Source organism: Marinobacter sp. F3R11 (assembly GCF_003318275.1).
GTDB lineage: Bacteria > Pseudomonadota > Gammaproteobacteria > Pseudomonadales > Oleiphilaceae > Marinobacter.
The window spans coordinates 1-57,671 of sequence record NZ_QOCH01000013.1; the positions used below are offsets into that span (position 1 = coordinate 1).

Annotated in this window: 42 protein-coding genes, 1 other RNA gene and 1 riboswitch (1 of these 44 running past the window's edge); of the genes, 21 read left to right on the plus strand and 22 right to left on the minus strand. The window is 49.3% G+C overall.

The window, feature by feature from the left end:
* The 3 genes from dnaX to DS878_RS05000 all read right to left on the minus strand — a co-directional run.
* The coding region (gene dnaX, locus DS878_RS04990; protein WP_113814893.1) for a DNA polymerase III subunit gamma/tau at positions 1-1,299 on the minus strand (1,299 nt) is incomplete at its 3' end.
* Positions 1,300-1,463: 164 nt separating this feature from the next.
* Positions 1,464-1,560, minus strand: an RNA gene (gene ffs / locus DS878_RS04995) — signal recognition particle sRNA small type.
* A 107-nt stretch (positions 1,561-1,667) separates the two neighbouring features.
* Positions 1,668-2,309, minus strand: coding sequence for a 2OG-Fe(II) oxygenase (locus DS878_RS05000; RefSeq protein ID WP_261977600.1), 642 nt, complete (start codon positions 2,307-2,309; stop codon positions 1,668-1,670).
* A 125-nt stretch (positions 2,310-2,434) separates the two neighbouring features.
* On the opposite strand from DS878_RS05000, the gene DS878_RS05005 reads away from it, so the two are divergent.
* A complete protein-coding gene (locus DS878_RS05005) occupies positions 2,435-3,355 on the plus strand; it encodes a D-hexose-6-phosphate mutarotase (protein ID WP_113814894.1) in 921 nt (306 codons plus the stop codon).
* A gap of 121 nt (positions 3,356-3,476) precedes the next feature.
* Here the strand turns inward: DS878_RS05005 and DS878_RS15590 are convergent, their stop codons facing one another.
* Complete coding sequence (locus DS878_RS15590; RefSeq protein WP_261977601.1) at positions 3,477-4,172, minus strand: PEP-CTERM sorting domain-containing protein; 696 nt, start codon at positions 4,170-4,172, stop codon at positions 3,477-3,479.
* A 270-nt stretch (positions 4,173-4,442) separates the two neighbouring features.
* On the opposite strand from DS878_RS15590, the gene prsK reads away from it, so the two are divergent.
* From prsK to DS878_RS05045, 7 genes are all read left to right on the plus strand, one after another.
* Positions 4,443-6,611, plus strand: coding sequence for an XrtA/PEP-CTERM system histidine kinase PrsK (prsK, locus tag DS878_RS05015; RefSeq protein WP_113814895.1), 2,169 nt, complete (start codon positions 4,443-4,445; stop codon positions 6,609-6,611).
* Between the two features lie 103 nt (positions 6,612-6,714).
* Entirely contained in the window at positions 6,715-8,088 is a 1,374-nt protein-coding gene (gene prsR, locus DS878_RS05020) for a PEP-CTERM-box response regulator transcription factor (protein WP_113814896.1), read from the plus strand.
* A gap of 52 nt (positions 8,089-8,140) precedes the next feature.
* The gene (locus DS878_RS05025; RefSeq protein WP_113814897.1) at positions 8,141-10,777 is read left to right on the plus strand and encodes a tetratricopeptide repeat protein; all 2,637 of its coding nucleotides are present in this window, start codon (positions 8,141-8,143) and stop codon (positions 10,775-10,777) included.
* 192 nt (positions 10,778-10,969) lie between these two features.
* A riboswitch (cyclic di-GMP riboswitch) is annotated at positions 10,970-11,055 on the plus strand.
* Between the two features lie 40 nt (positions 11,056-11,095).
* On the plus strand, positions 11,096-11,863 hold the full coding sequence (locus DS878_RS05030) for a DUF4114 domain-containing protein (RefSeq protein WP_113814898.1): 768 nt from the start codon (positions 11,096-11,098) through the stop codon (positions 11,861-11,863).
* A 120-nt stretch (positions 11,864-11,983) separates the two neighbouring features.
* Entirely contained in the window at positions 11,984-13,402 is a 1,419-nt protein-coding gene (locus DS878_RS05035; RefSeq protein WP_113814899.1) for an exosortase/archaeosortase family protein, read from the plus strand.
* Between the two features lie 227 nt (positions 13,403-13,629).
* Positions 13,630-15,252 carry an FAD-binding oxidoreductase gene (locus tag DS878_RS05040; RefSeq protein WP_113814900.1) on the plus strand — a complete coding sequence of 541 codons (1,623 nt, stop codon included), beginning with the start codon at positions 13,630-13,632 and terminating at the stop codon, positions 15,250-15,252.
* A gap of 86 nt (positions 15,253-15,338) precedes the next feature.
* Positions 15,339-16,199, plus strand: coding sequence for a PEP-CTERM/exosortase system-associated acyltransferase (locus DS878_RS05045; RefSeq protein WP_261977603.1), 861 nt, complete (start codon positions 15,339-15,341; stop codon positions 16,197-16,199).
* Positions 16,200-16,274: 75 nt separating this feature from the next.
* Here the strand turns inward: DS878_RS05045 and DS878_RS05050 are convergent, their stop codons facing one another.
* Positions 16,275-17,090 carry a THxN family PEP-CTERM protein gene (locus DS878_RS05050; RefSeq protein ID WP_113814901.1) on the minus strand — a complete coding sequence of 272 codons (816 nt, stop codon included), beginning with the start codon at positions 17,088-17,090 and terminating at the stop codon, positions 16,275-16,277.
* Positions 17,091-17,638: 548 nt separating this feature from the next.
* Between DS878_RS05050 and DS878_RS05055 the strand changes: the two genes are divergently transcribed.
* From DS878_RS05055 to DS878_RS05095, 9 genes are all read left to right on the plus strand, one after another.
* Positions 17,639-18,511: a CDP-alcohol phosphatidyltransferase family protein gene (locus tag DS878_RS05055; RefSeq protein ID WP_113814902.1), complete on the plus strand. Its 873-nt coding sequence runs from the start codon at positions 17,639-17,641 to the stop codon at positions 18,509-18,511.
* Positions 18,512-18,532: 21 nt separating this feature from the next.
* The gene (locus DS878_RS05060; RefSeq protein WP_113814903.1) at positions 18,533-19,981 is read left to right on the plus strand and encodes a lipopolysaccharide biosynthesis protein; all 1,449 of its coding nucleotides are present in this window, start codon (positions 18,533-18,535) and stop codon (positions 19,979-19,981) included.
* A gap of 113 nt (positions 19,982-20,094) precedes the next feature.
* Positions 20,095-22,680 (plus strand): hypothetical protein, encoded by a 2,586-nt coding sequence (locus DS878_RS05065; RefSeq protein WP_148707068.1) that lies wholly within the window; start codon positions 20,095-20,097, stop codon positions 22,678-22,680.
* 2 nt (positions 22,681-22,682) lie between these two features.
* The gene (locus DS878_RS05070) at positions 22,683-23,285 is read left to right on the plus strand and encodes an acyltransferase (RefSeq protein ID WP_113814905.1); all 603 of its coding nucleotides are present in this window, start codon (positions 22,683-22,685) and stop codon (positions 23,283-23,285) included.
* Positions 23,282-25,015, plus strand: coding sequence for a hypothetical protein (locus DS878_RS05075; protein WP_113814906.1), 1,734 nt, complete (start codon positions 23,282-23,284; stop codon positions 25,013-25,015). The genes DS878_RS05070 and DS878_RS05075 overlap by 4 nt, the downstream gene beginning before the upstream one ends.
* On the plus strand, positions 24,993-26,504 hold the full coding sequence (locus tag DS878_RS05080; RefSeq protein WP_113814907.1) for a hypothetical protein: 1,512 nt from the start codon (positions 24,993-24,995) through the stop codon (positions 26,502-26,504). The genes DS878_RS05075 and DS878_RS05080 overlap by 23 nt, the downstream gene beginning before the upstream one ends.
* Before the next feature lie 108 nt (positions 26,505-26,612).
* Positions 26,613-27,971, plus strand: a complete 1,359-nt coding sequence (locus DS878_RS05085; RefSeq protein WP_113814908.1) for a phenylacetate--CoA ligase family protein — start codon at positions 26,613-26,615, stop codon at positions 27,969-27,971.
* An 8-nt stretch (positions 27,972-27,979) separates the two neighbouring features.
* Positions 27,980-28,957, plus strand: a complete 978-nt coding sequence (locus DS878_RS05090) for a glycosyltransferase (protein ID WP_187298739.1) — start codon at positions 27,980-27,982, stop codon at positions 28,955-28,957.
* A gap of 1 nt (position 28,958) precedes the next feature.
* The gene (locus DS878_RS05095) at positions 28,959-30,080 is read left to right on the plus strand and encodes an acyltransferase family protein (protein WP_113814910.1); all 1,122 of its coding nucleotides are present in this window, start codon (positions 28,959-28,961) and stop codon (positions 30,078-30,080) included.
* A 90-nt stretch (positions 30,081-30,170) separates the two neighbouring features.
* On the opposite strand, the gene DS878_RS05100 is transcribed toward DS878_RS05095, so the two are convergent.
* Positions 30,171-31,394: a hypothetical protein gene (locus tag DS878_RS05100; RefSeq protein WP_113814911.1), complete on the minus strand. Its 1,224-nt coding sequence runs from the start codon at positions 31,392-31,394 to the stop codon at positions 30,171-30,173.
* A gap of 910 nt (positions 31,395-32,304) precedes the next feature.
* On the opposite strand from DS878_RS05100, the gene DS878_RS05110 reads away from it, so the two are divergent.
* Complete coding sequence (locus DS878_RS05110) at positions 32,305-33,210, plus strand: aminoglycoside phosphotransferase family protein (protein WP_113814913.1); 906 nt, start codon at positions 32,305-32,307, stop codon at positions 33,208-33,210.
* Between the two features lie 55 nt (positions 33,211-33,265).
* Here the strand turns inward: DS878_RS05110 and DS878_RS05115 are convergent, their stop codons facing one another.
* The 15 genes from DS878_RS05115 to DS878_RS05185 are packed head-to-tail and all read right to left on the minus strand — an operon-like array spanning position 33,266 to position 53,360.
* The gene (locus tag DS878_RS05115) at positions 33,266-34,705 is read right to left on the minus strand and encodes an oligosaccharide flippase family protein (RefSeq protein WP_113814914.1); all 1,440 of its coding nucleotides are present in this window, start codon (positions 34,703-34,705) and stop codon (positions 33,266-33,268) included.
* A 23-nt stretch (positions 34,706-34,728) separates the two neighbouring features.
* Positions 34,729-35,640, minus strand: coding sequence for a glycosyltransferase family 2 protein (locus DS878_RS05120; RefSeq protein WP_113814915.1), 912 nt, complete (start codon positions 35,638-35,640; stop codon positions 34,729-34,731).
* Positions 35,637-36,980 (minus strand): O-antigen ligase family protein, encoded by a 1,344-nt coding sequence (locus DS878_RS05125; RefSeq protein WP_113814916.1) that lies wholly within the window; start codon positions 36,978-36,980, stop codon positions 35,637-35,639. The genes DS878_RS05120 and DS878_RS05125 overlap by 4 nt, the downstream gene beginning before the upstream one ends.
* A 45-nt stretch (positions 36,981-37,025) precedes the next feature.
* Positions 37,026-38,168: a glycosyltransferase gene (locus DS878_RS05130; RefSeq protein WP_113814917.1), complete on the minus strand. Its 1,143-nt coding sequence runs from the start codon at positions 38,166-38,168 to the stop codon at positions 37,026-37,028.
* On the minus strand, positions 38,165-40,060 hold the full coding sequence (gene asnB, locus DS878_RS05135) for an asparagine synthase (glutamine-hydrolyzing) (protein WP_113814918.1): 1,896 nt from the start codon (positions 40,058-40,060) through the stop codon (positions 38,165-38,167). The genes DS878_RS05130 and asnB overlap by 4 nt, the downstream gene beginning before the upstream one ends.
* Positions 40,060-42,405: a glycosyltransferase gene (locus tag DS878_RS15595; protein WP_261977604.1), complete on the minus strand. Its 2,346-nt coding sequence runs from the start codon at positions 42,403-42,405 to the stop codon at positions 40,060-40,062. The genes asnB and DS878_RS15595 overlap by 1 nt, the downstream gene beginning before the upstream one ends.
* The gene (locus DS878_RS05145) at positions 42,402-43,490 is read right to left on the minus strand and encodes a FemAB family XrtA/PEP-CTERM system-associated protein (protein ID WP_113815421.1); all 1,089 of its coding nucleotides are present in this window, start codon (positions 43,488-43,490) and stop codon (positions 42,402-42,404) included. The genes DS878_RS15595 and DS878_RS05145 overlap by 4 nt, the downstream gene beginning before the upstream one ends.
* Complete coding sequence (locus DS878_RS05150; protein WP_187298740.1) at positions 43,480-44,607, minus strand: GNAT family N-acetyltransferase; 1,128 nt, start codon at positions 44,605-44,607, stop codon at positions 43,480-43,482. The genes DS878_RS05145 and DS878_RS05150 overlap by 11 nt, the downstream gene beginning before the upstream one ends.
* Before the next feature lie 21 nt (positions 44,608-44,628).
* Positions 44,629-46,455 carry a carbamoyltransferase gene (locus tag DS878_RS05155; RefSeq protein ID WP_113814919.1) on the minus strand — a complete coding sequence of 609 codons (1,827 nt, stop codon included), beginning with the start codon at positions 46,453-46,455 and terminating at the stop codon, positions 44,629-44,631.
* Positions 46,452-47,447, minus strand: a complete 996-nt coding sequence (locus tag DS878_RS05160; RefSeq protein WP_113815423.1) for a polysaccharide deacetylase family protein — start codon at positions 47,445-47,447, stop codon at positions 46,452-46,454. Before DS878_RS05160 ends, DS878_RS05155 begins: the two co-directional genes overlap by 4 nt.
* 8 nt (positions 47,448-47,455) lie before the next feature.
* A complete protein-coding gene (locus DS878_RS05165) occupies positions 47,456-48,811 on the minus strand; it encodes a hypothetical protein (RefSeq protein ID WP_113814920.1) in 1,356 nt (451 codons plus the stop codon).
* Positions 48,812-48,815: 4 nt separating this feature from the next.
* Positions 48,816-49,694, minus strand: a complete 879-nt coding sequence (locus DS878_RS05170; protein WP_113814921.1) for a polysaccharide biosynthesis protein — start codon at positions 49,692-49,694, stop codon at positions 48,816-48,818.
* Positions 49,694-51,277, minus strand: coding sequence for an XrtA system polysaccharide chain length determinant (locus DS878_RS05175; protein WP_113814922.1), 1,584 nt, complete (start codon positions 51,275-51,277; stop codon positions 49,694-49,696). The genes DS878_RS05170 and DS878_RS05175 overlap by 1 nt, the downstream gene beginning before the upstream one ends.
* On the minus strand, positions 51,277-51,915 hold the full coding sequence (locus DS878_RS05180; RefSeq protein ID WP_113814923.1) for an XrtA/PEP-CTERM system exopolysaccharide export protein: 639 nt from the start codon (positions 51,913-51,915) through the stop codon (positions 51,277-51,279). The genes DS878_RS05175 and DS878_RS05180 overlap by 1 nt, the downstream gene beginning before the upstream one ends.
* Before the next feature lie 38 nt (positions 51,916-51,953).
* The gene (locus tag DS878_RS05185; RefSeq protein ID WP_113814924.1) at positions 51,954-53,360 is read right to left on the minus strand and encodes a TIGR03013 family XrtA/PEP-CTERM system glycosyltransferase; all 1,407 of its coding nucleotides are present in this window, start codon (positions 53,358-53,360) and stop codon (positions 51,954-51,956) included.
* A 294-nt stretch (positions 53,361-53,654) separates the two neighbouring features.
* On the opposite strand from DS878_RS05185, the gene DS878_RS05190 reads away from it, so the two are divergent.
* On the plus strand, positions 53,655-54,563 hold the full coding sequence (locus tag DS878_RS05190) for an XrtA system polysaccharide deacetylase (RefSeq protein ID WP_261977607.1): 909 nt from the start codon (positions 53,655-53,657) through the stop codon (positions 54,561-54,563).
* Between the two features lie 20 nt (positions 54,564-54,583).
* The gene (locus DS878_RS05195; RefSeq protein ID WP_113814925.1) at positions 54,584-55,624 is read left to right on the plus strand and encodes an ExeA family protein; all 1,041 of its coding nucleotides are present in this window, start codon (positions 54,584-54,586) and stop codon (positions 55,622-55,624) included.
* Positions 55,625-55,657: 33 nt separating this feature from the next.
* On the opposite strand, the gene prpD is transcribed toward DS878_RS05195, so the two are convergent.
* A complete protein-coding gene (gene prpD / locus DS878_RS05200; RefSeq protein WP_113814926.1) occupies positions 55,658-57,142 on the minus strand; it encodes a 2-methylcitrate dehydratase in 1,485 nt (494 codons plus the stop codon).
* A 277-nt stretch (positions 57,143-57,419) separates the two neighbouring features.
* Here prpD and DS878_RS05205 point away from each other — a divergent pair, with 277 nt between their 5' ends.
* A protein-coding gene (locus tag DS878_RS05205) for a PEP-CTERM sorting domain-containing protein (protein ID WP_113814927.1) crosses the window boundary here: on the plus strand, positions 57,420-57,671 show its 5' portion. Its footprint extends 516 nt past the window's final position; only the first 252 of its 768 coding nucleotides appear in the window; it begins with the start codon at positions 57,420-57,422; the stop codon falls past the right edge of the window.

Genomic DNA, 57,671 nt, shown 5'->3' on the forward strand with positions numbered 1-57,671 from the left:
CTCTGGCTCTGGCTCTGGATAATCAGGAGCGGATTCCGCCTGGGCGTCAAGACTCGCGAGCCAAGCATTATCTGCTGGCGCATCGGCGCAATCTTGCGGCGCCTGATCCGGAACGGGCGAAGGTACAGGGTCAGGCTCCGGCTCAGGTTCGTTCCTGGACTCCACCTTGGCACTGGCACTTGTATTGCTCACTGCAGGCGGAGCGCGTCTGTCGGCACCAGGACGGAATGCCAGCATACGTAGCAATGTCATCTCAAAGCCCATCCGGGCATCTGGAGTAATCGCCAGATCCTTGCGCCCTAGAAGAGCAGCCTGATAGAACAGCTGGGCATCTTCCGCACTTAATTTGCGTGCCAGGGACTGAACCTGAGCCGCATCTCCCAGTGCATTGTCTGCACTCCCCGGAACAACCTGCTCCATGGTAACCCTATGGAACAGGGACAGAAGATCCGCGAGAATCACGCTGTAGTCCGGCGCAAAATCCGCTATACGGCTGATCTCCGCCAGCAAACCAGGTCCATCTCGCTCCACCAGCGCATTTACAATTCGTTCAACATCCCGCTGGTCAATCGTACCAAGCATGCTGCTCACATCTCTGACAGCAAGCTTCTGGTTACCAAAAGCAATGGCCTGATCTGTCAGGCTCAGGGCGTCCCGCATACTGCCATCGGCAGCCCGTGCCAACAACCAGAGAGCAGGCTCTTCAAAGGGTATCTGCTCAGCCGTCAGGACTTTTGTCAGGTGCCCGGCAATATGCTCCGGCGTCATGCGTTTGAGATTGAACTGCAGACAACGTGAGAGAACGGTTACAGGCAGCTTCTGGGGATCCGTCGTCGCCAGCAGAAACTTCACGTGCTCCGGCGGCTCTTCCAGAGTTTTGAGAAAAGCATTGAATGACTGATTCGTCAGCATGTGCACCTCATCAATGAGGTACACCTTGTAGCGACCACGGCTGGGTGCATACTGAACATTATCAGTAAGCTCCCGCATATCATCCACACCGGTTCGGGATGCTGCGTCAATTTCAATCAGATCAACAAACCGCCCTTCCTGAATTTCCCGGCAACTGGAACAGGTACCGCATGGGCGCGGAGTAATTCCGGTCTCACAGTTAAGGCAGCGTGCCAACAGACGCCCGATTGTTGTTTTACCCACCCCCCGGGTGCCGGTAAACAGATAGGCATGATGCAGACGCTGGTTTTCCAGGGCATGAATTAATGCCTGGAGAACGTGTTCCTGGCCCACCATATCTTCAAAGGTTCTGGGGCGCCATTTACGGGCAAGTACCTGGTAGCTCATGTTCCGCCAAATGCTGAGAAAAACGCCTTTAACCTTAGCATGGTCGCGGTTTTATAAGAAGTTATAGAAGCTATTAAGAGGCAGAAATCAGGAGTGTGCAGAGATACGGGGAAAGAGGTTTCGGAACGGACCCGAACCAGGGTAAAGCAAAAAACTGGGGGTGGCCCCACCAGCGACACTCCGGCACACAATTCCACCGCTGCGGCTGCTCCCTTCCGGGCCTGACCGGGTTCACGGTTTCATGTTGCGGAGGCACCAATGGAGCCACCATAACGGCGTTTCAGGACAATATCCCTGAAAGCGGCGCGAATATTAACAAAAGGGTTTACGGACTACAACGGCAAATCTTCCGGGCTACACAATTGCAGTTACAACAATGCGGATATCGGCAAAGGAATCTCATCCTGCCTGAACCAGCATGCCAGGCTATAACGTGTGCGATGAGCTTCAACAACTTCGTGCAGAATTTCCTCGCTCATGAATACCGCCACCCTACCCGCCTCAGGCAATATCCGGGCACAGACTTCACTATTATTTTGCCTGCTGTATATCTGAAGTGCACCACCATCCGCAGGCAGCCAATCATCATTCAGATACAGAACCAGACTCACAATACGGGATGCACGCCCCTGAAAACTGTCCACATGGGGTTTATAGAAATCGCCACAATGATAAGTTGCGTAGTGAGCCTCGATACGCTTCAGGCCCAGAAAAAGCCGCTGGTTCAACCCCAGTCGAAGGCTTTGAAAGAACTCGAAAATTTCTGCCTGAGCCGGAGTCGAGCCCTGCAACCAGGCGATCTTGTCCCGGCGAATTGATCGATCCCGCACTGGAGAACTGCCACGCCCGACACCTGCACTCTTGAGTGCATCTTTCTGATCAAGAAGGATGATTTCTGCCTGAAGTGATTTCAGCAAGGCCTCTCCGAGCCAGGGTGTAATATCAAAGCTCATCCAGCCGTGCTCACTCAGGCCCTCTGCAAGCTCATCTAACCACTGTGCTGTGTCCAATGACGTTCCCTGAAATAATATTCACCAGAATTTGACCGCTATTTTAGGGCCAGTTGTCGCCCAACACACAGTTTTGATTTACTCTCACCTGTACGCAAATGCACTTAAGCCCGGAAATTAGCCTTATGTCCGAGAGCAGCAATAAACCACCCTTATCTCTCTCCCCGGGACAATGGTCTTTTACCCGCTGGAGCACAATCGGACAACTGGAAGCATTAGAGGTTCATCACCCTTTGTTCGAAGCCACACTGTTCCTTCAGGGTGCGCACCTGACCCGTTTTACTCCCAGAGACGAGCCAGACTGGCTATGGATGAGCCCCACAGCACGCTTCGAACCCGGTCGTGCGATCAGGGGAGGCATTCCCATTTGCTGGCCCTGGTTTGGTGATCCTGCCCGCAATGCTCCGGTGGTTCGCAAACGAGTCAAAACAACGAGCCCTCACGGATTTGCCCGTACAGCACTCTGGAAACTGGAGGATGTCCGGGAAACCGCTCACGAAGTCGAGATATCTCTCTCACTCGATGCCAACGACGACTTTTCCGAGGTTTGGAGCGGCCACGCCCTGGCCCTGCTAACCTGCAGTTTTTCAGTTCGGGGCTGCCAGCTTGCTCTTACCACTACTAACCTGAGCAGCGCCCCCCTGGCCTTCAGTCAGGCACTGCACACTTACCTGCCCACCACAGACATAAAACGCTCAAGAATATTGGGCCTGGGCTTCAGCCACTATATTGATACCCTTAAAGACTGGGAATACTGCACACAGGACGGCCCGGTCTATTTCCATGGCGAGACAGACCGGATATACGAAAGCGGAGAACCTATAAGCATCGTAACGCCTACAACTGTACGAACCCTGACGGCAGTTGGCAGTGACTCAACCGTCATCTGGAATCCCGGCCCGGATAAAGCCACAAAGCTCAGCGACTTTCCTGACACGGCCTGGCAGACAATGCTCTGCGCCGAAACCGCCAATGCAGCAAGTGACTACCGTGTACTCAATGAAGGCCAGAGCCACACACTCGGTATCCTCATCGGACGGGGCTGAGCACTTACTGATCCGGTCAATTTCGTAGAACTGAGAACCCACCAACATTCATTTTTGGCGCCAGCCAGAACCAGAAAAGCCACCCTGAACAAGGTGGCTTTTCTCGGCATTACTTACGGTGTCAGGCTTTTTTACGACGCGCGGCGAGCCCCGCCAGACCCAGCCCCAGGAGAGCCAGAGTACCAGGCTCGGGTACCAAAACCGGTGAACTCGGCGTAAACACCAGCAGATCCTGAGAAGCCTCAGAAGTAAGAACATACATATCGTAGTCAATAGTTTGCGAACTCAGGTCAGCCAGCCAGGTATCAGCTTTTGACCTGGAATCCCCAAAACTACCTACGGAACGGAAGTTACCCGTACTCATACCATAGTCATTCAATTCGTAAACAATCTCCCACAGCGCCAACTGGAATGCGGTGGAAGAAGATGTATCAGTCACACTGCTCTGAAAGCCGGTGTAGAGCTGGCCAATGGAGGAAACCAGATTGGCATTATTGAAATAGCTATCGGCAGTCTGCAATTCGTAACTGACAACACCCTGCTGCTGCAGATTGGTATCAAGCTCAATGCAAAAGGCATCAAGCGCACCAGTCCAGGCGATAGGTGATTCACCCTGAGCATTACTGGTGGTAAAGGAAAACATGCCAGCGTTAACGTTATAATTCGTACCCGTTTCCAGATTCTGCAACTTCCCTGAACGGGAACCTTGCGCAAAACCGTCGTAATCCAGGTCGATCATCGGTGCCGCAGCTACGTTACCGGCAAACATCGCGCCGGCTAGAGAAATAATTGCAAACTGTTTTGTATGAAATTTCACGAGCATATCCTTTTTGCTTCTGATGGTTCTTTCAAAATCTACCGGTCAAAAGCAAATCAAACGCCAACACTACAATTATTGATATATATCAGCTGGATATAAGACAAAACCCGACTGCTTACAGCGCTTTACCGACTCAACTGTAATAAATACCGACACATATTCGCCAAACAAGGGCTGCCCGCCTGCCTCCCGCCCTGATAGCACTTGCGGTTGCACTGAATCGCCACCCCCCTCAAACTACCCCTATCCAGAAAACAGGCAGATTACATGCTTCCAGATCTAAGCGTGATAAGCCATGGCGCTGCCGCCACGGTGTATGCAATCCTCGCGGTGCTCGTAGGTACCCGCTATTTGAGGCGTGATATTGACCGTGCTCTGTTTCTCGCAGCACTGGTTACCACCCTATGGGCCTCCACTCTCCTTACCCAAAGCATCTGGGAGCACCCCGGCTTTTTTGTTCGTTACCTGCTGGAACTGCTCCGCGATACCGCCTGGATCCTGCTTCTCTTTGCCATGCTGCGGGATACATTCCGGCAGGGGCATCTGAGCGGGCAAATTAAAAAGGCCCTGGGAATTGCAGCAACCGTAGTACTCATAACACTGCTCGCGCTTGGTAGCCTGGAGTTTATTTTTAATCTCACACTGGTAGGCGGGAAAACAAAACTTATCGGGCAGATCGCCCTGTCACTGCTTGGCTTGTCTCTGGCTGAACAGATCTGGCGCAACGCACCGGCCTTTGGCCGCTCCAGTATGAAGTACCTGTGCATCGGGGCGGCCGCAATCTTCGCTTTCGACTTTTTCATGTACGCCGACGCCTTGCTGTTTGGCCAGATGGCCGATTCATTCTGGAATGCACGGGGCTTCGTAAACGCTGCACTGGTGCCACTTTTCGCCATCAACGTCGTCAATACCCGCAAACAACCTATTGATTTTCAGCTTTCCCGCTCTGCGGTTTTTCACGTTGGAACCCTGGTTCTTGCTGGCGCTTATCTGCTTCTGCTTGCCGTCAGCGGGTATTACATACGTATTCTCGGTGGTAACTGGGGCGAAGCTCTACAGGTGCTGTTATCGGCTGTGGCCCTGGTTTTCCTGGTAACCCTGCTGCTCTCACGGCGTCTGCGGTCAAAAATGATGGTTCTGATCAGCCAGAACTTTTTCGACTACAAGTACGATTACCGGGAAGAATGGCTGAAAATGACCAAAGAGTTGTCAGATCTCAGCGACCAGCCTCCCCTCCCGCTGCGAGCGATCAGGATTCTTTCTGGCCTGGTCGAAAGTAACGCAGGCGCCATCTGGCTGAAGAGTGAACAGGGTTCTTACACCCTCAAAGAATCGGCTAACCTGACTACCCCCAGGTTCACAGTCATTGATGAACACGCAGACCTGGTCCGGTTTTTTTCAGATAAGGAATGGATTGTAAATCTGGATGAATACCGGGCGGATCCGGTGAGCTACGACTTGCTGGAAATCCCCGATGCGATAGCAAAAACTCCGGACGCCTGGCTCGTCATTCCTCTTTATCTGGGCAACGAACTCTACGGTATTGCGATGATAGGCCGGCCTTATGCCCGTGTAGACCTGAACTGGGAAAACTTTGACCTTATCAAAGTTGTAGCCCGCCAGACATGTAACCTGCTGGCACAGGCAGATGCACAGAACCGGCTTTCACGGGCAATGCAGTTTGAGGCAGTCAGCAAGGCATCTGCATTCATGGTTCACGACCTCAAGACGGTTATAGCGCAGCTATCGCTACTGGTGAACAATGCCCAAAAGCACAAGAGCAATCCCGAATTTGTTGATGACATGATCTCAACCACAGACCATGCGGTCAGCAAGATGACCAATCTTCTGGAACACATTCGCAAGCCCGCGGCTGCAGAAGACAACTCAAAAGTGCTGGATCTGACCCATCTGGTAACAAATCTTCTTGAACACTACAGCCGGCAGCAGCCTTTACCCACCCTTGTGGGGACTCCCCCACAGATCATGGTAAAAGCAGACGCAGAAAACCTGCGAAGCGTGATAGGCCACCTGATCCAGAACGCACAGGACGCAACGCCCCCCGATGGCGAAGTCACCCTTTCTCTTAAAATCGCCAAAGGTAACGTTGTCCTGTTCATCCAGGATACAGGCTGCGGCATGACCGATGATTTCATTAACGATCGGCTTTTCAAGCCTTTCGAAAGCACCAAAGGCCTCACAGGCATGGGAATAGGCGCTTACCAGGCCAGGGAATACATTCAGAAGCTCGGCGGTACCGTTGATGCTACAAGCGAACCTGGGCTAGGTTCCTGCTTTTCCGTTCGCATTCCGCTGGCAAGTGATTCCGGATATTCCCCTTCGGCGGCTACAAATGAAGAAAGCACCGAAAATAAACGAAATGAAGAGCAACGATCAATTACTGACGCCGAAAATCCGGTAAAACTGGTCAATTAATTGGCGCCAGACCACAACAAACAAATCGATCATTGCAAAGTGTCAATGTTCAGTTAAGAATCAGGTGGAGTGGAAAACTCCAAACAAAGGAATTGTTGCTGTTGTGACTAGACGACTGCTAATTGTAGAAGACGACCCGGGTCTGCAAAGCCAGATGCGCTGGTGCTTCAACGCAGACCTTGCGGTGAGCGTAGCCTCCGACAGAGAAGCCGCCCTTACCGCACTCAGGCGAGAAGAGCCTGATGTTGTAACACTGGACCTGGGCCTCCCCCCGGATCCGGGCGGCGCAACAGAAGGTTTCGCATTACTGGAAGAAATTCTCCGCCTCGCCCCATTAACAAAGGTGATTGTTGTTACCGGCCGTGAAGACAAGGAAAACGCCGTTAAAGCCATAGGGATGGGCGCATCTGATTTTTATCAGAAACCACTGGATGCCGACATTCTTAACTTTGTCGTTAACCGGGCCTTCCGCCTTGCAGAACTGGAAAGGGAAAACCAGGATCTGGCCCAGCGAGGCAATGGCACCAACATTAAAGGTATTGTCGCCGCAAGCCCGCAAATGATGGCTGTATGCCGAACCCTTGAGAAGATCGCCCCCACCGATGTAACAACCCTCATCATCGGTGAAACCGGCACAGGCAAAGAAGTGCTGGCTCGCGCACTGCACGACCTGAGCCCTCGGGCCGGCAACGCTTTTGCGGCCATCAACTGTGCAGCTATTCCTGAAAACCTTCTTGAAAGTGAACTGTTCGGCTTCGAGAAAGGTGCCTTTACCGGCGCTACCCAGGCAAAAAAAGGCAAGATTGAAAGCGCCAATGGCGGCACCCTGTTTCTCGATGAAATAGGCGACATGCCGATGCCACTGCAAGCGAAGCTATTGCGCTTCCTGCAAGAACGCGTGGTCGACAGAGTAGGCTCAGTCAAGCCTATTCCAGTGGACGTTCGCGTGGTGTGTGCAACCCACCAGAACGTAAGCCAGTTAATCGCAAACGGGGAATTCCGGGAAGACCTTTACTACCGGATAAGCGAAATAACGCTCGATGTGCCGGCAGTGAGAGATCGCGACGGAGACGCTCTGGTAATTGCGCAGTCGCTGCTCAAAACACTCAGCAAACAAATGGATCGACAAAGCCTGACCTTCTCTGAAGATGCGATCAACGCAATCAGCAGTTACTCATGGCCAGGTAACGTTCGGGAAATGATCAACAAAGTAAAACGAGCCACCATCATGGCTGATGGCAAACGGATTACCAGTGAAGATCTCGAACTGCCAGGCAGCGAAGAGCCTGGCGCAAGCCACCTGAACCTTCGCCAGGTTCGCGAACAGGCCGAACGCAAGGCGATCATGCAGGCACTGCAAACAAGCAGTTTTAACATGACACAGGCCTCCCGGCTTCTGGGTATAACCCGCCCCACCCTGTACAACCTCACCGACAAATACAAAATTGACACATCAGCAGAAGCTTCGGAATCCTGATTTAATTTCCCAGGCATGCGATGGCAGAGAGCGGCTCAAGGAGCAGATTTAAATGATTACAAGGAAAACCACACTAAAGTCACTTCCCAGGTTCGTACTGGCAGGCAGTCTGCTGCTCGCCATACCACTGCTCACGGCCTGCAATAACAGCCCGGATTCATCAGAAGCCCTTTCTCACATAAACCGGGCTGAAACATACTCCGAACAAGGTCAGTTCCGCTCTGCCCTGCTCGAACTCAAAAATGCCATTCAGAAAGATCCGAACAACGTTGAACACATCGTTCGACTGGCAGACCTTTACCTGCAGGTAGGTGCCGCAAAACAAGCCGCAGAGCTACTCGCGCCCTGGATGCAAGAGCAGCCGGATGCGGTAGCCCTTACCCTGGCCCGTGCCTATGTAGAACAAGGCAAGCAGCTCTCTGCAACTGAAACCCTTGCAATGCAGACTCCGGATTCTCCGGAAGAACAGCTTGAAGCCTCACTGATCCGTGCAGAAGCATTGCGCAGATCCGGAGAGTCAGCCGACGCCCTGGCTCTTTTCACCAATCTGTCCACAAGCAACCCGTCAAATATCAAAGCAATAACGGGCGTTCTTCAGGCCAACATAAATCTCGGCAAAAATACTCAGGCTATAGAGGCAGCCGACGAATGGCTGGCCAAAAACCAGGCGAGCCCGGAAGTTTTGTATTTTAAAGGCCTCGCCCAATACCGGTTAAATCAACTGGAACAGTCGTCAGCAACACTTACAGACGCCGTGGGTATCCTCCCGACTTCCGATATGTTTCTGCCTATACGCCGCAACGTGCTGTCCACGCTTTCCCGCGTGCTTACGGAGCAAGGTCAGATAACGGAAGCCCAGATTTATAACCGCATCCTGGCAGAAAACCAGAACAGCGATGCAAGGGAGCAGGGACAAGCCGCTATAGAAGCAATTAAAGAAGGGAATTTTGAGGAAGCCAAAGAAATCCTTCGTGACACACTGAAGCTGGATCCGGAAAATGAACAGCTAGCCATGCTGCTGGGCGCCATATCCGCCGGCACCGGCGAGCTGGATGAAGGAGCCCAACTGCTCAAGGAAAACCTGGATCCGGAAACAACACCCACCCAGTTCATCAGAGCCGCTACAATGGCTCAGATCGATACCGGGGACCGGGAAGCCGCCCTGGAAACCCTGAGCCGGGCCATAAAAGCCCGCCCTAAAGACAACGAACTACTGGCAATGCACGGTATTCTCGCCCTCAGCCTCCCCGGGCACGAAGACAGCGGCATCGCCAGCCTTAGCAAAGCCATTGGCAATGAACCCGACCGCGTGCGGCTCAGGCTCGCGCTGGCAAGGTATTATCTGCGGAACGAAAAACCTGAACAGGCGCTGGGACAACTTCGGATGGCCTTCACGTCAAACCCGGCTGACTGGGCCACAACCAGCACCTATCTTAATGTTCTGATCCAGCAGGGAGAGGAACAGGAAGCCGCTGAAATCCGCGATTCACTACTCAACGGATACGGCGATCAGCCCCGGGCCGTATTGCTTGCAAGCCTTGTAGACACCCGCCTGGGCAACCCTGAGAAGGCCAAGTCACAACTTGAAACGCTCGTTAAAAGCAACCCGGAATTGCAAGCTCCCCAGGTAGCCCTTGCCAGCCTCTACGCCCAAACCGGAGAGCGGGAAAAGGCAGTGAATTTACTGGTAGATGCAGCCACGCTGACCCCGCAGTCAATACGTCCACTGCAACAGGCTGGCCAGATTTACATGCAGGACCATAACGTCACAGAGGCTAAATCCTGGCTGGCCGACATTGCCAAAGACCACCCCGAATTAACGCAGAACACAGATACACTCAATGCACTCATAGCCATAACTCAGGGCGAACTGGCAGAAGCGCGCACTTTCCTTGAACCATGGAAGGATTCTGAATCACCAATCATGAAACGCGCCTATGGCCAATTGTTACTCGCCGAAGCCCAGTCAGCAGTTAACAGCAAAGACTGGAGCGAGGCTCGTGCCAAAGCGGCAGAGGCCATTACCCTTGAACCTGAAAACATTGGGTTTGCGCTGCTGCCCGTAGGCATTGCCCAGGCAGAAGGCAAGATAGACGACGCTTTCGCCGCGCTCGATGCCGTTGAAGAAACACATGGAGAAGTCACAGCAACCATGCTTTCACGGGCGAAGCTGCTCAACCAACAAAAAGGACCAGGCGGTGCCTACGAGTATCTGGCCGAAAGATGGCAAGCTACCAAAAATGCACAGTTGATGCCTCCTCTCATCGGACTGGCTAAAGCAGAAGACCCTGCGTCACTCGACTCTTTAACGGAGAGCTGGCTTAACACAACCCCACAAAACCTGGCAGCCCATCTGGCCAGAGCCGAGTGGCTGATGTCCAACAATCAGGAAACCGCAGCAGCAAACCACTACGAACAAGTGCTTGCCCGGCAGCCCAATAATGTAGCCGCATTAAATAACCTTGCGTGGGTGTTACGTGAAAACGACTCCGACCGGGCACTGAAACTTGCGGCAAAAGCAAGCCAGCTTGCACCTAACAGCCCCGCTGTTCTGGATACCTATGGCTGGATTCTTCACCTGACAGGAAAACACGGAGAAGCCAAAACCGCCATAGAAAAGGCTCTGGCCCTTGCGCCAGACAATAAAGAAATTGCCGCGCATCTTGATACAGTGGAAAAGGCTCTTTAACAGATCTCACAAACGGCACGAGACCACCCAAAAAAATCAAGGCCTGAAGTGTAAACATTTCAGGCTTTTTTTTCGCTTCGGCGTCGATATTTTTTACACACCCATCAATAGCACCAACAAATCTTCTTGGATTTCAACATATTACAAACTTGGCACGCTAATCGCTTATTACCTCAATAGTATCGGGCAGTCCCGGTAAGATGCCAAACCATCCGTGAGGATGGGACGGAAAGCCAAGGATCTCTGAAATACTCAAAAGAGACAGCCTGGTTGCAAAGCAAACTACAGGGAATTAGAGCTAAACAACCGGAGAAATATATGAAAATCAAACTTATTACGGCCGCAATCGCTTTGACAGCCTGGACCGCGCAAGCCAGCGCAATCCAAGTGTTTGACGATGGACAAGACGGCGTTGGAACTGGTCTGCAATCGCAGCTGGACCTTATCAGCGTGTCTCCTGTAGCTGGAGTTTCAAGCATCGATGTCAATTCAGATCAACTGGATGATGGTCTGGACAGCTACTGGGGCATCACTGGTTCTGGCGGCAGCGTTACAACATTCATTGTTGAAATTGCGGGCCAGTCTGGCAGCAACACGTTTGGCATCTATGACTACGCAGACCCTACGAACTACGTTGAACTGTTCGACGGCAGCGCAGCTCCCGGCAACGGCTTCAGCAGCCAGGTTACGCTCAGCATGCTTGCTGACGGATCTATTGGCCTGAGCGGTAGCGACACAGGTGTCGATTTCGCCAGCAACCAGTTCGGTTACTACCTCGGTACTGCCAATGGCCCGACATACTATTCAGACAGCAGCCTGAACCAGGATGACTCTGACCAAATGGTTGCCATCCAGGGTAATGGCGTTGATACCATCCAGATCCCGGGCTTTGCTCCTGGTGTGTGGACGGCCAACGAATTTGTTCTGGCCTGGGAAGACTCTCTGTATGCCAACTCCGACAAAGACTTCAACGACCTGGTCGTGATGGTTGAGTCTGTTTTGCCAGTACCTGAGCCCGGCACTCTCGCCCTTCTCGGCCTTGGCCTTGCAGGACTGGGTGCAGCTCGCCGTCGTCAGAAAGCCTGATTCCGGTAGTGCATTAAGAAAGCCAGCTTCGGCTGGCTTTTTTTTGTTTTGGATTTGAGTTTTATGTAGACGATATACACAGTATCCTGTCGTTTAATATTCAGTCCGGCGGAACACCCGATGTTAAGGAAGACGTTAGATAACCTGTCACTCTCCAGGCCTTACCTGATTGTTACCGCGATAGCGGTGCTGATTTTCTATCCTACATGGATAAGGCTTGCAGAAGCGTGGCTCGAGTTCGAGCAGGTTCTGGCTCACGGCCTTGTAACCGGCCTCATTTTTCTTGCTCTTTTGTTAATCCATCCGCCTCAAACCGTTGATTCCAAAACACAGATAAAACCATATCATCTCGCTGGCGCAGCCCTTTTAATCATCACAACCCTGATATGGGGCCTCCTGGAACTGGTTCGCATCGACACCCTGGCCTATCTACTGCTCCCCGCCGGGTTAATCACAACGGCCTGGGCCCTGCTGGGGCTGGCCCGAACACTTAAATTTCTACCCTATGTGATCCTCCTGTCACTCTCACTGCCTGTCTGGGCAGATATGGTCCCGGTCCTTGTAGACATAGCAAGTGTAGTCGTGGGGAACTGGGTAGGCTGGTTCGGGATGACAGCGCTTATCGAAGGCAACAGCATCAGTCTTCCATACGGCCGGCTTCTCATTGCTGACGGCTGTTCGGGTATACGCTATTTCGCGATCTCCATTTTGCTGGCCATGATGATGTCCATCCTCAACGACTACCGCTGGAGGGGCTGGCTGATCACACTTCTTGCAGCGGCGACACTCAGCCTCATCGCTAACTGGGTGCGCATAACCATTCTTGTCGTTGTTGCCTACGAAACCGACATGCAAAGCGAGATGCTTGCTGATCATGAAACCATGGGCTGGATTGTATTTGCCGCTTTCATTCTGCCGGCACTATACTTTTCGCCAGTTCGTCGACGGACAAAAACAGCGCTCCCCACCGCAGACGGAAGCGTTTATAAACAAGGCATTATTGCGATTGCAGCTGCAATTGTTCTTGGCCCCATGGCTCTGGCTCTGGCGCAAAATACCGCCACACAAAAAAACCAATGGGTAATTGATCTACCGGGGTTCCAGCAAATCCAATCTGGAAAATTGCCATTACCAATCTCTCTTCCTGCTGACCTGGACCAGCAGGTCTGGCGCTCGGGTTCTACCTGGATATCATTTGCACAAAGCCAGAAAAAAAACGCTGAAGAGAAACTGGTCCCCTACTTACCACCACTATTCGACAAATCAGTCTGGCACGTTGAAAAACAACTTGAGCCGGGCATTCGTGTTTACCGAAATATTCTGACGAGAGATAGAGTGCTGGTGGCCCAACAGTATCTGGTAGGCTCCCAAAATAGCTGGAGTTATCGCAATGCAAAGTTACTGCAGATCCCGGCCATACTCACAGGCGAAACCCGCTTTGCACTGATGACGATACAAGCCCACTGCGGCCCCCAAGACTGCACGAATGCGCTCCCCGAAATACGCTCCGCGATGACCTCAATTGAAGAACAAACTTAACCAATTTAACATTATTTAACAAAAATACGCCTTACGGTACATCCCTGATTTGCCCTTTAACTGCCTGTTTGCACGACGGTTCTTCGGTGCGGCCCCTTGTCTGCCCGTTAATGATACGACATGTTTTGTCAACCCCTTCTCGCTTAAAATTGTCGCCAATGAGAACACCCCGGCAGAACACTTAAACAAGCGTTCATAACCGTTACCGATATATCGTGGAAGCGCCAGTGAGTAGCACATCTATCGACTCTGCAATAGCTGAATGGGCCGCCATCCTTGGCGACTCAGGAGTTATCGCTGCCGGTACTGAAAAGTTCGGAGCATCCACAACAGGGTCTGAACGGTCAATTCCTGCGGTGCTCCGACCAGAGAACCAGGATCAGGTGGCGGCAGTGTTGAAAACCGCCCAGCGGTGGCAAATCGCTGTTTATCCCGTCAGCACCGGTAATAACTGGGGCTACGGAAGTGCGAACCCGGTTGAAGATGATTGCGTTATTCTCGATCTTGGCCGGCTTGATCGCATTTTACATTTTGATGCTGAAATGGGCGTGGTCACTATTGAGCCCGGCGTGACCCAGGGCGCTTTAAGAGAATTCCTTGATCAGCAAGATGGCAATTACCTTGTACCAGTAACTGGCGCAGGGCCTACCTGCAGCCTTCTTGGCAACGCCCTTGAAAGGGGCTACGGCATAACACCGATTACTGACCATTTTGCGGCTGTCACCAAGATAGAAGCCATTCTTCCTGACGGCACCCTTTATCGAACCCAGCTTAGCGAGCTCGGAGGTTCGGAAGTAGATGGACTGTTCAAATGGGGGCTGGGACCTTATCTGGACGGACTTTTCAGTCAGGGCAATTTTGGCGTTGTCGTGAGCATGACCATCGCCCTAGCCCCGATTCCTGAAACAGTTACTGCATTTTTCTTTTCCACAAAAGATGACGCCCGGCTGGAAGCTCTGGTTCCCACCGTCAGGGCCGTTCTGCGATCCTTGGGCGGGTCGGTGGTAGCAATTAACTTGCTCAACAGTCAGCGCATGCTTTCAATGATGGCGCCCTTCCCGGAAGACAAGGCTATCGACGGAGTCTTGCCCAGTAATGAAGTTGCGAGCATGGCAAGCAACCATGGTGTTCCGGCATGGAGTGGAGTCGGAGCAATCTACGCATCCAAAGAGGTTGCCCGCGCCGCCCGCCGCACGCTACGGAGGCTTCTTGGGCCTGTGACCGACCGCCTCATCTTTATCAATCAAAGAAAGGTTGATGCAGCGCGGAAAATTTCCCGGTTACTCCCCGGAAAGCTCGCAACACGAGTCAAGGGCATGGCTGATACGCTCTCAGGAGCACTGGAAATCATGCATGGCGCGCCAAATGATGTCGCACTGGCGCTTGCATACTGGCGATCAGGCGCCCTGCCCCGGAACGGACAAGCCAAAAACCCGGCCCGGGATGGTTGCGGGCTTATATGGTTCGCGCCACTGGTACCAATACGGAGCAACGATGTTCGCCGCTATATCAACATGGTGGAAACAGTTTGCCCTCAATACGGTATCAATCCGTTAATCACATTGACCACAGTAAACGATCGTTGCTTCGACTCCACCGTCCCCCTGCTTTTTGATCGCAGTGATGCAGACGCCACTGCCCGGGCCAACGACTGTTACCGAGCCCTGTTCAAGGCTGGCCAAAAAGAGGGTTTTCTGCCCTACCGCCTGAACATTGATGCAATGGACATTATGAATACCGATGGTACCGCTTTCTCCGGACTGGCCAGTCAACTGAAAGCGGCCATCGACCCGAATTCTATCCTGGCACCAGGACGTTACGTGCCCAGGTTAAAGCGTTCCGAGGTCTGATTGCTGTTACCTCGACAAACCCGTAGTACGCCGTTACCTGATTCAAGAACGGCACTACTTTTTGCCCAACAGCCCACGGAGCGGGAATGAATGAGGACTTACACATGCAAACAGGGTTTGCACTTCAGCATAAAGCAGAAAGAAAGAACACAAAGCGGGTCTCCCCGGATGTGAGCACTATTTTTAACTCGGTGTTCAGCGTACAGCTAGCGACGTCTCAAGAGACAATTAACGAAGTATTCAGGCTTCGGTACCAGGTTTACTGCATTGACCGGCCTTTCGAGGATCCCTCATCTTTTGCAGATAAACGGGAGCACGATGCTTATGACGCAAGATCTGTGCACGGTCTTATCCGGCACAGGATGTCCGGAGACAGCGTCGCAGCCGTTCGCCTTGTTATGGCGGGCCAGCACCCGGGAGCAACTGATTTTCCGATGGAAGCCCCTTGTATCCACCGCATGGACAAAGATGCACAAGCCGCCATCACAAGCGTGCGCAGAGATCAGATCGCTGAAATATCCCGGATGGCGGTTAGCCGGGAATTTCGTCGACGCCTTAACGAAGAGAAAGAGGTTTCGGGCATCAGCGAGCCGGCCTACTACATCGATTCAGAAAATGGCAAGCGGGCCATGCCATATATCAGCCTTGGCCTTTTTGCTGCCATTCTCCAGATGTCGATAAAAAATGGAATAACCCACTGGATGGCAGTAATGGAACCGGCACAGCTACGCCTGCTGAAACGATTTGGCGTGGAGTTTGATCACGTAGGCCCGGTGATGGAATATCACGGTCGCCGTTGCCCTGCCTTCACCGAAGCGGCAACACTGATTGAACGCATGAGGAAGCAGCGCCCGGACGTATGGTCACTGATCACCAACGATGGGCAATACCTGCCGGAGAAACCGAACAGGGTCCGGTTTGGCCAAAATCAAAGAAACGTTGCCTGAGGCACTGATCCTCACACAACTGAAGAAGCCCCCGCTTTAACGGGGGCTTCCCGGGTCAGCAATGTCTTTTATATCTTAAGACTTTGCTGCCTTTCTCCTGCGAGACAAGCCAAGCCCAGCCAGGCCCATGCCCAGCAGTGCCAGTGTTCCTGGCTCAGGTACCATCTCGGTAGCTGTAATACGGAACCGTGTCTGGAAGTTATTGACATTATCTTCCTCAGTCACAAGGCCAACACAACCGTCTGGAGCGCCCGCTGCTGCGCAGCTAGCATCATCCAAAGCGGCCAGGCCAGCCAACTCCAGGAAAACGGTGTATACGTAGCCATCGTAGCCAAACGACGAATTGAATTCGAAGTTGCCGAACTCATTTAACACCGAACCTGTAACATCCCCAATGGTGAATATGTCAGCACATTCGGGACCTACAGCTTCTACACAGGGAGCACTGTTTGCCGTTTCTATAAAGAAGCTCTGAAATGTTGTGGCAGACGCGGGCAAAGAAGCTCCGGGATCCGGTGCAAAGGGAGTCAGTGTCAACACAGATGTCAGGTCAAAGCTATCCAAGGCAAGTCCCTGAGCCGGCAGAATGTTGTTGGTATGGGTGAATACCCCACCGTTAACATAATCTCCGTCGGTCATAAGACCACTGCCCTCATTGACATCCGTTATTGAAACCGAAGACTGTGGGCCCGGACCTACACCCCATGACAGAGTGCTAGTGCCTTCACCACTGAGAGTTCCGGTACCGGCTGTTGCAGTTGCATTTTCGAACACGCTTTGAACCTGATAACCCCAGTCGGTAACCAGCGCCGCACTGGCAGACTGCGCGCCCAGCGCGAAAGGCACGATAAGGGATGACAGAAGCGTTTTTTTAATGGTGTTGTGGTTCATCTTTTCTCTCCTTGAATAGTGGACGCTGGCATCTGGAATGCAAGTCAACACGTCAGCGCTGTTTACCTGGCAGCATCATCCATGCCACGACCCCAAAGTGGTTAATTTTCAACCATGTAAAATAATGTAAAATTTGAAGGAGGGTAATATGAGGAGCAAAGTGTAAGAATCCTCGACACCTTGGAGAATTAAATGCATCACTTGAGGCGTCATGTGTTTTTAAGCGCAGTGTTCAGCAGAAGGATTCAGAACAAAAAAGCTTAGAGAGCGCGCTTTATAGTTGTTTAAGGTTTACAAATACCGCACTCAAGACCGTGGAGCGTAAAAGATTCTGACACCGGGTACAGAATAGACGAAGCATATCCAAACGGCCCTCTCAAGAAACATAAGGCACTTTCAGATCTTTGCTATGCTTGAACGAAAGCGGTTACTCGATTTCGTGATCTTTCAGGTGGGCTGAACTGTGAGACCTTCGATCTTGTCCCCAGAGAAACCCGCATGAAACCAGACCCTCGCCACCAGCTGGATAAAGGAAAGGACTCTATACAATGGATAACAATAACGAGTTCCAGACGCTTAAGGCACGAGAATGGTCCCTCTACGCGGAAAGAGGTGACTATTTTACGCGCAAGTTTGGCCTACCGGTTTCACTTCAAATTACCAGGCTATACCTGAAGCTGGGATTGAATGAAAACCACGCATCAGCCTCAATGCTTATCACCGGCCTTATAGGTGCAGCCTTGATGATGCTCGGTCCTTGGGGAATATTCATAGGCGCATCTTTTCTTGTACTACACTACCTGTTCGATTATGTGGATGGGCAGATTGCAAGGCATCGCGGCCACGCCAGCGTGAACGGTGCAGTACTCGATCGCTGTAATCATTTCCTGGTAGAAACGGCGACCTTCCCTTGCCTGGCTTTTGGCCTGTATCTGTATAATGACCAGATCTGGCCGTGGATTGCTGTGTGGATTCTCTATATCTGGAATCGCCTTCGGGTTTTACTCGCACAGTTGCCGGCAAACATATTAGCGGAAGAGTTATCACGGTACCCCAGATTCGAGCGTGAGATGATGCGCATGAATCTTTCAAAGAAACAGGCGCCAGCGGGACACCCCGGCCCAAAACCTGCCCCTGCTGGCAGGAAGAAAAACAGAATGGCCAGAATCAGGTCTTCTATTTCTCATCTCAGGGTAGCGAGTACATCATATAATGGCTTTACTATGCTCCTTTGGTTTGGCGCAGCACTCGATCTGATTGTAGGATACCTTTTTTCGGAGAACGGCGTTATTGAGGCGACAGTAATCATCCTTGCGGTTTACGCCGTTTTCAACATTATCGATTATTCCTGGACTTACATCCGCTCAGACAGAGTAGCTTTAGAGCTTTCTTCACGGCTGAAGACCTTTTCAAAATCATGAGTCATTTCTGACCCGAGCCCTATGTCAATCAGTCAAAAAGTTATCAAAAGTGCCGGGTTTCTATTTGGTTTGCAGGTTATACATCGTGGTTTGGGGATTATCAGCACGCTTATCCTTGCGCGGCTCCTGACCCCTGATCATTTTGGTATCGTTGCCCTGGTGACTATCGCGCTACAGTTTTTTGAACTATTAGTCGAAACCGGCAACCGGCAATACATTGTTCAGAAGTCAGTACTTGAAGATGAGGACCTGGATACCGCATGGACGCTGGATTTTCTGTCAAAATCTCTGATCGCCACACTCATTATCTGCACATCTTCTTTTGTCGCAGATTGGTTCGATGAGCCGGAGCTGACTCTCGCACTCGCGGTGGCCGCATTAGCTCTGCCAATACGGGCTCTGAAAACACCTGGAATGCTCCGCCTCGCACGGCAGATAAACTACAAACCTCTTTTCAAACTGAGCCTCTGGCAAAAAGGAATTTCTTTTTTAACCGTCATCACAATTGCGTTTATCCATCCCAGTTATTGGGCAATCATAGCGGGAAATCTGGTTGCCGCCGTTATTTTCACCGTCGGCTCCTATAAGGTAGACACATACCGGCCAAGCTGGTCCTTAAAGAAACTTCGTGAGCAATGGGTTTTTTCCCAATGGTTGCTTTTACGGGGAATCGTCGGGTTTACCCGCTCACAAATCGACAATCTGATGGTATCCCGCCTGTTTGGAACAGCACAACTGGGCGGATATAACCTGATTCGTGAAGTCAGTCTGTTGCCGGCACTTTCAGCCATAATCCCCATGAGCGAGCCTTTACTGGCCGCGATTGCAGACAGTAAAGCCGATAAGGATGCTCTCGCATACCGAATACGTTTGAGCCTTGCTTTGATGATAACGGTTCTCACGCCTGTGACGGCCTTCATCATGCTGTACCCCGACCTTATTATTCGGGTGCTGCTTGGCCCGGACTGGTCAGAGTATTCCCCACTACTGAAACCCTTCGGGCTTTTTTTCTTCACTTTCTGCCTGTTTGCCCTGGTGAGTGATGCCATCATTGCACAGGGAAAAGTCAAACTGCTTTTCTGGTTCGACGTTATTTCAACAGCATTAATCATTGCCGTTCTCTGGCTGACGGCGACAGGTGGCCTGGAGATTATGGCCTGGGTCCGGGGCTGGCTGTCTGTTGCAACCACTGTTGCGCTGCTGCTGATCCTGCAGCAACAAACACGGTTCTCGTTAATCAAGCTCCTATTCCTGTGCATCCCGACTCTCGCAGGAACGTCACTCGCAGTTGCTGTGGTTCAGTCGCTTGATCTTTCAGGCCGCCATTTTCTGGTTCAGTTTTTCGTTCTCGGCACTCTTCATGTAATAACAGCAGCGCTAAGCACTGGGGTTATTGGTCTGTTTTTGCTTAAAGGAACCGAAGAGTGGGGCCAGCTTCGTTATCTGGCAAACAAAGCTCTCGGTAAATGAAAGGCCTGACACCTATAGCTCTCAATGCGGTCAGTTTTAAAATGTAGCTTTATGTTACCAAATCAGCGGATTATCCTATGCACCACACAGGGAGCCAGGCAGTAGGCAGATTTATGGAAAAAATAGCCATTCGTTTAGAAGAAAATACCGGCATTACACGTATTAAGGAGCCTGTTAGCCTTGGCATTCCGCTGCCGAGAGGTGCCGTACAGAAGGCAGAGCAACTTGAACTTCTGGATGCCCGGCAACCTGCCAGCGTTCAGCTTGCCCCTCTGGCCCACTGGCCAGATGGCAGCCTACGATGGGTTCATGCCAGCTTTTTGATCAGCCTGGATGCCGGCGGCGCAAAAGAGTTAAACCTTGCCAAAACAGAACTGCCCTCCTCCACTGGCCCCGAACCCGTTTTTAATCAAACGCTTGATGGCCTTGTGGTACAAACATCCGCTGGTTCCGTTCATTTAAAGCGTGGCACCCTGGCGTGGCGCTTCAATAGTACCGGCAGTGAAAGTGTTGACTCGAAAGTAACTCTGCGTGATGAGACGGGCGCACCCTGCACTGCAAAAGTAGAATCCACATGGGAAATTGCCAAGAAAGGCGCCGTCTTTGTCACCGCGCGTACAAAAGGCCAATGGCAAACGCAAAATAATGACCTGTTGGCACAATTCGATTGTGAGCTTCGTATTTTCCTGGAAACCGGCCTCATTCAGGTAGAACTCACAACCCATAACCCCAAACGTGCGCGACATTCCGGCGGTTTGTGGGATCTGGGAGACCCGGGTTCAGTGTACTTTCGGGAACTTGCCGTCGAAACAACCCTGCCAGCCGAGATTCTGGCTCAGGTGACTCCCCAGGCGGCCGATAAAACCTCCGACGTATTTCATCTGCCCGAGTTCAACCTCTACCAGGATTCCAGTGGAGGCAGGAACTGGCAAAGCCGCAACCATATAGACCGTAACGGTGAAGTGAGCACTCAATTCTGTGGTTACAGACTATCAAGCCCCGACAGGCTCATACATGAAGGCAAGCGTGCTGATCCGCTGGTTAGCCTTGATTATGATGGCGGACATCTGGCATTGGCTGTACCCGACTTCTGGCAGAACTTTCCAACAAGTGTCCGCAAAGAAGAAAACACGCTAACAATCGGTCTGTTCCCTAAAGATGCAAAGAGTGCCTACGAGTTACAGGGTGGAGAACAGAAAACACTGCGCTTCCTGATGACTCACAACTCCAACAACAGCATCTCTGCAACTGCCTATGCACCTCTCGTACCTGTGATTACTCCCGAGTGCTATGAGCAGGCAGACGCCTTCCCCTGGTTCAAAGCCAATGCTCAGCCGGGAGTAATTGATGAACTCATAGCGGAAGGGCTAGAGGGCGACTCTAACTTTTTCGCAAAGAGAGAAGTCATTGACGAATTTGGCTGGCGTAATTTCGGCGATATTTTCGCGGACCATGAGTCTCTCTACCAAGCTGAAGGTGAGCCACCCTTTATCTCTCATTACAATAACCAGTACGATCCACTATACGGCTTCGCAAGGCAGTTTGCCCTCACCGGCGATACGCGCTGGTTTCGGTTAATGGATGATCTGGCACGACACGTGACAGATATAGATATCTACCATACTGAAGAAGACAGAAGCGAATACAACAACGGGCTTTTCTGGCATACAGACCACTACCTTGATGCCTATACCGCAACACATCGAACGTTTTCAAGATTCAACGATTCCAGCTCAACCCCCGGACAAACCGGCGGCGGCCCAGCTGAAGAGCATTGTTATTCAACGGGCCTCATCTACCATCATTACCTCACAGGGAATGAAAAGTCCCGCCAGGCCGTGTTCGAACTTGCTCGCTGGATGACAGCACTTCATGAAGGCCAAGGCGGTTTTCTTGAACAGATACTTGCCTTGAAGAAACGAGAAGTTCCCTCCTTGAAAAAGATGATTCGTGGTGAAACCGTATCAACCCATAGATATCGCTTCAATCGCGGCACCGGAAATTACCTTAATACCCTCCTGGACGCCTGGATACTTGATGAAAATGGATCATGGCTGCAACAGGCCGAAGCAGTTATCCGGAAAACTATTCATCCGCTGGATGTGATCGAGCACCGGGATTTACTTGACGTTGAAAACAGGTGGTCTTATCTCGTGCTCCTTGGGGCCCTTTTTCGTTACCTCTATTTAAAACGGCAGACCGGCAGCTACGACGAGCAATACGACTACACCAAAGAATCGGTGCTGCATTACACCCAATGGATGCTGAGCAATGAGCGTCCGTTTATGGAAGACAAGAGTCAGCTTGAATTTCCCAATGACACCTGGGTAGCCCAGGACGTGCGAAAAGCTATGCTTATGTTCCAGGCGTCTGAACTGGATCATGAAAACGCTGCTCAGTACCTTGAACTCGGCCAAAAATGGCTGAAAGAACATACGGAAACACTTAAACATAGCAAAGAGAGACACTTCTCGAGAATTCTCATCATTCTCATGCAGAATTACGGCCCTCAATTACTTGCCACCCAACCCCGCTTATCAAATGATCATACCAGCCCCACACAACAGCATTGGTCACCTCCGGTGATGACATGGAGACTACTCTTATCACGGATTAGCGGGCGGGTGTTGCGGGCTCTCGTAACCTTCCGGCCCTCTCGCGAGAAGAGCTGGCTGGATACGCGAATGGATCGATACTGAATATGCGCCATACATTGAAAAGAGCGGTAAAAAACCTCTTCCTTATGCTGGCCTGGCCTCTATATGGACTTTACCGGCTTCTTAGCTTGCCGGGCAATCCAGATGGCACATTCCAGACATTCTCGCAAATGCTCAGCCTGATCCCGGGGAAAACCGGGATCTACCTCCGGGCTGCGTTTTACCGGCTTGCCTGCACGGATACCTCAGACGATATCCTGATTGGCTTTCTTACGGTGCTTTCCCACCGGGATACGTCTATTCACAAAGGGGTGTACATTGGCCCACAGTGCAACATCGGGAAATGCACAATCGGTGAGAACACGCTCCTGGGGAGCGGTGTACACATATTGAGCGGAAAAAAACAGCATAACTTCAAGAATTCTAAATTACCGATAAAAGAACAAGGCGGGAAATTCCAAAAAATTACCATTGGCCAAGATTGCTGGATTGGAAATAGCGCCGTAGTAATGAGTAATATTGCTAATCATTCAATAATTGCTGCTGGAGCAATTGTTACAAAAAATCTAGATCAAGAAGGATCAGTGGTTGCCGGGAATCCTGCGACTTTAATTAGTCAACGCGACTTAGAAGGATTATCCAAATGAAACCGACCTCATTTCTTATACAATTAGGCAGACTTGAAAATCGTCTGTCAAGCACCTACTCCGCATACTCAGACCAGCATTGCTCCCTTTATATACGAGCAAATAACGACAATCATATTCAATATATTTGCAAAGACGAAGGATTCATAGTTTACATTGGAGAAGTTACTAAAAAAAGACTTTCAGAAAACAGCGAGAAAAGGCCCGGGCAAGGAACACTCATAACCTACACTAAGACTTCGGGGAAAATAGTAGTTGAGACTGACCGATTAGGCACTGCAATCCTATACTATGGTAGAACAAAAAATAATAAATTAGAGATATCCAATCGATTAGATAATCTAGAATTCGATAAAGAACAAATCAACTGGCCCGCAATACAGCAGTATCTGAATACCGGTTACACTATAGGCTCTAATACCTTTTTTTATAATGTGGAGCAAACTCTTCCTAATGAAAAATTAACAGCATGCAGCACCGATAATTTTCAGATCAACCGCTCCGTTATAGAGACTCCAGGTTCATTTGACAACCAAACAGAAGAACAATTGGTAGACCTGTTATCGGCAAGGCTATCGTCAACACTAGATGAACGCTCATCTTCCGTGTTGATGATGTCTGCAGGGTGGGATTCCCGTACCCTTCTTATGGCCGGACCAGAGCATTATCACTCTGCATACACACATGGCGACCTTTCCAGTAGAGAAATATCCATATCACATCGTCTCACCAGCGATCTACGAATGGACCATATCTTCTCAGACATTCAAAACCTGGAACTTTCAGAAGATCTCCTAGACACGATGCTTGAAGAGTTAGGTTTTTGCATCTTTCCTGTTTGGTATATCGCAGGACAAAGAGCGCAGAAAATCTATAATTCCCCGCTATCCAGTGGAGTGCTGGGAGAACTTCTTGGTGGCCACTACGGTTTGCTGAGCATGGGTAGCAGGCTACAGAAGGTATTAGCTGCAGCATCACTCCTGCCTGGAAAGTTAATCCCGGACGATCAGTTTTCAACCGCGCTGGAACGATTTACCACACCTGCGGCTAGTCATTGGTTTCTTTCAGAAGAAGGCCATAATCTGCTAAGCAACCATGCTGAAACTACCAAGACCATGATGCGTAATCGATTGAACACCGCATATGGAGATACTGGAGATTGGCAGAGCGCGATTGAAACATTCAACATGGAACACCGAGCACGCCAATATATTTTTAAGCAAGCCCTGGCAGCATCTTCAACATCGGGTTATCTTGCGCCGTTCGCAGACGACACTCTCGCTGATATCGTCCGATCAATTCCATTTGACTACAGGGTTCATAACAAATTAAATAAAAAAATATTAAAAGAAAAAAATCCAAAATTACTTAATCATTCAATGGCCGCAACACTTGTACCAGCAAAATACCCAATTCTCTTTCAAGAGTTTTCTCGTGGTGTTCGAATTTTGTTAGAAAATGGCAGGAAAATCTTGAAAAAGAGTCAACCAAGACTAGGCTGGTTTAATTATGAACACTTATATCAAACGAAAATATTGCAAGAAATTATAGAAAGCCTGAGCTTGGATTTATGGGACAAGCAGAAAATGCTTAAAACCATCGAAAAAAATCCAGAAAACGGGATTGACGCCGGATCAACTCTGGATATGCTGTGCAAATTAAAAACTATCGACTACTATCTTAACAATAACAGAAAAGGTGTAATTGATGTTCAAGAAAACGAAGGATAATGCCCTCCCTAGGCTAGCATGGATAGCTGAATATAATCCTCTTGACAGATATTTACTCGTAAATTACGGCCAAGATGTTGAAGTTGGCGATAACTTTTTAGTTGAAGGAGTTTGGGAAGGAAACTTTGAGGAGCAAGGATTTGATACTAGCAACCATTTTTTTGGAAGCGGCCTAAAACTATCAAATGATAAATTAGTAGTTTCACCATCAACGGGTCTTGTTGATCGTATATTCATAGGAGAGTCTAAAGATAAATATTATATATCAAACAGCCTTATCGAAATTCTAGCAATAACAAAATCAAAGCTATTAGATGATCATAATTACAAATTACAAACAAATACCATTCGGGATGGCGTAAGACAATACACACCTGACTTCCCTATATCAAGCCAGGTAATTACAGGACTAAAACAGTATTTTTATAATCCAATTACTATAGACACTAAAGGAATTAGCATAACAAAACGACCTGAAAGCCCAAGCTTCTATAGCTACGAACAATACATATCAATCATAGAGTCTGACCTTAAAAAAATCTCACTAAATGCAGCCTCCCCTCTCAGAAAAAAACCTATCGATCTATATACCACAATTTCAAAAGGATATGATTCAAGCGCAATTACTGCGTTAGTAGCCAACCTTCCCATTAAGTCCGCATTTACAAGCAAGACTTCTAATTCATCTGTAATAGGTTTTCTTTATAAAAAATGGAATGACGACGATGGAACAGATATCGCTGAAAAGTTAGGTTTAAAGGTAAACTATCTGGATTTTAAAGATTGCGAAATAGACATTGACGAGCTCTATTTCATAGCTGCAACCACAGGAGAGCCGGAGTTACAACTTTATAATCTCCATAAACTTTTAGGCCGTAATTATAACCCTAGTGTTATTTTTACCGGCTATCATGGCGACACGGTTTGGGCTCTATATCCACCGGTAAAAGCGTTAACTGATGACATCTTAAAGCCCGGCGCATCCGGACTGACTCTCTCAGAAGCGAGACTAAAATCCGGATTTATTGATGCGCCTATCCCAATGATGTATGCACGGAGTATTGTTTCTATCAATAATCTGTCAACCTCGCACAAGATGTCGGAGTGGTCGATTGGTGGTGAGTATGATCGCCCGATTCCGCGAAGAATTTTAGAATCCCGAGGAATCGGGAGGACTGAGTTTGGTATGAAAAAAAGAGCCGTAGCGACTTTTTATGATCTCCCGAAGAACAAAATCTTGAGGGATGAATTTTTGAATTATATGAAAGAAAAGCACAACCAGTCTGAAACTAACATAATGCTAAGCCGCATAAAAGACAGGTTTAGATATTACATAAAAATGATGCTTTACATGTTCGACAGATCAATATTAAAAATGTCAAAATTTAAAATACCATTAAATGAACATACGATTGATACACCTTATCACATGCATATTTGGTCACTTACGAAGCTTGTTGAAGAACGAACCAAGAACCTTGACCTATGATTCTTTCAGGCGATATTATTTTTAATAATCAAAACCAAATGAATTGACGTGTTATTACAACCGTTTATCATTGACACGCCCCATGCGATGTAGAGGAAATATTTCGCAATGAAATTCGCTGAAAAACTGTACTTCAGCTGCGCCCCCCGTCTCCAGAGTGTCCTGGTATCAGCGTATGGGTACAAGCTCTATCAAAAGCGATACACCGGCATATACCATAAGCTCCGCAAAGAGATTGACGACATCAAGGAACTCAGGGCCCCAGAGATAAAAGCTTACCAGGACGAGCGCCTGCACCAGATGGTGACCTACTGCTCAAGCCAAGTCCCCTACTACCAAAAGCTCTTCGCCGAGCATGGGATTCGACCAAATGACATTACAACGGTTCAAGATCTGAAAAAACTGCCTGTTCTTAACAAACAGACAATATTGCAGCAAGGTCATAACTTCCAACCCAAAGAGCCGCTAAAACCTTTCATGGTTCAACATACAAGCGGCAGCACTGGCACACCCTTAGCCCTCGAAGTTGATGAGCGAACCTACAAACTGGCTATGGCGATGCTAGTCGATCACGAAGAAGCACATGGTGTTCCCTTTGGAGCCAAACGAGCTACCTTCGCCGGAAGAATGCTCAAACCCGCTGATGACATGAGGCCGCCTTTTTCACGCTTTAACAAGGCTGAAAACCAGCGGCTGTTTTCCAGCTACCACATGAATCAAAATACCTTTCCCTACTATAAAAACGAACTGGACAAGTTTCAGCCGCAAGAGCTTATCGGTTATCCATCAGCAATATACGATCTTGCGACTCACTACCAAAAGTCGGATTCAAAGCCAGGCTTTCAACCCAAAGCGATCATCACCAACTCCGAGACACTTCTTCAGTGGCAGCGGGAAAAAATTGAATCTGTATTCGGTTGCCGGGTTTATGACTACTACGGAACCGCTGAATACGTAATATTTGCAGGACAAGACGAGGCCGGAATCTATAAACCAAACCCGATAATAGGAATCACAGAAGTTGAGATTGGTTCAGACTCGGTTGATACCGGCAGTTTACTTGCAACCACTTTGACCAACAAGCAAATGCCATTGCTAAGATACAACCTTGGCGATACGGCAACCTTAGCGGATCCAGACCAACCAACGGCTGGCACACCGTGGATAAAATCCGTAAATGGCAGGGTCGACGATTATATAGAAACAAGCGACGGGCGATTGATAGGACGCATAGACCATATTTTTAAAGGTGTTGATGGCATCCAGGAAGCTCAGGTTGTTCAAAAACTACCTGGTTCAGCCACCATCAGGCTGGTGAAAGATTCAACTGCAGAGTTTAATGAGAGCACCCTAGTTTCCAACTGTAAACAAAGGCTTGGGGACGACTTTCTCGTTACTATTGAGCAGGTGCAAATAATCCCACGCGGTCGTAATGGGAAGTTTCGCTCGGTGGTTAAAGAAAAATGAACGAACCAATGAAAACCGAAAACTCGTCACCCTATTTTTCAATCGTGATACCGGCCTATAACGAAGAAGAACATATTGGCTCATGCCTCCGGTCTATTTTCGAGTCCAACTACGACAGCACTGGGTATGAGGTTATTGTTGTCGATAATGGATCCCAGGACCGTACCCGTGAGATTGCTCTTAACCACCCCCAGGTGAGGTTTTTTGAGCTACCGGAGGGGAACGTTGGGGCTGTACGCAATTACGGTGCAGCCAGGGCTCGCGGGGATATACTCGTTTTCATTGATGCTGATTGCCTTTTGGATAAGGACTGGCTGAATAGAGCCGAACAGTTAATTAAAGACAAGCCGAACTGTGCTTATGGGGGTGGGGCCAAACTACCAAGTAATGCCAGCTGGATCGAAACATCCTGGCTGCTAGAGAACAACGGTAAACCTACATTACCGAAACACTTGATCGGTGCATGTACTATGCTACTAAGAAATCTTTTTTCGGAAGTAATGGGCTTTAATGAGCTTATTTCTTCCGGAGAAGATACAGACTTACATAACCGGCTAGTTCCTAAAAATATTCCGGTAATCATTTGCCATGAACTAGATGTAACTCACCTAGGCAACGCCAAAAATATATCGCAATTTATAAAACGCCAAATATGGCACTCAGAAAATTACATTAGAAATATAACAAAATCAATAAAAGATCCGATATTTTTGATCACCTTGGCATTTATATCTTTATCAGCCTTAACTACAATACAATTCCTGATTTCACCAAACATCATTTTAACCGCAACCAGCTTTATAATATTTTTATGTACTCCAGCCATTCTGTCTTTTAAAAGACTATTACGATCAGGCAAAAAAATAAGAAACCCCTATGAACTACTATCTATTTATATAATAGACTTTCTATACATTACTGGAAGAAGCTTGGGTATTTTTAGGGAGTTATTACTTTTATTAAAGTATAAATATATAAAGGACTGACATGAAAAAATCAAATATCCTAAAACTAACAGACGAAAAAAAGCATTATATAAACATAATGCGAGGAATTTCAATATTAAGAGTCATGCTGGTTCACTTAGGATTATCTTGGTTTTATCCACCATACTCACAATATGTTGGAATTTTTTTACCTGTATTATTCTTCGTTTCGGGCGCAGTTAGTTATTATAGTTTTTTAAGAGCTAGAAACTCCATCGAATATCTAATAAAGCGCTTAGTTCTCATAGCCATCCCATTTTATGTTTTTTCTTTTTTCGTTTTTTTACTAACCGCAACTCTATATCCGGAAAAACTACCGGAAACCTCGCACCTATTAAGTTGGGTTGTCGTATGGCCTGACTTCAGCACAATATTTTTTCCACTAAATCAGGTCTGGTTCATCAACTCTTTGATATTCATTGTTCTATTATCCGCACCACTTTTTGCGCTCTCTAAGTCCAGAACATGGGTACTTTGGGCCGTATTCTTTGCATCTATATGTCTCTCTTTAACAAACACTTTTTATTATCCTGCATATGATACCATCACAACTACAGAAATTCTCTCTGATATGCGCTGGGGCCATCAATTCTGGAAAAGCATCATGTTTCTTGGCATATTCATCTATGGGGGACTTCATTATAGATACTTATCCAATTTTAGTGAACGTACCTACGGGTTGACAGCATTAATTTTTCTGTTACTGGCAGCCATATTCTTTTTTGTGTTTGATTTCAGCTTCCAATTAAAAGATCATGTGAAAACACATTCAATCTATTACATACTCCTATCATTCTTTGGCATTTATCTTTTCCTCGCACTCCGAAAGCAAATCTTGTTCATTCTTGGAAAGATTCCCAAAGCCGAAGCACTGATACTTTACACAAATCGATATGCTTACTCCGTTTTTCTTCTACATACACTAGTTCTTTTTTGTGTTGAAAAAACGTTCAGGCTGGAGGAACTCTCTGATGAAATAGGGTTAGCTCTTCTGCGCATGTTACTCGTCGTAGTGATCACACTTATACTAGCCAAGCCTCTAGGCGACCTTTCTCGTATCATTGCACATAGAATCCGTAAAATTCTATTGACCTTTGTAATAAGCGAACCAACACCGGGATAACGATCCAGATTCTGGCCTGCGGAAAACTTGTCCATTCAAAATCATTGGTTATTCCCGTTCATAACTAAGGAATAACCAATGCAGGAAATTTTATTCGACGCCAATAGCTAGAGGTGGGCTAGGTGGAGCTGTATTTTTTGAATCGCCTGTCAGGTACTCGGGTACCTCAGTGGCCACCACAATATCATCAATTGCGTACCATTCTTCATGGCGAAGCTCATCAGGATACTTATTGAAGTTATCATTGCCACCAAAACCAAAGGCATTCCATTTCACCATATCGCGAGTGGCAGCTACCCATTGCATCGTATTTATTTCAATGACTTTTGTGTCATCGACCCACTGGATCAATGTGCCGTCATAGGCCCCCGGTGCACTATTCATCTTTACGAAAAAAGCCATCTTGGTCCATTTTGTTTCATCACCAAAAACTTGGTCAATATCAATAGGCCCATTATCTATAGCCATCATGCCTCCATCCCGCTTATCAATGAGTGCCGACCCGTTATAGGTTGCGAGTGTGCTTGGATGATATGACGATGGGAGATCATTAGAAGGATTACCTTTATAGTCTAGAAATTTACTCTGACTTGGATCATTGCTGTCTGTTCGACGTGTCAGCGCAGATAATAGGTTTCTGAACCCATAGCCTGACTGAGATGCCGGTCTTCCCTCAAAGCCCCAAAGGAAGTTAGGATTTTTGTTTGAATAATAGTCAAATGTTAGACCTGTTCCGTCCCAATGATATACTCGGAAGAGTTTACTCAAACCGGTTGTTGCAGTTTTGTAGTCCGGATTATAGTAGGTTGCTACAGTCGTGTCGGAGAAGTTGACCCAAAACTCTATGTATAGTTGGTCGAAACCTTCGGGATAATACTTCAATAGTATCCCGTCAGATTGGAAAGAATTCTCTCCCTTTGACATATCACTATCTCGCCAAGAAACTAACGATTTTCCTGTTTGGCCTCTTGCTCTATTCGGGTTTTCTGCGGTAGACACAGAGCTCACCTCAAGCGTCTCATGTCGATCAGCGTCACCCAGTGACGGAGCGTAGGAAGGTGTTTGGCGCACGAAGTCCCAGTCAATAGGGATAGTATGAACACCTGCAGTCTGTACAACATCGACATCCCATCCCCCTTTACTACTGCCGCTCATAGAGAATGTTCCCCGGTCATTTTCTGGCAAGCCGCTATTCCAATCAGGTTGATCATCAAAGCTTTCAGAGAAGATAACTTCCGCATTGGTGATTGGTGTCCCCAACAGCACGACTGCTATTAGGAGACCCTTGTTAAGTATTTGGTTTTGCATAAACATAATCTATTCCTTCGCCCAGCATGAGCGGAAAAGTTCAGTCAGACAGATTCGGACTCTTGCATGAATCTGCCCCTCCCCCGAGAACTCGCTCCTTGCCAACCAAGAAAGGGTATTGAAAGCACCTAAAGATCCCTGTGCTCAATGATAGTAGGTACCAGTTTATTCAACACGAACTCAAACAACTGGGAACCACTCGAAATTTGTCATTAGTGTTACCAAAATCTATAGTTTGTTACTGAAGCACTAACACCGACAACACCTCACCTCACCTCACACATAATTCTTCCAAAAGCTTCACCGCTCCAGAAATTCCTGGGTAGTTCTTATAATACAGCGATTTAACCTGAAAATAGGGTAAGATACAGCCCTCTGAGACAACGAAGCAACCAGATGCTACCGGTTAGCTTCCGTTCAAAAACCTCTTTAACCTATATATGCCATTTATGTCAAAGTTCAGCTCCAGTAAAGAATACTCACAACTTGAAGATGTGTTACAAAGCCCTATCATAATACTGGAGCTCCCTGATCACGCATTAACATTGCTTGAGACAAAAGGTGCACTCGGTACCCACAAGAGCTGCTGTGTCATCTCTGCCACAAGTACGAGCAGCCATAAATTACACAACATTAAAAGGCTTTATCAAAGCCTGGTTGCACTGAAAAAGCTACAGCGACAGCTTTCAGACGAACTCCAAATAACGGATACAAGCCTTATTGGCATCTACCCATCATTAGAATACCCAGCGTGTGTATATCAACTACACACCAATGCCGATCGTTACGTTTCAGCCAATGTCCTTCCATGCAACGGCTCCGCTATAGTCGGCATCATCAAGCACATCATTAGGAGATTACTCGGCGCCAACCCAGCTATAGGCGGTTTGGGCCTTCTTCTGTACAGGAATTAATCATGTTATTTATCAAACAGTTGCTTTCCAGTTCAGGGTTGCTTGATAGTAAAAAGGCGGATTGTTCAATTGCTTGTATAAGTACTAGCAGACCCATTTACCTGGCATTCGATCAGAAATCAGACTATCCAATGTACGTTGTTCGGAAAATTGATGGTGCGCCAGCCTTGAAGTCCCACAACATTCATACCCAGATCTACAAGCATGCAGGAATCCTCGTTCCTCAACCACTAGGGCTCTACACATACGCAGGTGAAGAATATGACATTCAACACGGAGTAAGAGGGCTTCCCTGGTTCCAGTTAAAATCCAGACTCCGCTCAGAAGAAGAACGAACCCAACTTGAGAGTCGTATCTGGGAGACACTGAAAAGTTTTCAGGCAGCAATTTCCCAGACCGAAATCAACAAATCAAGCAATCTAAAGCCCCATGAGGAACTACGCAATGCATACGAAGGTTATCAGAAAGCTGGCGAAAATCTGAACTCAAGTTTCCAGGCAATTGTCGAAAAGGCAATTATAGAGCTATCCCAAGAGCCTGGCTCACCCGCAGTTCCCCAGCATGGAGATTTTTGCCTGAATAATCTGATAATTGATAGTGATCATATTACAGTGATCGATTTCGAAGATTTCGGGATAACAAGTATGCCGTTGTACGACCATTTCACATTAGCCCTTTCCCTTCCTTCCAGCCCAACTGATCCAGTTAATTCCGCAGATATTTTCACTACACCACCTATTATCGCAGCAGGACAGGTTTTTGGAATATCAAAAGATGTCGTTTGCTGGCACTTTCTTCATCATCTGCTTCTTAGGCTAGGCCCATGGAGTACTGGTGAAAAGCGCAAACCCTATCGAGCATGGTTAAAAAAGGTTTTGAATTGCTTTCTTACCGAGCAGGACAAATGACCCCATACAAATATCTGGCATTAACATTCTTGGTTGATTCCAACTAACATTGTGGCTATTTTCGAAATTTGCTCACAATCCTGGCGACCTCTGATCTTAGAGGATGCTGGAATATGAATAGCGCTAGTATCCAGACCAAAGGCAACACTATGAGTATCTGCAGGAACGACAGTATTGGAAGAGTTTGGTCAAATGGCCAAACGTATGCAATTGCTTGAACCGCAGCCCAGCATACCATTGTAACCGTTAAGCTTGGGAGCAGGCATGTCATATGCTTGAAGGTGGGCAACCCCATGCGGATGTTGGTAACCAGTGCGGATACAATAAAGTCCGTAAGCCCTCCAATTATAAACCCATAGGCTACCCCATGAATTCCATCAACATGATATCCCCAAATAATAGCGACTAGAAATAGCAGGAATACAATTAGCTCCTTCGCAAACATTGAACTTTCATAACCAAGCGTTATAAGCGTCTGCGGCGCCAAAACGTGTGGAGCTTTGAGCATAGCCCAAACTGCAACAATAGATGCGATAGGCGCGGCTGGATCCCACTGATCCCCAAACATCAACCTTATTGCAGGTAGACTAGCAACACTCCCAACTGCTAAAACAGGCCATAAAACTCCTGTAATCAGTTGTGACGCATTAAGGTAGGCCGTTACCATGCTCTCGCCTTTATTTTTAATATCCGCTAAATATGGAGCCGCGACAGGATATATTCCAGACATGATAAGGTCGGTTACAAAAACCATAAACCCAAGCCCACGGGAAAACAGCCCAACTTCGGTTGGCGATCCCAGCTTACCTATTACCATATCAGGTGTAGTATTTTGTGCTTTCCTGATAACATGCCCAAGTGAAGTATATACTCCGATTTTGGCAATAACCCGCATATTTTTAAATCTGGGAGCATATACAGGCACTTCGCGACTTGCATACAAAAAAAGAACAGCTTGCACTAAAACCGATGAAATATTACCAAAAGCCAGAGAATAGAAGCTGAACCCAAAATAGATAAAGGAAATTGTAACTACAATATTTGAAATTGCCGCACAAAAATAAACGTTTGAGATTAATCCAAATTTATATTTACGACTTAATATTGCATGAGGAATACTAATATAAGGAGCGAGAAAAAAACTTAGAGAAAGCAATATAAAAAGTGGGGCAACTTCTTCTATTTCAAAAAAATCAGATAACGGATAGGATGCCGCTATAATCAATACACCCATAAACCAGGAAACAAGGATAGTGAGCCCATACGACGAACGAACTTTTTCGTCCGTTAGCTCTTTCTCTCGAATAAGGTACGCATTGGCTCCTAAAACCCTGAATTCTGCCATAATCATAACCAATGAACTGGCAACAGCAAAAGTTCCTATCTCTGAAGGTGATAATAACCGAGCAACAACCATTGTGTTGATTAGCCCGACAACCATCAACACATAACGTCCGAGGGAAGAAAAGATAACAGCCCTTCTTACATTAGCCATGCAGTGTCTTGACTCCTGGAAAATTATTTTAGGCTGCGCAATAGATTGTTACCGCGGGCACCAATCAAGCTCCGGATCAGGCGGAGCCATGTGTCCTCATATACAAAAGAGAATCTCAGTACTGAAATAAATTCTTTTCTAGCAAGTCGGTATTGATCTGCGGCGAAAAAATTGAGCCCCGCCCGGTAGTGGTAATCAGCATAGGCTTGACGAGAGTAGCTGGCAATGACCCTATCTTTAGAATCGAGATCGCAATGTTTTTCAATTATTTGCCGCTTGGCCCTTAGCATGAGCTGACCATCACCTGACATATTCTGGCTGTGGACCCGATATTTGATTAATGGATCAGGGACCACACGGACGCTGTAGATCCTACATATTCGCAACCAGAGATCCCAGTTCTCAGCGGCCTTAAAGTCGCTAGAGAAAAGCCCTACCCGCTTTAAAGCATCTGAAGTCACTACTACTGTACCACCGGTCATCCGGTTCTTGACCAATAGTTGGGGATATATATATCCCGAAATCAACTCGTCCGCCCGTTCAACTCGAATAGTACAACCGTTCTCATCAATTATCTCTGTTCCCGAATAGACCAAGCCAACTCCATCTTCAAAAAGTGGAATCTGACGCTCTAATTTATCTTTCAGCCAAAGGTCATCGCTGTCGAGAAATGCAATATATTCTCCCTGGGCGATTTCAATACCATTATTTCTTGCAGCAATCTGGCCTTGGTTCTGCTGGTCTATAACCCGAATCTTGTCCGGAAACCGACTTTCATATTCCCTCAACACCGACAGTGACTCATCCGTGGAGCCATCATTTATCAATATGGTTTCAATGGGCTCATAGGTTTGGGACAGGATACTTTCTATAGTTTCCGATACCAGGTGGGCCCGATTGTAGACGGGCACGATGACTGATACGAGTTTATTCATAATCGACGAGTGTCCACGACCATAGGGGGTTTTCGTTTTCTGTTTCCCAATTCGGAAAAACGTATATAGTATATATTAGAAGCTACTGCTATAAACAGAATCAACCAGTAAAGCATTTCAGATCTTGCGCGATCAATAAAGCTGGCAGCCACAAGAAAGCTTATCAGAGCCCCTTCAAGAGCTAACACCTTAAAATAGGCGTCATAATTTTCAACATTGATCAAATGCTGCTTGGTCTTCCTAGAAATTTTAAAGGTTGAAATAAGAAGCGCTAACAGGCATAAGAAACCAATCCAGCCAATTTCAGATAGAGCCTGAAACCAGGTCGAATGCGTTGCTTTACCAACTTTTCTTCCTTCAAAATAGCGCTCTGGAAGATAGTTTGGACTCAGTTCAATAAATCCCTGAATACCGACGCCTAGCGGGTAGTCCTGTAATACATCAAAGGTTGCCATCCAGAAATCCACTCGGTGAGAACCACTTTTACCACCGTCGTCTATATCCTGAAGGGTCTCCATACGCGACCAGAATGCCTCATCAGTAACATAGATTGTACCAGCAAGACCAATAAGAATGATTAATATTGCAGTGCCTTTTTGTCCTTTTCTCTGATATTTAGAAAAAATCATATACATCAAGAAAAAAAGTGTGCCGACTACGGCCCCGAGAAATGCCCCTCGGCTATTAATCAGAACTATGCCATTAGCAATGAACCCACCACAGAAAATTGCCAGCAATTTGACTTTTTTATTACCCATCCATGCCATATAGGTAAGAATAATCAACGCCGGAACCATGGCCGCAGCAGTCATATTGCCATCACCTCCAGTATCGATCATCCCTATACCTTCGACACGCCCTTGCCCATCACGCCCTACCGAGTACGCAATATATCCGATGTATGTAACGCCAGCGATATATGCCCACAGGCATGCGTTCAAAGCTCGCTCTGAAGTAATTAGCTTATATGCAGCAAAAATAATAATAACAAGCTTTGCAAACTCATATGTAAATGACTTATGGACCCCGGCGACAACTGCAAAGTTAATCATAAAGATATAAACAAATAATATTGCAACCATCCATTTTAATACAGGCTGATTCTTCCATTGAGCTTGATCTGACAACTCCTTATAACGAATAGTCAGCATGAATAGCATCAATAAAGCTGCAATAAATGAATACTGCAAACCCGGAATACTGGCGGCCCACCAACTATTATCCGGATTAACGAAGTAAACCAATTGATAAACGAGTACCGCCGAGACAGGTGAAATGAAGAGTGCGGCTAAAATTCCGGAAGCAAATAAGAATAGAAAAAGAAGCGCGAATTTAGCCATCTTCTATCGAGTCCGCACTGAAACTAGTGGATACGAAGTCATTTTTCATTCACCATATATTTTTCGATAGAGGCATACCATAACTTCTGAGCTAAATTTTTCGAAAAATCGCTTTTGAGCAGCTTTCCCCTGCAGCTTTCTAAATACGGGGTCTTGGTATAGCTTATTCATGGCGGTGGAAAATGCTGAAGACTGGTCCGGCTCTGTCAATATGCCTGTTATTCCATGGTTAACTATTTCAGGATTCCCACCAACTCTGGTTGCTACCGAAGGTATTCCCAAACTCATTGCCTCCAGTAAGGTCATCGATGTGCCTTCCGTATGTGAAGATAGGAGGAATACATCCATAGCAGACAGGTAATGCACCGGATTATTAATAAATCCCGTAAATACTGTTCGCTCATCTATGCCCAGTTCCTTGGCCAATGCGACCAGTTTTTCTTTGTCTGGTCCATCACCTACCATCAACAGATAGCTATCTGGATATTTTTCATTGAACTCTTTAAAAGCTCTAAGCATCATACTTTGATTTTTAACCGGATCGAGCCGGGAAACGGTACCCACGACAAAAGCATCCTGTGGAATCCGCAAGCTCTCTCGCACCTTTTGTACTTCCAGATCATCCCGTTTCAGTGGTGATATTCCGTTATAAACTACCTGGATCTTTTTTCTCGGGATAAATTCGTAGGTTACGAGTGCATCTTTGGTTGCGTTTGAAATCGCCACGACGGCTGGCGTTAACAGGGCCATCAGGGGATTAACAAGCATTGCTTTATAGCGGTATCTGTCAGGATAGAAACGACCATGTTCTGTGAAAACCACCTTGGCTTGTGTTCCAAGAGCAGCCAGCCAACCATATATCCAGGGCGTATACTGATGGCAGTGCACCACATCAAACTGCCCTTCCTTCACTCGCTTCCGGATTGCCGTAATCAACGACCGGTCAAACCCTTGTTTTCGTGCCACTTTATGAACCGGGGTGCCCGACTTTTCAAGCGCTTCACCAATTGGCCCTATCTGACCATCGATACAAAGAATTTCAGACTCAACCCCATCCGAAGCCATGCCCTGAACGAGCTGCCGGATAACCTGTTCCGTGCCACCAATTCCCATGTTGAAGGTAACGTGCAAAACCTTCAGTGACTTACCGAGGTGTTGAGATACTTTCCCACTCTTATCGCCAATCATTTACTCACCTGATACTGCTGCCACCAAAGCTCAAAAGCCAATAAGGACCATAGCTCCTGTGTAAACTGGTCATCCCCTGCCAGATGCCTTTGCCAGAGCTTTCGGATACCCGCAGTTTCGAAGAAGTTTGCAACACCACTATCTGAAGATAGCAAAAGCTGCTCAACCGTAGGCTTCAATTCATGCCGAAGCCAGTGCGCCAAGGGGACAGAAAAGCCCATTTTCTTCCGGTACAGAACATCTTCCGGCAGCATGCGCTCAAACGCTTTTTTAAGAATGTATTTTTTCTCTTTCCCGTGGAGTTTCAGGGCAGCTGGTATCTGTGCGGCGTACTCCACCACCCGGTAATCAAGAAGCGGAGCACGGGTTTCAAGCGAGTTTGCCATGCTCATGCGGTCCACCTTCACCAGAATGTCTCCGGGAAGGTAGGTTTTAATGTCTGTATAGAGAATGCGGGAAAGATGATCGTCTGTATCCGCATTCTTGTAATGTGCGCGGGTAATATCCGCAGGATCGTAATCCAGGGTTTCCCGTTTCAATTCTCCCGTTGCGAGATCATTCCACACATCTCTCCGGAAAAAACTATTGGTGATAAAAAACGCTTCGTCCGGATCCAGCGCCAGTGTACCCAGAAGCGATCTGGCCTTCCGCGTCGGCGCGCTGTTTACCAGCCCGGCCAGGCGTGCAAGCCCGGGAAACAGGTTACGGCGGAAAGCCCCGGGAAAAAGGCTTCTTAACCGGTTTTCTACGTAATCCGTGTAATATTTGCTATAACCCGCAAAATTCTCGTCACCACCGTCGCCAGCCAGTGCCACAGTGACTTTCTGGCGCGCCAGCTGGGATACAAAATACGTAGGCACGAAGGAAGGGTCTGCGAAGGGCTCGTCAAAGAAGCGTGCAATGCTGCCCAGACTCTCTGCAACATTGTCCTTTACCGTGAATTCTTGATGATCGGTTTTGAATTGCTCCGCAACTTTTTTTGCCCAATGGACTTCATCAAACCGTTTTGAATCAAACCCGATAGCACAGGTTGTAACCGGTTTGCTGGTGTGGCCTGCCATTAAGCCAACAACGGCACTCGAATCGATGCCACCGCTCAGGAAGGCTCCTAGTGGCACGTCACTCACCATACGCAAGCGAACCGCATCGTCAATCAGGTTGTACAGGCCGTCCTCCAGCTCACCCAGGCTGGCACTTGAAGGCGTCCCGAAAGACACATCCCAGTATTGTTCCTGATGTGTCTGCACCCCGTCTGTCATCAGCCAATAGCCGGGAGCCAGTTTATGGACGTTTTTGTAGATAGTTTTCGGGTCCGGCACGTACTGATAGGCGAAAAAATCCTTGATTGCGTCATGGCGCAGTTCAGTTTTCACAAAGGGTGCCGGCGTCAGGGCTTTCAGCTCCGAGGCGAACGCAAACTGTCCATCAGCTTCGTAAAAGTACAACGGCTTTTTACCAAGGCGATCCCGAGCCAGAAACAGCTTGCGGGCGGTGCGATCCCAGATGGCCAGAGCGAACATACCATTGAGCAGTTGTAGACACGCAGGCCCATGGATTTCGTAGAGTGCAAGCAGAACTTCCGTATCCGTTCTTGTGCGGAAACTGTGGCCCTGGCTGACGAGTTCCTCACGTAATTCCTGAAAGTTATAGATTTCGCCGTTAAAGGCAATGACATAGCGCTCAGAGGCGGACACCATGGGCTGGGTTCCCGCATCACTTAGATCAAGAATGCTGAGCCTTCGGTGAACCAACCCGACTGAATCATCCAGCCATGTGGAGCCTGCATCCGGGCCACGATGGATAATCGCCTGCCCCATGTTTTCAAGCCAACGCTGATGGGCATCCCTTTCAGGAGTGGAACTAGTGCGGAGGAAGCCGGCCAGCCCACACATTAATTGGCCTCCTCAGGGTTTAACGCAACGCTTTCTGGTTTGCCTGTCAGCTTTCGGAACAGAACTTCATATTCGTTGGCCATGCGGGCAGCAGAATAACGCTCGTTAACCATTTCCCGTGCATTACGGCTGAGAGTATCGGCCAGCTCAGGATCATCAAGTACCTGCTTACAACAGGCTTCCAGTGCGGCCTTGTCTCCAAATGGGGCAAGCAGCCCGGTTTTACCATGTTCCACCAGCTGATCAACACCGGGAATATCATAGGCGACCACGGGCACTCCGACGGCCATAGCTTCCATCATGCAGCGAGGAATACCTTCAAGAGAGGAGGTCATGACAAACAGGCTGAAGTTTGAGAGTAGTTCCAGGCGATCACTGCGGAATCCCAGGAACTCAACTGCGTTAGCGCTGTTCAATTCAGCGGCCTGGCGCTCCAGCTCTGGCCTTTGAGCCCCATCTCCGAGAAGCTGTAGTCGGAGGTCGGGCGTTTGTTGATAGAGCTTGTCAAAAACTGCGATCAGGTCTGGTATGCCTTTCCGGGGGATCATCTGCCCGATAAAACCAATAATTCGTGAGTCCGATTTGACGCGCCTGTCTTCTGGCAGGTTCGCCAGGGCCGTGTCGATTTCTGTGAGGTCAACACCGTTCCGTATAAACGAAGTTCTGGACTCGGGTACTTTGAACCGTTTCATATCGTCCATCAGCTCCTCTGAAAGAGGAACAACCTGGTCAAAGTAACGAAGCATGTGAGTGCCAATGCGAATAAAAGTCGCAAGTTTGAAGCTTACGTTCCCCGAAAAACCATGGGGAGTACTTACACACGCGATACCCGTCCGCTTGGCGGCAAGAAGCCCAAGTATGTCGGATTTGTAGCCGTGAGTGTGAATAACGTCTATCCGGCGGGTGCGGATGACGTCGCACAGGCTGGCAACCACCCGGAAATCAAAGCGGCCACGCATTTCGAGATAATGAACTTGCTGGCCGTCATTGTGTGGGTAGTACTCGGCTACTGACAGGTCTTGATCAGGCGATTCCCGCGTCACCGCCAGATCACAGATAACATCGTCACGGTTAATGTTATTTGCAAGAGCCAGAACCCAGCGTTCCGCCCCGTAGAAACCCGCAGGGGTAATAAATTCAAGTACGCGCAGCCTGGTATCCGTATCTGACACACCGGTATTTTCAGTTTCTGTGTTTCTGGCACTGTTCCAGGTAACCTGAGTCCGTCCCTGGGCAGCTCTCACAATGCCCCTCACTGCATAACCATTCACCATTACAAAGTAATAAGGCGTGGCGATCCAGGCTGGTAGTTTGTTCCGGTCAGAGGACAGGTGCCCCAGGAGCGTCAGAGCCAACAACAAGACTGATCCGGCGGTGATAATCTGAAACAGACAGAAGCCCGCAAAAGCGAGAACAATGCTCCCGGCTACGCCTGCAAGCAGGAATATCGGAATCAGCCACCGCAGTAATTTGTGGGAAATAACTTCAAAGGCAAAAACACCGGATTTCGTAGGATTCATCACCTGCCCCACCCGCATCAGACCACGGATGCTACGATTTACGATCCGTTCCTTCCGTGCTACTTCGCGGTCGAAGTCGCCAGCAGTTTCTTCGAAGCAACGTGCATCAGCATCAAACACACCACGGTAGCCTTTCGCGATAATCTGCAGAGGGTTCACGAAGTCGTTGATATCCTGCTGCTGTAAGGGCTCCCAGAGTCTGGTGCGAATGGCGTAGATAGCGCCGTCTCCGCCCACTACAGAATGCAGGCGGGATTCCATGGATTTGATAGCCAGCTCGTAGCGCCAGTAGAGATTTTCATTACGGGCGCTGGCGCCCTCGTCGCCATCGGTATAGAGCGCAGCACCTACAGCATAACCTACATCCGGGTCAGCAAAGTTTCGCACCAGCTTGCTGATCGCATCACTGGCATACATGGCGTTGGCATCACTGAATACGGTGATATCTGCGTTAATCTGTTCCATGGCCAGGTTGATGCCCATGGTTTTACCCAGTCGCCCTTCCTGGCGAATGAGAGTGATGCCTTTGTCCTCAAATTCCTTTACCGCTTCATCGGTACCATCATCCGAACCATCTGATACTACGATGATCTGAAGCAGGTCCTCAGGGTAGTCCAGTTCCAGAGCATTTTTCAGCTTTTCCCGGATGACACCCTCTTCGTTATAGCAGGAGATAACCAGTGCAACCGAAGGTTTCTGATCCCCCCGGCGATGCGTGATATCCGGCAGGCCTCGCGTAAGGAGCCACAGTAAAGCCGGGTACCCTATGTACACATAAATGGGAACAGCGAGACAGAGAAGAGTTAACAGGAGTACAAACGTCATAAGGTGATGTAACGCCTAAGTTTGGGGCCAAGCCAGTTTGCCATTGGCAGCGGTAGCCGCCGCCAGATATTTTCAATAAGGGGGCGGAGCCGGGATACATTGGATGTACTGACTCTGCTTGTCTCAGCACGTGCTGTATTTTTCACCCCGTCAAGATAGTCAGTCCATATAAGCTCATAGGGCTGAGCACCCCACTGCTTCTTGAAGCGATAAGTACCCTCGCCCAGAGTGGAGCGGCCAAAGTCGAAGCATGTATACCCCAGATCGCATACATGGCTGAGGAATGTCCAGTACAACAGCATATTGGGGGCCAGTCGGTTGAACTCTTCCAGCGTGGATGCCCAGGGAATACAGGCCTGCTTGCCGCCCAGCAACACGATGCCAGCACCTACCGGCTTGTCGCCCTGAAAGACCACGCCAGTCAGGAGTGAATCCCCATAGGCCGCCTTGAGATCCTTGAACCATTCCAGGCTGTGCACTGGAGAACCCAATCTACGCATATTCTGACTGAATACGTCGTAGAACAGATCAATCGCATCAGCCCCTTCCCGCAATTCCGCTCTGAGACCGTTTTTTTCAGCCTTACGGATCTGGCTGCGTAGCTTCGGCTTGTAGCTTTTGAATAAGATTTCGGAGCTTTCTGGCAAGTCACACAGCATGCGAACCTTGGTGTTTCCTGCCAGGTCGTCTATCCCCTGTTCTGCATCCAGCGCAACACCGCCGGCACGGATTTCCAGAGTTTTGATCCGGTTTGTTTTTGCCAGTGCCTTGGCTTCAGCAAGCAGCCGTTCCACAATGTCCACGTTGTCTGCAAGTGCACCGCCAAGATCACAGAATGGCAGAGACACAAGGCTGGCGGACCCTACAGGTGGCCTTACCTCGACCAGAGGCAATACGCCACACAAACTCCCGTTGCTATGCACGGAAACCAGCCAGGCTGTATGTCCATAGGCACTTTCAGTCGCCTGCAGCCAGGCACTGTGGTGATAAGGTGTTGCCTGAGGGTGGCCCACCACATATTGGTCGTATTCACTTACCGGGAAAACATTGAATCTCGACGTCCGGGCTTGGAGCTCAACGTTCATTGCCAGCACTAGCCTCCCTGAGCCAACGTTTTTTCGCGCGCCTCGCAACATCTTCAAGCTTCAGCTTGAAGCGCGGCCGCTGTAATGCTACCTGAACCAGGTTTCGCTGAAAGTGGCCCAGATTCGACTTGTAGCGCTCATCCCCACCCATAAAATCGTAATAATGGAAGCCGTGGTGCCTGTAGTCCTCAATGCAGAGACTGTGGCCAAGCAGACCGGGCTTCAGGCGGTTATCGGTTTCTACGGCCATGCCCCCCAGATAGAAGTACACCACCTGGTTATGCAGCAGGTTATAAAGGCAGGCGATCTGTTCTTCGCCGGCCATCACAGAAATCAGGTCAACGCCGCCTTCAGACCACTGTTCGCGAATTAACTCACGGTGAAACCTCACGAAATCCGGGTTGGCAAAGCCACTCTGATCCGGCCCGTCCCCCCAACGTTCAAGATGCCTTGGGCCAATGGAATCAAACACCGCAAGCGCCTCCTCCGGAGAATCCGGGCGCACCAGTTTCACTTCACCGCGCTCTCCATAGAGTCTGTGAGCACGGTTAATCTGATAGCGGGTATTGCGGGAGAGCGTATCCAGGTAGTGACCGCCGCGCCGGCGCAGGCCATCAAGATCCACACCAAAACAAGGTGCCTCCCACCGCAAATGCTTGTACAAGCCGGTAATCTGGGCATACCGCTCGGCTTCATCAGCATCGATGGCACCGAGAATGAATTCATCCCAGGCAGGCATTGCCTCGCACAGATACTCCAGGCAGGCTTTGGCTACAGCGTCCTCTTTGCCCCGTTCGGCAAGGAAGCCGTTGTATTCGATCCAGATCTGATCCAATAGCTTATGGCCGGTCTGATGCAGGCGCAGGCACTGGGATTTCAGAACTCCATGGCGGCGCTCATCTGCTTCAACCACCAGTCCCAGGCCAACCAACCGTTCTCCTTCCATAACACGAAGAACGATAGCATCTGGCTTGTAGATATTTAACCAGTGTCCAAGCCATTGCCAGGAAAGAAACACCGTAGGTTTTGCACGGTGTTCCAGATCCAGCCAGTCGTCACGCAATGTTGTGCATGCGGCTGCAGGCTCAGTTATCACTGTCAGCAATCCTGCTGTCATGACGATACATCCGTTACCAGATCAGTGTCCCGGGTTCGGGTGTTTTACCAGAAACGGTCCAATTGCAAGATAATCAAGCGCGCCCTGAATGAAAGCTCTGACACCATCTTCCGGAGAATTCACGATCGGCTCTTCATGCATGTTGAAGCTGGTATTGATCAGGCTCGGGATACCACTGAGCTTTTCATATTCTTTAAGAATGTCGTAGTAACCCGGATTCGCCTCGCGCTGGATAAGCTGCGGTCTGGCGGTTCCGTCTACGTGCACGGCAGCTGGACAGTTTTCACGCATGAAATCAGTACAATCGAAGGTGACTGTCATGAATTCCGCTGTGTGTTCTGCGCCCTTTATGTTGTGGTAGCACTTTTCTCTGGCTTCATAGAGGGTGACTGGTGCAAACGGCATAAATTCGGTACGGCCCAGGCGCTTATTCAGCCACTGGTTAACTTCAGGCTCACGGGCATGATAAAGAATAGAACGGTTGCCCAAAGATCTGGGGCCGTATTCCATACGACCATCAAAGCGCGCAACCACTTCACCACTGTGAATCAATGCAGCAACTTCTGCCGCAAGATGTTCAGGACGACGATATTGCAGGTTCTCGGCTTTCAGGGCTTTTTCTATTTCGGCTTCAGAATAATCCGGGCCCATGTAAGCATTAGCGATGGAAGGTTTAACCCCGCCAGGCCAGCTGTGATAAAGCGCAGCACCCGTGCCACAGCCACCGTCACCCATATTCGGATACACAAAAATATGATTGACGCCTTCGATTTCGAAGATGCGCTGGTTCAGTTTTACGTTTGCGGTTACACCACCCGAAAGTACAACGGTATCGATACCCGTTTTTTCCACCCAGTAACGGATATAGTTGGTCGCGACTTTTTCGAGGACATACTGATAGGCTGCTGCAACGTCGATTTTCGGGAACTTCGAAGCGAGATAACGGGAGAAGAACACGTTATTGGCTTCATAGATCCGAAAATCTCCCGGCGTCTGCTCAATACGTGAGAGCAGTATATCCCCAAGGATGCTCGGGTCACCGTATGAAGCCAGGCCCACAATCTTGCCTTCGTGGCGACTGGGCTTGAACCCGAGGCTGGACGTTACGTGTTCGTACAGTGTTCCAAGAGAGTTGGGATATGACAGCCCATGCAGGCGGTGGATTTTCCCATCCCGCGCCTCACTCACGGATCCGGCAAGACCGGAACCATAACCATCCAGAGTCACACAAAGTGCCCGCTCGTAGCCACTGCACAGAAAACTGTTCGCTGCGTGAGACAAGTGGTGATCCATGCGTTTGACAGGCGCAGTCCAGCCCATTTCGCTCAACCCCTGGCTCAACTCCGCTTCCCAGTGCTTGAAGGACTCGGTGGCACCTTCGCCCCAGTGTTTCGAGGCCTTCAGAGCTGCATTATTTGAAGCAAGTTTCTGAACACCGGCCATGTTGTAATAGGAGTTGTGAAGAAACCCCTTTTCCATAATGGCATTCGGATGTTCAAGGCCATGAATGGGCTCATTACGATCAGGAACCCGGCTCAACGCCTCTTTGATCTGCGGGCTCAGGTCCTTGGGCTGAAAAGCTTTGATAAAGCTTTTCTCGTCCTCAAGATTTTTTGAGAACAGCTTTTGCTCGTTGTCCGCAGTAAGAAACGGATAGCACACCTGGTCAAAATCACTCATGGAAAGACCGGTATACGAAAGCGCCTTTTCCAAAGCCAGGCGCGGAAACCCTGACTGTTGTTTTACTCTGGAAAACCGCTCTTCGCCGGCGGCAAAGAGAATGTTACCGTCCTCTACAATTGAGACGGTTGAGTCCTTGTCTAGCGGGGAAATCCCGAGCACCTTCATGCCTTACTCTCCATATACTTGCGAATGCGGGTCGGTGATGACGCCTGCCCGCCTAATTCATTGAAAAAGAAGTCGAAAAACTGTCGAAAGCTAGCCAGAAATGCCTTCAGCTGAGCCTCGTTCTGTACATAATCAGTATTGCCGGGCACTACACTGGGGCTGTGAAAACTCCAGGTGAACGTGCGCACACCTTGCTTGTAGAGCGCCCTTACGAGCTTGATATGTTCTGCCGGAGTAAACCCCTCCGGGGACAGCATGAGCCTGTCTACTGCGCCAATCCGGGATAATATTCCGGGCACCTTGAATTTGCGTAAGCGCTGCGCGACATCAAACAACGGAATCGCTACCGGGTGTGCCCAACCGATAAACCCGCCAGTACAGGGAATTTCCAGAATGGGGTGTTCCGGACCACCAAACCAGAAAGGATGCGCATCATATCTTCGGTAGTCTGGCCCGCCATCTGCGCGGGAGTCCAGAGGTGGGCAAACCGATAAATCAATATTGAATCCCAGCTCCTGAAGAATGCCCGTTGTATTGGGCCCGAAACCATATCGTCCGGCCTTGTAGGCAACGGGTGCCTTGCCAAAGTTCTGCTGAATGGTTTCTCTGAGAACTCTCAGTTTCTCCCGCTCGAGAGCTTCTGGAAGATTCCCGGGGTACATATTTGAGCGTATAACCCTTTCTTCCTGGGGCGGGTTCACCCATGGGTGAAGGTGCGCTCCGATTTCGCACTGCCCTTTTTCTGCGAATTGCCGAAGTAGCCCATAACCCTGGGGCTGGCTGGCGATCGGATAATCAATTACGTAGCAGGGGCAGATACCATACTCGTTGAAGATGTTCTGGGCGCGATCAATGTGCGCCATGGCAGAAACGCGATTAGCCTTGGCATCTGGTTCTGCATTCCAGTCGAACTCTTCTTCGGTATCAATCACCACAATCAACTGTGGTGGGGTTTCAGGGGGGAGTCGTATTTCCGTTTTTTGTTCAAACATGGTGGTGATCAACGCTGTCCGCTCATGGAAAAGCCGCGACTCAGCACAAAGCGAAGCTCAAACTGATCCTGATCGTCCGTGACAGACTTCGAACGCAGGTACGACTGGTTCAACTCGACACCAAAGCTTGTGTTCTCAGCCAGTTGCCGGGTCCAGCTTGTGTAAAGACGATGAATCTCATCAACAATCACATCGGCATCTTCGTCTGCATCGCCTTCCCAGCTATACCCGAAATGAAGCCGCTGAAGCGACGTCAGCTGAAAACCGAGTTTGGCACCAACACGGTATTCGTGGGTTGTTGTGCCGGAGTTCTGAGATTCCAGAACAGCGCCTTCGGCAAACAGGCCGAGATCGCAAAGGTCACATACTCGTGAATTGTTGTGAGTCAACAACAGGGAGTCGCGGACCACCAGGTCCCGTATGCGAATGCTATCCGGCAGAAATGAAAACACAGGTGGCAAATTAAGCGATAAGTCTGTAGCGCTGTCAGACATACTTCGATCGTATTTTATCGACGTATTCCAGTCTGTGGTTACCCAGCCGCGCTCCACAAAGCCAGTCACTGCATCGTAGTCGTTGGTTGTTCCGCCGGTGTATTCAGTTTCGGCCCGGCTGCCACCACCACCTATACTGAAGTACCCGTTTTCTGTCTCCAGGCTGTATACGAGCTGCGCGGAGTCGATTGTGATATCCGTATCGCTCTCTTTAGACCAGCTACGGCTGACATTCAGGCCTCCGGTGGACCGATCACTCAGCCTTCGTGAAAACTCACTGGCGGCTGTGTACGATTCTTCGTCGTTAAGCTCATCTTCACCGAAACTGCGACCGGCCTGCACAGAAAATCTGAGTGTTGACAGGTCTCCCGGATAAAACCGCAACCCCGCACCCGCACTCAGGGTATTGCGGGTGTCATAGCTTGAAGGATTAACCACAAAGCCAGTGTCGTTACGGACGGAACTGACACTATGACCAAGGTTGAAATCCAGGCGACTGCCGGGATCATAGTGGGTAAAACGGGAGGCACCAGTAATAGAGGTATCGCTTTCCTGATCTCCACTTGCCGTATCCCGGCTGGTTTCCAGCGTACCTCCATATTGCAGAACAAGGGAATTGGCACCACTTTCAAGCATGCCTCCTAGCTGGCCTGATACACCAACACTTGGCTCAGTATTGGTGTCGGTTGAGGCACCCTGGTCTGTTCGCGTATGGGTAACACCGGTAAATACCGAGGCCGATCCGGAAAGGGTTTTGACACTTTCGCTCAGGCCCTGCGCGGCCGCTGCAGAAGTCCATACCAGACAACAGGTACCAACCAGGGCAGAAGCGAGGCAAGGTTTACCTCCGTTCCCTACTCTGAGTTCCATGGGGCTACTCCTGAAAAATCAGGCCGGAAAATTTATCAGATCCGAGTGCGTCCACTGAATCTGCAATGATTTCGCCAGTGACTTCTCCAAAAGGAACACCGAAGACGATTTGATCTGCAAAACGTTCGAGAATCCGCGCTTCTGTATTTTCCCGGAAAGGAGGCGCATTCAGCACGATACAACGATCCGGGTAACGGGCTTTAAGCTCAGTAATCAATTCGCGCATGCGTACAGCAGAAAACAGTTCAACCGCCGATGATGCCTGGGTTCCGGCGGGAATTACTGAAACCCGATCAACACCACTAGGGTAAATAATGGATTTGATGGTCAATGAGCGATCGCCAACAAAATCTGTAACACCGGATTCCATGGGAGTGGAAACCAGGCCCTGCAAATCCTTGTTATAGGGATCACAATCCACAAGCAATGCTGAACTGTGGGAATCCAGCCCGAAGGATACCGCAAGGTTAAACGCTGTAAGGAGGCTGCCCGGGCTGTTGCCCAGACTGGTGAACATCACCGTAAAGTTACCCTCGCCTGCGCGGTTACGCAGCTGAATGCGAAGCTCCCGGTATGCGTCCATCACCTCTTTATCTGGCATTCCGGAATAGATTATTTTCCGCTCCCGCAACTGTTCGCGGCTCCAGGGGTTAGGATTACCGATCAGAGCGAGTGACACCGACGAATCGTAAACTGTCGGGGCGTGTTCACCCTGATTCGTCTCAACCCGGGTCCAGTTTGGCCGCTTCCGGTCCGAGCCAGCGTAGGGGCGCTCTTTGCGAAAATTGTCTTCAGGCTTTGCCTCACCCCGGTCACGGTCAAGCAGCCGGCGTTGTTCATCCTGGCTTTTCAGCAGTGCATTGTAGAGTTTGTTATCGTCCATCAATTGCCCCCATCCCCAAGCCTTTGCCCGCTTAATTCGCCGACACTACTGATCAGTTGCTCCGGGGTAATGCCCATAACACTGAAAACCAGAACAGCAAGATAAACTACCATGAAAATCGCAAGTACGATCAGAATGGAGAGAACATCCTTGCGCAACAAACGGTCTTTCCAGGTGCTGCGATAATGGGGAATACTGGTCAGCACCGGAATGGATTCCGGCAAAGCCAGTTGCAATGCACGGGGTGAGCGTAACCGCTGATCAAACATCACCAGCATTATCAGCAGGCCAAGAACCATGGCGCTGCCCAGGAAAGGACCCGCAAGGCCAACCTGATAAAGCTGCAAGCCATCCCAGTGCGTCGGGTAGGAAGCCGGCTCCTGGATTTTGTAGCTTACGCCCTCACCCTGAACATCCAGAGTCATGGACAGTCGGGCTTTTTCCCGGCGCTGGAGCATGTCTTCGTATACGCCACGGGTAACGTCGTAATCCCGGGTGAGCTCTGAAAGCTGAGCCTGATTTTCAGCTACCCGCTGCGAGCGTTCAAACCCTTCCTCTAAAAGCCGTTCCAGCGACGCGAGACGGTTTTTCTGCACTGCCAGGCGAGTGGTACTCTCTGACAGCTGTATTTTCAGGTTTTCGTATACCGGGTTTTCCATCACCTCAGTGACACCACCATCCCGATCATCATCGGTTTGCGTGGAAACCCGCTTTTCCAGATCTGCGATCTGATCCTTAATACTGACAACGTCGGGATGACGTTCGTGATAGCGCAACAACAACGAATCCAGTTCAAGACGCATAGCAGCCAGTCGGCGTTCAGCAGACGATTTGCCTGGATCAACGGTGATACGGCGCACCGGCTGCTCATTCTCAAGCTGACGACGGGTAAGCTGAACTTCGGATTCGGTTTGCTGGATTTCCAGCTTCAGGTTTTCAATATCCCGTCGCAGGCTCTCAATTCTGGCAAGCACACTGCTCTCGGTTCCATCCTGATTGCCGGATTTGAATTCTTTCAGCCGTTGCTCAGCCTCTTCAAGTTGGCGCTGGTAGGTTTTGACCTGGGAATCGATAAACTCGAATGCGCCCTGACTTTCAGAACGTTTTTTCCGGACGGTGCGCTCTACAAAACGGTTCAGTACCGCACTGAGAACCTGAAAAGATTCGTCCGGACTACCACTGGTATAGCTCAGCTCCAGAAAATTCCGGTTTGATACGCGAATACCAACCTGCTTACGCAAACTGCTAATCGTTCCATTGCGGGTAGCATCAGATTCGCCGCCTTTGATCAGCCCTGTATCCAGCGCGATCTGCTCCAGAAAGGAGCGGCTTTGCATCATTTCCCGTGCTTCGTTGATGCGGTCAAGCTGAGTAACCTCGGCCTGACCCCGGAGAAGTGGCTGCAGTATATTTGACTGATCAGCATACAAAACAGCCTGGGAGGTATAGCTCTTTGGTGTTACATAGCCCAGCGTCAACACCCCCGCTGTAACGGTCATAAAGATAATGACCGCTGCCAACCTGTGCCGGTAAAGCTCAAGCTTTACCGCACGAAGGGTATCAATAATGAACTGTATATCCATCAGAGCTCGCCCCGGAACAACTGTTTACGCGGAACGCTGATAACGTCACCGGGTTGCAGGCTATGATTGGTGCGCATATCACCGTCGGTGAGAATGGCTTCAAGATCCAGACCAAAGCTCTGGTACTCGCCGTCTATCTGGCGATGCAGAACCGCACGATCGTCGGCCGCAAAGTCGGTAACGCCGCCAGCCATCAGAACAACGTCCAGCACTGTCATACCCGGCTGGAAAGCGACTGATTGTGGCGAAGCAACCTGACCGGTCACCCGGATACGGTTACGAAACTCTTTACTGAGCGGGTTGGTAACCATCACGGTTACTTCCGGGGTACGGATATACTCGCTCAGGGTATCGCTGATTTCGGATGCCAGCTGTTCCGGTTCTTTACCTTCTGCTTTTACATCACCCATCAAAGGCATGGAGATATAACCGTCCGGGCGAACCACGATGGACTGACCAAGCTCCGGATTACGCCATACGTGGATAGAAACAGTATCTCCTACACCTATTTCGTATGGTTCGACCTCCAGTTCAGATGAAGGCGGCATCTCCGCAGAAGATGGGAGGCCAGAACAAGCCGCAACAAACAGCCCAAGAACCACAATCAAACCTGCCCGAAACAATTCAGAAATAGTCATAAACCCCCTCCAACCCCTTGTTTTTCTTCGCCTGTTCATTATCTAACGCCTTTGCCGAGAAGAATAACCTCCACGGTCTGGATCATGATCAGAAAATCCATCAAAAGGCTATGATTTTTTGAGTAATAAAGATCGTACTCCAGCTTACCCCGCGCGTCTTCAACCGATGCCCCATAGGGGTATTTAAGCTGTGCCCAGCCCATTAAGCCAGGCTTCACATAATGCCGCGTATCATAAAATGGAATTTTTTCTTTCAATTCCGAGACAAACTCCGGCCTTTCCGGGCGCGGACCGACGATACTCATCTCGCCTTTAATCACATTATAAATCTGCGGCAACTCATCCAGGCGGGTATTGCGAATGAAAGCCCCTACCCGGGTAACCCGGTTATCGTTGGCAGAGGCCCAGCGCGCTTTGCCATCTTTTTCTGCATCCTGTCGCATACTGCGGAACTTGTAGATCCGGAACTCTTTACCCAGCATTCCGACCCGGGTCTGGCTATAGAGTATGGGCCGGCCTGTCTCGAGAAACACTGCAATAGCGGTGAGAATAATAAACGGGAGCATCACCGCAAGGAGGGTGAGACTGATGAGAAGGTCCAGAGAGCGTTTCGCAAAATCCCGGGTTTTCGATGCCTTGAACCCTTCAGAAAAAACAATCCAGGAAGGATGAACCATATCGAGCTTGGCTTTTTTCAGTTCACGCTCGTAAAAATCAACGCCATTGGTTATGGCAATGCCACGGAGTTTGCACTCCATCAGATCAGGTACCGGCAACCACCCTCCCTCATTGCGTCGGCGCTCCTGCTGAGCAATAACGATCTCCGAAACCCGGTTCTGCCGGCAGAACTGATAAAAGTCGTAGGGTGTCGGCAACATTTTACCTGGGTCAACAGCACCAGTCGGGTTGTCTGCGATGCAGCCGATGATCCTTACGCCAAGTGCACGCATATTGCGTTCATATTCATCGAGCAGGCTTGCCGCAAAATCACCGGCACCGAAAATCACTACCCGACGAACCAGCTTCTCCGAATCCACAATCCGGAGAAATATCAGACGCAGCAGAATTGCAGCCACAGAGGCAAAAATTACGGCCCAGAACAGGTTTGTACTGCCCGGGTCCAGCGCTGGAAACACCAGGTAGAGAAGCTTGAGCCCTATTCCTCCAACGAAACAATAGGCAACCAGGGTTCGGAAAAGAAGAGCTGAAGTGGTTTCATGGACCATGGCCAGATAACCGCCCATTGCCAGAGTTCCACAACTCAGAATAAGTGCAAAAAGACTTGCAGACAGGGCATTTGTTTCAACGAAGGGGTAACCAACGCCCGCAAGCGAAAGCAATGGGCCCAGAAACGAAAAAATACCGTACAGAACGAGGAATTCCAGCGCACCGAGCACCAGATAGGGAATATGGAGGTAATGTTTCCGAAATCGTATATAAGACACGTAAAACTTCCTTGTCGCCCGAACCGCACATTATAACACTATGGGCCAGACCAACATCAGATTCTCCGGTGGTGAACGCTCAGATTGAAAACGAGCGACCCCTTACCTCCGGATCCATTTTAACTTGGTGCACATATTGCACTTACCAAGGTGTAATCTCAACTCTTTGTATCTTTTAGTAACATAGTTTTACATTGTTTTTCCAAGCAATGTGGAATTGCCCATATCAGCAATTGTATTTGCACAGTCAGTAGGTGAAAATTGACAGATCGGTATGACTGGAAAGGAGAGCCCATGCCCGGAACGGATACATCCTCACCCCTGCATGCCATGAGCATAGATGTAGAAGACTATTTCCACGTTGCCGCTCTTTCCGGGGTAATAAGGCCGGAACAGTGGGACACCCTGCCGTCCAGGGTCGAACAGAATACGGAACGCCTGCTGGCCCTTTTTGACAAACATCAGGTAAAAGCGACTTTCTTTGTGCTCGGCTGGGTGGCGGAGCGCTTCCCGTCACTCATCCGCAAGTTATCTGATCATGGCCATGAGATTGCCTCCCACGGGTACAGCCATCAACTGATCTACAGTCAGACCCAGGATGTATTCCGGGAAGAAACATTACGCGCGAAAGCCTTGCTGGAAGACATTACCGGTAAAGCCGTTGAGGGTTATCGCGCTGCCAGTTACTCCATTACCCGCGAATCTCTATGGGCACTGGATATACTGAGTGAGGCCGGCTTCACTTGGGATTCGAGCATTTTTCCTGTACGGCATGACCGCTATGGCATACCCGGGTCGCCTTCTGCACCCTACTCCATCGAAACCCCCAGCGGCGCCATTATCCGGGAGTTCCCTCTGACCACGGCCCATATAATGGGGCTGTCCATACCTGCGGCCGGGGGCGGTTATTTTCGCCAGTTCCCCTACCCGGTGTTCCGCTACCTGTTCCGCAATGCCTCGGGTTTTGGCGCCCGACCGCAAATGTTCTATCTGCACCCCTGGGAGATAGATCCGGAACAGCCACGTTACAATAATGCAAGTTGGTTCTCACGTTTCCGGCATTATACTAATCTGGATAAATGTCATGATCGCCTTGAGCTGTTACTCAAGGACTTCAGGTTCGGTACCGTGAGCGAGAGTTATAATGCCTACGAGCCAGACAAAACGCTGCTGCGCAGCGATCAGTTGATCCGCTTCGCCTGATTCAGGGACAGGGACTGCAAATGTATCTTGAATTTTTTGGTCTCCACAGACACCCCTTCCGCATTACACCGGAAGATGATTTTATTTACATGAGCCAACAGCACTCGCGGGCATACGTATACATGTCTTCGGCGATCTGGAGCTCTGAAGGCTTTGTGGTTATCAGCGGCGAAATCGGGTCTGGCAAAACAACCTTGCTGAAAAAGACTATCCGCAATCTCGAAGGCAATCTGAAGCTGCTCAACATCTCCTATACCAATCTGGAATCCAGGGACCTGTTTGGCCTGATTCTTCGCAAGGCAGGGTTGAAAGTAGAAGACGAGAGCAAGGTCGCCATGCTCTTCCAGATCACAGATTATCTGGAGCAGATGGCCTCAGCAGGTACTCCGGTGGTTCTGACCATTGATGAAGCGCAGAATCTTACCCGGGAAAACCTCGAAGACGTTCGTATGCTCGCAGGGATGGAAAGCATGGGCGGCCCTTCAATGCGGGTTATCCTTCTTGGCCAGCCGGAGCTGAAGCAGGCAGTTCTGGATATTCCCCAGCTTGCCCAACGGGTAAAACTGTTCTTCCATCTGGAAGGACTCAGCCTTGCAGAAACGGCCGAATATATTGATTACCGCCTTCTGGTATCCGGCCACGGCGGCAACAAGCTGTTTGATGGCGACACTGTTCGCGAAATTCACAAGCTGAGCAAAGGCATTCCACGGCTGATCAACAAGCTTTGTGACGGCATGATGATGTGTGCCTACTCCGAAGACCGGCCGTTTATCGACCCTCACGACCTCAAGTCCATCCGCAAGGATTTGCTGGGAGATGAGCTCTCGCCGACTACACCCAAAACAGCCGAACTCAGGAAACAGGAACTCTCCGCTCCGGAACAAAAAAGAGAGCCAACAGGAGAAATGGCTGGTATAGCTAACGCACTGATGCGTATGGCAGAAGCACTGGAGCGAATTGATAACCGACTGGCCAACACTTTCCCCGAGGAGCAGCCGTCCAAAAGGCAAAGCTTTGGCACGCCTGACAACGTAAAACCACTTTCACCCGGGCGCAAGTAGAGCCCGGTGAAAGCCTTCAACTGATCCGGGCCTTCAGATCACAAACAGGCCCACAAATTCCTCTACGGGCATATCTTCCAGAACTTTCTGCTCCCTGCACAACTCAAAAATCCTCCTGCTTTGTTGTGGAGGAAAACGGGTTGCAAGGTTTGCCTTGAACTTTTCTTCTAGCAGGGGGATTCCCTCTTTTCTGCGCCGGCGGTGACCAATAGGATATTCCACCGCAACCTTTTCAGTGCTGGAGCCGTCCTTGAAGAACACCTGAATCGCGTTTGCAATGGAACGCTTATCTGGCTCCAGATATTCGCGGGTATATGTCTCGTCTTCAATGATTTCCATCTTTTCCCGCAGCGTATCGATTATCGGGTTAGCTGCGTGAAAGCTGTCTTCATAGTGTTCTGCCTGAAGGTTGCCAAAAATCAGTGGTACTGCAGCCATATACTGCAGGCAGTGATCGCGGTCAGCGGCATTCGCAAGCTTGCCTTGCTTGGAAATAATACGAATGGCTGATTCGTGAGTCGTTATAACAATTCGGTCAATTTCATCGAGCCGGTCTTTAACCTGCGGATGAAGCCGTACTGCGGCCTCGGCAGCCGTCTGGGCATGAAACTCCGCAGGGAAGGAAATCTTGAACAGGATATTTTCCATTACGTAGGAGCCAAAGGGCTGCGGCAAGGAAAACTGTCGTTTGCCTTCCGGCTTCAGGGCCTGGTCTTTATTGGTTTTGGTGAAAAGCACATCGTAAAAGCCCCACTGGGGCGCCGTGAGCACACCGGGGATGCCCATTTCACCCCGCATGGCGATATCTGCAAGACGAACAGCCCTTGAGGTAGCATCGCCTGCAGCCCAGGATTTACGGGAGCCGGCATTGGGAGCGTGGCGATAGGTACGGAGAGCCTGCCCGTCTACCCAGGCGTGGGAAAGCGCAGAAAGAAGTTGTTCCCGGTCAGCCCCCATCAACCTGGAAGTGACCGCTGTGGAGGCGACTTTTACCAACACCACATGATCCAGCCCTACCCGGTTGAACGAATTCTCCAGCGCCAGAATACCCTGTATTTCATGAGCCATGATCATGGATTCCAGAACCGTGCGCATGGTGAGCGGTTCATGCCCCGCTGCAACGCGTTTCTGAGACAGGTGGTCTGCAACTGCCAGAATGCCACCCAGGTTATCCGAAGGGTGCCCCCACTCAGCCGCCAGCCAGGTGTCGTTGTAATCCAGCCAGCGCACAATGCAGCCGATATCCCATGCTGCCTTTACAGGGTCCAGGCGGAATGATGTACCAGGCACCCGGGAACCATGAGGAACAACCGTTCCCTCTACCAAAGGCCCCAGATGTTTGGTGCACTCCGGGAAACGCAATGCAAGCAGGCCGCAGCCCAGGGTATCCATGAGACAATAACGGGCAGTACTCCAGGCTTCATCGCTGTCAATCCGGTAGGTGAGCACGTAATCCGCAATTTTCTGCAGCACCACATCGTAATCAGGCCGTTCGTTCAGATCGAATGTTGCTGACACAGGATCACTCTCCTTCGTTTATGTCCTACCGATGGATTCTAGCCTTTTTGCCCGGGAATTCAGTGTATGCAAGCCCGACACATCGGCCAGATAGGCACAAGAACTGTCAGTTAATTTAACAATTATTTGCAATGCTCGCCCGGAGTTTTTTTATCTTAATGATATAGATCACTTTTTATATTTTGGCTCTTTAATTGCTGCAACACTAGCGCGGGCTTCAAGCCTCTTAGCGCCCAATTGAACACCGGGCAAAAAAAAATAGATAAGGACGAGACCAATGAGCAGGAAATTTCAATTCGGTGGACATATCGCAAGTGCGTCAGTGGCGCTTGTTCTTTTAGGTGGTGCAGCAAACGCGTTCGCTGCACCAATCACTTTTTTCGGGGAAGACCCTGAGACTTCCGGGACGCTAGGGCCTAACTCTGCCCTGGCCAGGAATGATTTCCTTTCAAATCTTACGGGCGTGGGAAACGAGGACTTCGAATCCTTCTCTTACGGTTCCAGCTCGCCACTCAGCCTGAGCTTTCCC

Excerpts from the sequence above, each read along its gene's own strand:
- DS878_RS05035 (WP_113814899.1), top strand. The coding sequence starts at position 11,984 with ATGTTAAGGAAGACGTTAGATAACCTGTCACTCTCCAGGCCTTACCTG.
- DS878_RS05065 (WP_148707068.1), top strand. The coding sequence starts at position 20,095 with ATGGAAAAAATAGCCATTCGTTTAGAAGAAAATACCGGCATTACACGT.
- DS878_RS05095 (WP_113814910.1), top strand. The coding sequence starts at position 28,959 with ATGAAAAAATCAAATATCCTAAAACTAACAGACGAAAAAAAGCATTAT.
- asnB (WP_113814918.1), bottom strand. The coding sequence starts at position 40,060 with ATGTGTGGGCTGGCCGGCTTCCTCCGCACTAGTTCCACTCCTGAAAGG.
- DS878_RS05165 (WP_113814920.1), bottom strand. The coding sequence starts at position 48,811 with ATGGAACTCAGAGTAGGGAACGGAGGTAAACCTTGCCTCGCTTCTGCC.
- DS878_RS05005 (WP_113814894.1), top strand. The coding sequence starts at position 2,435 with ATGTCCGAGAGCAGCAATAAACCACCCTTATCTCTCTCCCCGGGACAA.
- DS878_RS05050 (WP_113814901.1), bottom strand. The coding sequence starts at position 17,090 with ATGAACCACAACACCATTAAAAAAACGCTTCTGTCATCCCTTATCGTG.
- DS878_RS05075 (WP_113814906.1), top strand. The coding sequence starts at position 23,282 with ATGAAACCGACCTCATTTCTTATACAATTAGGCAGACTTGAAAATCGT.
- DS878_RS05100 (WP_113814911.1), bottom strand. The coding sequence starts at position 31,394 with ATGTTTATGCAAAACCAAATACTTAACAAGGGTCTCCTAATAGCAGTC.
- DS878_RS05080 (WP_113814907.1), top strand. The coding sequence starts at position 24,993 with ATGTTCAAGAAAACGAAGGATAATGCCCTCCCTAGGCTAGCATGGATA.
- DS878_RS05090 (WP_187298739.1), top strand. The coding sequence starts at position 27,980 with ATGAAAACCGAAAACTCGTCACCCTATTTTTCAATCGTGATACCGGCC.
- prsK (WP_113814895.1), top strand. The coding sequence starts at position 4,443 with ATGCTTCCAGATCTAAGCGTGATAAGCCATGGCGCTGCCGCCACGGTG.
- DS878_RS05145 (WP_113815421.1), bottom strand. The coding sequence starts at position 43,490 with ATGAACGTTGAGCTCCAAGCCCGGACGTCGAGATTCAATGTTTTCCCG.
- DS878_RS05150 (WP_187298740.1), bottom strand. The coding sequence starts at position 44,607 with ATGACAGCAGGATTGCTGACAGTGATAACTGAGCCTGCAGCCGCATGC.
- DS878_RS05115 (WP_113814914.1), bottom strand. The coding sequence starts at position 34,705 with ATGGCTAATGTAAGAAGGGCTGTTATCTTTTCTTCCCTCGGACGTTAT.
- DS878_RS05155 (WP_113814919.1), bottom strand. The coding sequence starts at position 46,455 with ATGAAGGTGCTCGGGATTTCCCCGCTAGACAAGGACTCAACCGTCTCA.
- DS878_RS05085 (WP_113814908.1), top strand. The coding sequence starts at position 26,613 with ATGAAATTCGCTGAAAAACTGTACTTCAGCTGCGCCCCCCGTCTCCAG.
- DS878_RS05125 (WP_113814916.1), bottom strand. The coding sequence starts at position 36,980 with ATGGCTAAATTCGCGCTTCTTTTTCTATTCTTATTTGCTTCCGGAATT.
- DS878_RS05045 (WP_261977603.1), top strand. The coding sequence starts at position 15,339 with ATGAATGAGGACTTACACATGCAAACAGGGTTTGCACTTCAGCATAAA.
- DS878_RS05190 (WP_261977607.1), top strand. The coding sequence starts at position 53,655 with ATGCCCGGAACGGATACATCCTCACCCCTGCATGCCATGAGCATAGAT.
- DS878_RS05195 (WP_113814925.1), top strand. The coding sequence starts at position 54,584 with ATGTATCTTGAATTTTTTGGTCTCCACAGACACCCCTTCCGCATTACA.
- DS878_RS05070 (WP_113814905.1), top strand. The coding sequence starts at position 22,683 with ATGCGCCATACATTGAAAAGAGCGGTAAAAAACCTCTTCCTTATGCTG.
- DS878_RS05030 (WP_113814898.1), top strand. The coding sequence starts at position 11,096 with ATGAAAATCAAACTTATTACGGCCGCAATCGCTTTGACAGCCTGGACC.
- DS878_RS05060 (WP_113814903.1), top strand. The coding sequence starts at position 18,533 with ATGTCAATCAGTCAAAAAGTTATCAAAAGTGCCGGGTTTCTATTTGGT.
- DS878_RS05130 (WP_113814917.1), bottom strand. The coding sequence starts at position 38,168 with ATGATTGGCGATAAGAGTGGGAAAGTATCTCAACACCTCGGTAAGTCA.
- DS878_RS05055 (WP_113814902.1), top strand. The coding sequence starts at position 17,639 with ATGGATAACAATAACGAGTTCCAGACGCTTAAGGCACGAGAATGGTCC.
- DS878_RS05170 (WP_113814921.1), bottom strand. The coding sequence starts at position 49,694 with ATGGACGATAACAAACTCTACAATGCACTGCTGAAAAGCCAGGATGAA.
- DS878_RS05110 (WP_113814913.1), top strand. The coding sequence starts at position 32,305 with ATGTTATTTATCAAACAGTTGCTTTCCAGTTCAGGGTTGCTTGATAGT.
- DS878_RS05180 (WP_113814923.1), bottom strand. The coding sequence starts at position 51,915 with ATGACTATTTCTGAATTGTTTCGGGCAGGTTTGATTGTGGTTCTTGGG.
- DS878_RS05160 (WP_113815423.1), bottom strand. The coding sequence starts at position 47,447 with ATGTTTGAACAAAAAACGGAAATACGACTCCCCCCTGAAACCCCACCA.
- DS878_RS05120 (WP_113814915.1), bottom strand. The coding sequence starts at position 35,640 with ATGAATAAACTCGTATCAGTCATCGTGCCCGTCTACAATCGGGCCCAC.
- DS878_RS15595 (WP_261977604.1), bottom strand. The coding sequence starts at position 42,405 with ATGACGTTTGTACTCCTGTTAACTCTTCTCTGTCTCGCTGTTCCCATT.
- DS878_RS05175 (WP_113814922.1), bottom strand. The coding sequence starts at position 51,277 with ATGGATATACAGTTCATTATTGATACCCTTCGTGCGGTAAAGCTTGAG.
- DS878_RS05025 (WP_113814897.1), top strand. The coding sequence starts at position 8,141 with ATGATTACAAGGAAAACCACACTAAAGTCACTTCCCAGGTTCGTACTG.